We start from the raw sequence: 54,466 nt of genomic DNA on the forward strand, positions 1-54,466 counted from the left end.
GAAGCCCACCAGCGTCGCGGAAAGCGTGGTCATGATGTGCTTGCCCAGGCTGCCGTGGTTCCACAGTTCGAGGAACGTGGGCCAGAGCGCGCTGGGATAGCTGGTCAGCAGCGGGTTGAGCACGTGCATGCGCGGCAGGATTTCCCAGGCGCACAGGAAGACTGCGAGCAGCAGGACCTGCGCCACCCGCACCTGCCGGCGGCGAGCGCGGTCGCGGCGCAGGTAGGCCAGGTACTTCTCGCTGGGCGCGCGCACGGGGCGCAGGGGGACGGTGTTGGCGATGGGCGCGTTCATGGGTCAACCCTCCACGTGGACGTCCAGTTCGTCCCAGAGCTGTTTGAAGTAGGTATTGAATTCCGGCCGCGAGCGCGCCTGGAAAGGCGTCGGCCGGACCTGGCCGTCCCCGTAGTGGATGCGGTACTGGCTCTTCAGGCGGCCCGGGCGGCGCGACAGCACGATCACGCGGTCCGTCATGGCGATGGCTTCGCCGATGTCGTGCGTGACCAGCACCACCGTCTTGCCCTCGCGGCGCAGGATGTCCACCACCTCGTCGGAGATCGCCAGCCGCGTCTGCGAATCCAGCGCGGAGAAGGGCTCGTCCAGGAGGATCACGTCCGGCTCCGTGACCAGGGTGCGGGCCAGCGCCGCGCGCTGGCGCATGCCGCCCGACAGCTGGCGCGGCGTATGCGACAGGAAGGCGCCCAGCCCGCATTTCTCCAGCAGGTGCACGGCGCGCGCTTCGCTGCGCGCATCGCGCCGGCCCTGGATCTCCGCGCCCAGCATGACGTTGTCCAGGATGCTGCGCCACTCGAACAGGTAGTCCTGCTGGAGCATGTAGCCGATGCGCGGATTGGGCTTGGTCACGGCCTGGCCGTCTATCGTCACCGACCCCGAGGTGGGCGGGATAAGGCCCGCGATCAGGGAGAGCAGCGTGCTCTTGCCACAGCCGCTTTGCCCGATCAGGCTGACGAATTCGCCCGCGGCCAGCGCGAACGACACGTTCGACAGCGCCTCGGTCTCGCCTTCCTGGGTGAAGTACGACAGACAGACGTCGCGCAGCTCGATCTTGGCCGTGGCTGCGTCCGGCTTCAGGTTATGGACGACCGCGCCCATCATTGCGCCTTCTTGGCGAAGTCCGCCACCACGACGTCTTCATACTTCACGCGCGCGCTGTCCTTCATGACGGCGCTGGCGATCAGCATGTCCTGCAGCTGCTTCATCGCCTCCGCCGTCACCAGCGGCGAGCTCTTCCAGATCTGGTATTTCTTGTAGCGCTCGATGGCCTCGGTCACGGCGGCCTGGTCCATGCCCGGGAAGTAGGTCATGATCTGGGGCGTCAGCGCGGCCGCGGGCGTGTCCTGCACGTATTTCTCGGCGCGGGCCACCACGTTGGTCCAGGCCTGGATGGCCTTGGGATTGTCGCGGATGTATTTGTCGGTGGCCGTGAAGACGGTGTAGTCCACCTGGCCCACTTCGTGGCCGACCGAAGCCACGATATAACCCTTGCCGTTGCGCACCAGTTCGCCGGCCTCGGGTTCCAGGAAGATGCCGTACTCGCCCTGTCCCGCCATCCAGGCGCCGGCGCGCGCCGGGATGCCGATATTGTTCAGCAGCTTCACGTCCTTTTGCGGATCCACGCCATGCTTGCGCAGCGCCGTCTCCAGGAACACGAGCGGGTTGGAACCCGGCCGGAAGCCGATGATCTCCTTGCCCTTGAGCATGGACCAGTCGAACTTCTCCACCGGCTTGCGCGCCAGCAGGAAGAAGCCGTCGGTGGCGGTCAGCCCCGCGAAGATCTTGGGCTTGACCGGGGACTCGCTGTTCTGCACGTAGATGGAGGCCTCGGGGCCGATCAGCACGATGTCGGCGCTGCCCGAAAGCAGGGCGGTCATGCCTTTGTCGGTGCCCTGGGAGGTCTTCATCGACACGTCCAGTCCCGCGTCCTTGAAGTAGCCCTGCGACAGCGCCACGTACTTGGGCACGTAGAGGATGGAACGCACCACCTCTTCGTAGCGGACCTTCACGGGGGGATTCAGGGCTTCGGCCTGGGCGGCCAGGGGGGCGAGCAGCGCGAGCAGCGCCGCGCCCGCCAGTCGGGGCGATGGCAAGGATTTCACGGGACTTTCTCCTGCGTCTTGGATGCCACGCCGATACCCGGCGCAACACACGGCCAATGGGAATGGGTCGACTGCAACAACAGGGAAGCCCGAGAACCTGCTTAGCCCGGGCCGGTAAGGCTTGGATCGAATACTATATTCAATACAAACAGGCGACAAGCCTTTTTCTGATCGGCGTTTTTCTCTATGGACGAGCGCAAGCGCCGCCTTGAAAATTCAAGGCTGGAATACTAGTTGGTATACAAAATGAGTTTTGCCGCCCGAGGCCGGGCGGCCGTCGGGCCGCCGTTGGCTCAGGCGAGCACGCCGCGCAGGAAGGTGGAGATGTCGGCCACTTCCTCGGCGCAAACCGAGTGCGGCATCGGGTAGGTGTGCCAGCGCACGTCGTAGCCCAGCCGCTGCAATTCGGCCAGCGAGGCCTGGGCCCGCGCCAGGGGCACCACGGGATCGTACTGGCCGTGGGCCAGGAAGATCGGCGTGTCCTGGTTGGCGCCGTGGCGTTCGGCCTCGGCCGTATCCACCAGGGGCAGGTAGCCGGACAGGCCCATCATGCCCGCCAGTTTCTCGGGCAGGCGGATGCCGGTGTGCAGGGTCATGGCGCAGCCCTGCGAGAAACCGGCAAGCACGATCTTCGAGGTCGGGATGCCGCGGGCGTTCTCGCGCGCGATCAGTTTGCGGATCGCGGCTTCCGAGGCGCGGATGCCCTGGCCGTCCTCGACGCGCACCAGGTCCATGACCAGGATGTCGTACCAGGAACGCATCGCCATGCCGTTGTTGATCGTCACGCGCTGCACCGGCGCGTTCGGGAACACGAAGCGCACGGCGGCGCCGTCGGGCAGGTCCAGCTCCGGGACGATGGGCGCGAAGTCGTTGCCGTCGGCGCCCAGGCCATGCAGCCAGATGACGGCATGGGTGGGGTTGGGGGCGGTTTCGATCTCGATGCAGTCGAGGAGGGCGGTCGTAGCGGTCATGGACGGCGGGCGATGGGAATCAGGGGGTAAGGGACTTCAGGGCCTGGAACAGCGCGCGGTAGTGCTTTTTCTGCGGTTCCTGGCCCTGCAGCAGCGAGGCGTTGCCCAGCCGTTCCTTGCGGGCGGCGCGGATCAGGGCGCGCAGCTGCTGGGCATCCGCCTGGGGGTTGTTGGTGAGCAGCCGGGTCAGGACGTCGTCGTCGTCCAGCAGGCGGTCGCGCAGGGTTTCCAGCCGGTGCATGGCGGCGGTTTCCTCGCGCGAGCCATTTTCCCAGACGTCCAGCTGGGCGCGGATTTCGTCGGCGGGCGCGTCCCGCATCAGCTTGCCCACGAAGTGAACCTGGCGCCGGCGGCCTTCGCGCCCGGTGGTGCGCTGCGCCATGCGGATCGCCTCATAGAGACGCTCCGCCAGGGGCAGTTGCTTGAGGCGTTCGGGCGACAGTTCGATCAGCTGCTTGCCCAGGTCCAGCAAGGCATGCATTTCGCGCTTGACCTGGGACTTGCTGGGGCGGTCGTAGCCGTTCTCGTCGTAACCGTCGTCGACGGATTCTTCTTCAGGATGGGAATTCATGGAAAACTGCGCAATGACAGACTTGGCTATGATAACCGTCTCTGCAAATTGGACTGCAATGGTTAAATCCTCCTCATCCTTGCCGCTGGCGGCGAATCACGCGCGTTTTTCCGAACTCGTCGAACAAACCCTTGCCTATGCGCGCCAGATCGGCGCCTCGGACGCCGCGGCGGAGGTCTCCGAAAGCCTGGGCCTGTCGGTCTCCGTGCGCAAGAACGACATCGAAACCGTAGAGCAGACGCGCGACCGTTCGCTGGACCTGACGGTCTATGCGGGCCAGAGCCGCGGCTCCGCCTCGACCTCCGATTTTTCCGAAGCGGCGCTGCGCCAGACGGTGGAAGCCGCCTGGCATATCGCCCGCCACACCGCCGCCGATCCGGCCGCCGGCCTGCCCGACGCCGACCAGCTGGCAACCGAATTCCCCGACCTGGACCTGCATCACGCCTGGACCGTGTCCACCGAAGAGGCGGCCGAGCTGGCGTTGCGCGCCGAGCGCGCCGCCCGCGAGGTCGACCCGCGCATCACCAACACCGATGGCGCGACCGTGGGCACCTACGAGGGCCAGTTCGTCATGGGCAACACCCGCGGCTTTCTCGGCGGCTATCCGTATTCGCGCCACAGCCTGTCGGTGGCGCCCATCGCCGGCCGCGGCAACGGCATGCAGCGCGACTACTGGTACAGCTCGGAGCGCGATCCGGCCAAGCTGGCCTCGCCCGAGGCCATCGGCCGCTACGCCGCCGAGCGCACGCTGTCGCGCCTGTCGGCGCGCCGCATCCGCACCGGCAAGTTCCCGGTGCTGTTCGAGGCCCCGCTGGCGCTGGGCCTGGTGGGCGCGCTGACCCAGGCCGCCAATGGCGGCGCCCTGTACCGCAAGGCCAGCTTCCTGCTGGACGCGCTGGGCAAGCCGATCTTCCCCAAGCACATCAACCTGACCGAAGACCCGCACGTCCGCGGCGCCATGGGCAGCTCGCCCTTCGACGACGAAGGCGTGCGCACGCGCCCCCGCGACGTGGTCTCCGCCGGCGTGCTGGAAGGGTATTTCCTGTCCTCCTACACCGCCCGCAAACTGGGCATGACGACCACCGGCAACGCCGGCGGCTCGCACAACCTGGTGTTCAGTTCCACCCTGACCCGCCGCGGCGACGACTTCGAAGCCATGCTCAAGAAGATGGGCACGGGCTTCCTGGTGACCGAGCTCATCGGCCAGGGCGTCAACTACGTGACGGGCGACTACTCGCGCGGCGCGTTCGGCTACTGGGTGGAGAACGGCAAGATCCAGCACGCGGTCCAGGAAGTCACCATCGCCGGCAACCTGGCCGATATGTTCAAGCAGATCGTCGCCATCGGCGCGGACACCATTTCGCGCGGCACCAAGACCACCGGCTCCATCCTGATCGAGGAAATGGCCATCGCCGGGATCTGATCCCGATGGCGGCGGCGCCCGGCCGCCGCCGCGCCTCCTTTGCGGTCCGGTCTTTGCAATCCCTTACCGGATCGGGGCTTCCTCTCCGGCCCCCTCTCGGCGTGTAATATCCGGCGGGTATCGCTTGATGTCCCAGGTGTCGCTGTAAAGGAGCAAAGAGATGCAACGACGTTCATTCTTGAAGCGCGCCGGGCTGGGCGCCGTCGCAACCGGAGCCGCCGTCAGCGCGCCCGCGTTCGCCCAGGACATGCCGTCCGTGAGCTGGCGCCTGGCGTCCGGCTTCCCCAGCCTCCTCGACCTGCGCATCGGCACCGGCGAGAGCTTCTGCAAGTTCGTCTCCGAAGCCACCGGCGGAAAATTCAACATCCGCCATTTCCCCGAAGGCGAGATCGTGCCCGCCGCGGACCTGATGGAAGCGGTGTCCACCAAGAAGGTGGAATGCGGCCACGCCTCTTCCCGCAGCTACTACGCCAAGAATCCCATCTTCTGCTTCGACGCTGCCGTGCCCTTCGGGCTGAACGCCAGGCAGATGAATGCCTGGATGAGCGAAGGCGGCGGCCTGCGCCTGACGCGCGAGCTCTTCAAGCCCGAGAAGATCATCAACTTCCCGCTGGGCAATACCGGCGCCCAGATGGGCGGCTGGTACGGCAAGGAAATCAAGCGCCCCGGCGACCTGAAGGACCTGAAGATGCGCGTGGGCGGCCTGGCCGGCGACGTGTTGGCGCGCCTGGGCGTGGTGGCCCAGCAGGCGGACCTGGCCAAGCTGGCCGAGGCCTTCGAGAAAGACGGCCTGCAGGCGGTGGCGGGGGCGGGCGCCTACGACGATGAGAAGCTCGGGCTGAATAAAGTAGCTAAGTATTACTACGCACCCGGATGGTGGGCCGGCGGCGAACAGCTGTCGCTCTACGTGAACGACGAGGCCTGGAACGCGCTGCCCAAGAACTACCAGGCCGTGGTCGAGGCCGCGGCCCAGGCCGCCCATGCCGCGGCGACTGCCCGCTACGACGCGCGCAACCCGGCGGCGCTGGCCCAACTGGCGGCCAATGGCGCCCAAGTGCGCGCATTTCCCCGTTCCGTCATGGACGTGGCATTCGAGGCCACGCAGCAGGTGTACCAGGACTTGGGCGCCAAAGACCCCAAGTTCAAGGCGATGCACGATAGTTACATGGGTTTTCGCGACAGCGAGATGCCCTGGTTCCGCCTGACCGAAAGCGCTTACGGCCAGTACCTGGGCGTCGCGCTATCGGGCAGAATATAGGGCGTCGGCCGATGCTGAATGGCATTCGGTCGACGTTAGGGTTTTTGCTAGTAACCCCGCATTTTTTACAAAAAAATGGGCGGTTTGTAGGCTTTTGTTGAATGGCGTTCGAGTATCCGCCTGATACAAAGGAGTAATATCCCGGGTCTTGACGCGCAAACATGGCGCCTTTAGGCGGCATCCGACGTCAATCCGGCAGGATTACATCAGCCCGGATTACCAATATTCCGAGACAGACTTTAAGGTGGTACAAACCATGCAATCCAAGACCAAGAAGCTGCTGGCCGCGCTGATCGCCGCCGGTGTTGTCCCGGCTGCCCACGCAGCTGACATCAAGCTGGGCGTGGCGGAAGCCCTGTCCGGCGGCGCCGCCCAGTACGGCGTGTCGATCCGCAACGGTTTCCAGCTGGCCGCAGACGAAATCAACGCCGCCGGCGGGATCAACGGCAACAAGATCGTGCTCGTGATCGAAGACGAGCAAGGCAAGAAAGAAGAAGCGATCAACGTCTTCAAGAAGCTGATCTTCAAGGACAACGTCCTGATGGTCTTCGGCCCCACGCTGTCGAACTCGGCCCAGGCCGCCGACCCGATCGCCCAGGCCGCCAAGACGGTCGCCTTCGGCACCTCCAACACCGCCGACGGCATCACCTCCATCGGCAACTACGTGTTCCGCAACTCGGTCACGGAAGCCGACGTGCTGCCGGCCACCATCTCCACCGTGAAGGCCAAGACCGGCCTGAAGAACGTGGCCGTCCTCTACGGCAACGACGACGTCTTCACCAAGAGCGGCTACGACAACTTCAAGAAGGCCCTGGAAGACCAGAAGATCCCGGTCACCACGACCGAAACGTTCGCCAAGGGCGACGTGGACTTCAAGGCCCAGCTGACCAAGATCAAGGGCACCAACCCCGACGCCATCGTGCTGTCCGCGCTGCTGGCCGAAGGCGCCCCGATCATGGTGCAGGCCCGCCAACTGGGCCTGAACGTGCCCGTCATCGGCGGCAACGGCATGAACTCCGTCAAGATTTTCGACCTGGCCCCCGGCGGCGCGTCGAACAATCTGTGGATCGGCAGCCCGTGGTCCATCGAGAACAAGGCGCCCGAGAACGTCAAGTTCATCGACGCTTACAAGGCCAAGTTCAACGGCGCGCCCGACCAGTTCGCCGCGCAGTCGTACGACGCCATGTACATCGCTGCCCAGGCCCTGAAGAACGTCAAGCTCTCCGGCGAACTGGCCAAGGATCGCGCCGCCCTGCGCGACGCGCTGCCCGCCGTCACCTGGACCGGCGCCACCGGCGCCTTCAAGTTCCGCCAGGCCACCGATCGCGCCGGCAAGCCCGCCGGCTACGACGCCGACCAGGCGCCGATCGTCAGCGTGACCAAGGACGGCAAGTACGTCATCGAGAAGTAAGCGCTACGCATCCCCGCGCGGGGGGATGCGCCTTGCGGACGGCGCGGCCGTCCGCAAGGCGCTTTTTATCGCAGGGCCGCCACCATAGAAAAAACGCCTCCTCGCAAGGAGGCTCAAGGCCATGCAGTGGGCGCTGCATGGGGCCCTCACAGCTTTGGAAAGTCCCATCATGTTCGAACAACAATTCGTCAATGCCTTGTCGCTGGGCTGTGTGTATGCACTGTTCGCGCTGGGCTTCACGCTGATCTTCGGCGTGCTCGGGGTGATCAACCTGGCGCATGGCGCCGTCTTCATGGTTGGCGCCTACGCGGCACTGTTCGTCGTGCAGCAATTCAGCCTGCCCTTGTGGGCGGGGCTGATGGCCGCGTTCTTCGTCGCCGGCTTTACCGGGGTCATCATCGACTACCTGGTGCTCAAGCCGCTGCGCAAGCGCAACGCGCCCCACTTGATTCCCATGATCGCCACCATCGGCGTGGGCATCATCCTGAACAACACCGCCCAAGGCATCTTCGGCGCCAGCAACCTGCGCTTCCCGCACGGCACCGTGCCCGAGGAAGTGATCGAGGTCGCCGGCCTGCACCTGACGGTGATCGAGCTGGGCATCATCTTCCTGTCTTTCGCGCTGATGGCCGTGCTGATGTACGTCATGCGCCGCACGCAATTCGGCCGCGCCCTGCGCGCCATCGCCGAATCGCCCAAGGCGGCGTGGCTGCTGGGCATCAACGTCGAAAAGCTGTTCGTCACCACCTCGTTCGCCGCGGCCGCCCTGGGCGGCGTGGCCGGCGTGCTGATCGGCCTGTACTCGAACGCATTGTTCCCCCTGATGGGCCAACCCATGCTGCACAAGGGCATCGCGGTCATCATCCTGGGCGGCATGGGCGACATCCGCGGCGCCATGCTGGGCGGCCTGTTCCTGGGCTTCGCCGAGGTGCTGTCGGTGGCCTACATCGGCTCCACCATGCGCGATGCGGTGGCTTTCGGCCTGCTGTTCCTGATCCTGCTGGTGCGCCCGCAAGGTCTGTTCGGCAAAGTGGTTCAACGCAAGGCTTAAAGAATGAGCGGATTCGAAAACTTCTGGGCCATCTACGGCAACCTGGTGCTCACACTGGGCACCAACGCCTTGCTGGCCCTCTCCATCTGGCTGACCCTGGCCTGCGGCATGCTGGCCATGGCCAACGCCGCCTTCATGGGCATCGGGGCGTACACCGCCGCGCTGCTCACCATGAACTATGACGCGCCGTTCACGGTCGCGCTGGCCGGCGGCATGGCCGCGCCCGCGCTGGTGGCGGCCTTGATCGGCTTGCCGACCTTGCGGCTGTCCGGGGTCTACCTCGCCATGGCCACGCTGGGCTTCGGCGAAGTGGTCCGCGTGACCATCCTGAACACCGAGTCCATCACCGGCGGCGCGCTGGGCCTCAACGGCATCCCGCAGCTGACGCAGTGGTGGCACGTGGTGCTGGCGCTCGTGATCGTGCTGTTCGTGCTGTGGCGCGTGCGCGCCTCCAAGATCGGACGCTCGTTCGACGCCATCCGCGGCGACGAAACCGCGGCCGGCCTGATGGGCATCGACGTGCGCGCCAACAAGATGCTGGCCTTCGTGGCCGGCGCGATGATCGCGGGTCTGGCGGGCGCTCTCAACGCGCACCTGACGTTCTTCATCGGCCCCAACGAATACGGTTTCGACCGTGGCGTGGAAATCCTGACCATGGCCATCCTGGGCGGCATCGGCGGCCTGGCCGGCCCCGTGCTCGGCAGCTTCATCATTACCGTGCTGCCGGAAATGCTGCGCGGTTTTGCCGATCTGCGCCTGGTCGCGAACGGAGTGATTCTGGTGGTGATTGTGTTGTTCCTGCCGCAAGGCATCTGGGATCCGGCGCGTTTCAAGCGCTGGATGCGCCAAGGACGCCAGGGAGGCAAGCGCCATGCTTGAGCTTTCTTCCGTCTCCAAGAGCTTCGGCGGCCTGCATGTGCTGCATGACGTCAGCCTGTCCGTGCCCGAAGGCGCCATTTTCGGCCTGATCGGCCCCAACGGCGCCGGCAAGACCACGGTGTTCAACCTGATTACCGGCCTGCTGCCCCCCAGCGGCGGCACCATCACGTTCAACGGCCAGAGCGTCCTGGACAAGAAGCCGCACCGCATCACCCGCATGGGTATCGCCCGCACGTTCCAGAACATCCGTCTCTTCAAGGAGATGACGCTGCTGGAAAACGTGGTGGTGGGCGCCTACCGCCACATGAACTACGGCTTCCCCAGCCTGCTGCTGGGCTTGCCGGGCTACCGCGAGCACGAACGGCGCGCCCGCGAGCGCGCCCACGAACTGCTCACCTGGATGCGCCTGGACCACAAGGCCAACGACCTGGCCGACAACCTGTCCTACGGCGAGCAGCGCCGCCTGGAGCTGGCGCGCGCGCTGGCCACCGAGCCCAAGCTGCTGCTGCTGGACGAGCCCGTGGCCGGCATGAACACCGGCGAACGCGCCGAGCTCATGCGCGAGATCCTGGCCATCCGCGACCGCGGCTACACCATCCTCATGATCGAGCACGACATGCGCTTCGTCATGGGCTTGTGCGAGCGCATCGCGGTGCTGAACTTCGGCAAGATCATCGCTTGCGGCGGGCCCGAAGAGATCCGCAACAACGAACAGGTCATCGAAGCCTACCTGGGCCGCGAAGACGACGAAGACACCGAACAAGCGGAGGCTCCGCAATGAGCGCCATGCTGGAAGTCCGCGGGCTTGAGGTCAACTACGGCCACATCGAAGCCGTCCGCGGCATCGACCTGGACCTGAACGCCAAGGAAATCACCGCGCTCGTCGGCGCCAACGGCGCCGGCAAATCGACCACGCTGCTGGCGCTGTCGGGCCTGCTGCCCAAGGCGCGTGGCAAGATCTCCTTCGAAGGCGAGGACATCACCAACCTGGCGCCCCATCAACTGGTGGCGCGCGGCATCGTCCAGGTGCCGGAAGGGCGGGCCATCCTCACCACCATGACCGTGCTCGAAAACCTGGAGCTGGGCGCCTACCGCCGCGGCCTCAAGAATGTCGATTCGGACCTGGAATACGTGTTCAACCTGTTTCCGCGCCTGAAAGAGCGGATCACCGGCATCGCCGGCAACCTGTCGGGCGGCGAGCAGCAGATGCTGGCCATCGGCCGGGCCCTGATGGCCAAGCCGCGCCTGCTGCTGCTGGACGAACCCTCGATGGGCCTCGCGCCCATCGTGGTGCAGGAGATCTTCCGCTCGCTGCGCGCGATCAACGCCGACGGCCTGACGCTGTTCCTGGTGGAGCAGAACGTGCGCCAGGCGCTCAAGATCGCCCAGCACGGCTATGTGCTGGAGAACGGCGCCATGGCGCTGACGGGCACCGGCCGCGAACTGCTGGGCCATCCCCGCGTCCTGGAAGCCTACCTGGGCGCCTGATGGGCCGCCCGGCAGGGCGCCGGCTCCCGGGAAAGGGGGACGGCGCCAGCCGGACCCCCTTCGCCCGGAATTCAAGCACTTGCCCATTTTTTGAGCAGCTGTGTTAGAATTGCAGGCTTTCCCTCATTTTGGCCATTGCACGGGCGGGTAATAACGCTTAGGCGAGACGCTGATTCGGCTGAAATGATTGCGGTTTTCCTGGCGTTTTCGGGAAATCCGCGGATTTCGGCTCGGTTAGGGAGAGACCTGGCAGGGATGTTCCGGCCAGAGAAATATTTCATTCTTAGGAACCATCATGAAGACCTTTGTGGCCAAGCCGCATGAAGTCCAACGTGACTGGTTTGTGATCGACGCCAAGGGCAAAGTCCTCGGTCGTGTGGCCAGCGAAGTCGCACGTCGTCTGCGTGGCAAGCACAAACCTGAATTCACGCCGCACGTTGATACCGGTGACTACATCGTCATCATCAACGCTGCCGATATCGTCGTTACGGGTAGCAAGGCGAAGGACAAGAAGTACTTCCGCCACACCACGTACCCGGGCGGTATCCGTGAAACGAACTTCGAGAAGCTCCAAGAGCGTTTCCCCGGCCGTGCCATCCAGAAGGCTGTCAAGGGCATGCTGCCCAAGGGTCCTCTGGGCTACGCCATGATCAAGAAACTGAAGGTGTACGCCGGTGCCGAGCACCCGCACACCGCCCAGCAGCCCAAGACGCTGGATATCTAAGGAAACGCCATGATCGGTAACTGGAATTACGGAACCGGCCGTCGCAAAACCTCGGTGGCTCGCGTTTTCATCAAGAAGGGCACGGGTAAGATCGTCGTCAACGGCAAGCCCGTCGACGAGTTCTTCGCCCGCGAAACCGGCCGCATGATCGTGCGCCAGCCGCTGGAACTGACCGGCCACCTGGAATCGTTCGACATCAAGGTCAACGTGCACGGCGGCGGTGAAACCGGCCAAGCCGGCGCAGTCCGTCACGGCATCACGCGTGCCCTGATCGACTACGACGCGACCCTGAAGTCCGCGCTGTCGCAAGCCGGCTTCGTGACTCGCGATGCCCGTGAAGTCGAACGTAAGAAGGTCGGCTTCCGCAAGGCACGTCGTCGCAAGCAGTTCAGCAAGCGCTAATCGCGCCCTGCAAAAAAGCCCGCTTCGGCGGGCTTTTTTGTCGCTGGGCCGCCGCGAGACAAAAGCGCGCCTTTGTGCGGGCAGCAAGCTCGCCTGGCGAGCGCAGCGTTGGGGGGGGCTCCTCCCATCGTCTGGAGCCCGCGCGGAACTCCGCGCGCTCCGTCCGGTCGGACCTTGGGTTTGCGGTGCCGTTCCGGGCGCTCTGCCGCAACACCCGCTGTCCCGAGCGATACAATCTATCCTCGTTCTTCGAAGAGCACATACCATGGCCCAAGCATCGAATACCCGCATCAAGGTCGGCATCGTCGGCGGCACCGGTTACACCGGCGTCGAGCTGCTGCGCTTGCTGTCGCAGCACCCCAACGTGGAACTGACCGCCATTACGTCCCGCAAGGAAGACGGGCTGCCTGTCGCCGACATGTATCCGAACCTGCGCGGCCGCGTGAATCTCGCTTTCTCGGCGCCGGAAAAGGCCACGCTGACGGATTGCGACGTGGTGTTCTTCGCAACCCCCCACGGGGTGGCCATGGCCCAGGCCCAGGAACTGATCGCCGCCGGCACCCGGGTCATCGACCTGGCCGCGGACTTCCGTCTGCAGGACATCCCCACCTTCGAACGCTGGTACAAGATTCCCCATACCTGCCCGGACATCCTGGCCGAATCCCAGTATGGCCTGGTGGAATTGAACCGCGAAGCCATTTCCAAGGCCCGCGTCATCGGCAATCCCGGCTGCTATCCCACCACCGTGCTGCTCGGCCTGGCGCCGCTGCTCGAAGGCGGCAAGAAGCTGGTCGATGCGCAAACCCTGATCGCCGACTGCAAGTCCGGCGTGTCGGGCGCCGGCCGCAAGGCGGAAGTGGGCTCGCTGTTCTCGGAAGCCTCCGACAACTTCAAGGCCTACGGCGTGGCGGGCCACCGTCACCACCCCGAAATCGTCGCCCAGCTGGAGAAGATCGCCGGCGGCAAGGTGGGCCTGACCTTCGTGCCCCACCTGGTGCCGATGATCCGCGGCATGTTCTCGACGATCTACGCGCGCATCCTGCCCGAAGCCCGCGACACCGATTTCCAGGCGCTCTTCGAGCAGCGCTACGCGGACGAGCCGTTCGTGGACGTGATGCCGGCGGGCAGCCTGCCGGAAACGCGCTCGGTGCGCGCCTCCAACAACCTGCGCATCGCGCTCAGCCGTCCCGGCAACGGCGACCAGCTGATCGTGATGGTGGTCCAGGACAACCTGGTCAAGGGCGCGGCCGGCCAGGCCGTCCAGAACATGAACCTGATGTTCGGCATCCCCGAGTCCACCGGCCTGGACCAGGTCGCCATCCTGCCCTGATGTTCCCTGGGCTGGCGGCCCCGCCGCCGCCAGCCGCCGTTCTTTATGCCAGCCGACCCCACCGCAACACCCCAGGCCCGCCGCGCCGGCGGGCTGGCGCGCATTTTCGCGGGCTTGCTCGCGGGCGTGCTGTTGGGCGGTTCGGCGGGCTATTTCTATGCCCGCCAGCTGTACCGGCCCCAGGACGCGGTCGTCATCAGCGCCCGGCAGGCCGAGGCCCAGGAAGAGGCCATGCGCCAGCAGGCCACGCAGCTGCGCTATACGCAAGGGCAGCTCGACACCGCCGACGGCGAACTGGTCATCGAGCGTTCGGCCCGCCAGGAACTGGAAACCCAGTTGCGCGCCGCCCAGGCCGAAGTGGGCCGGGTGCGCGATCAACTGGCGTTCTATGAGCAACTGCTGCCCCCCGGCCCCGAAGGGGCGGTGGACATCCGCAGCGTGCAGATCGATCGCAACGGAGGCGGCCTGCGCTACAAGGTCCTGTTGATGCGCAGCGGCCGCAACGGCGCCGCGCCGTTTGCCGGCGCCCTGCGGTTCCAGGCCACCGGCACGCTGAAGGGCGAAACGGTCACCGTGGACCTGGCCCCCATGCAGGTCAAGGCCGAGTCCGGGCCGGTGGCCGTCACCGGTGAAAGCACCGCGGCGGCATCGCTGGCCCTGCAGTTCGACCAGTATCAGCGCAGCCAGGGCGTCCTGGCCGTGCCCGAGGGATTTGTCCCCGAAAGCGTGACCGTGAGCGTCCTGGAGGGAGAAACGGTCCGCGCTTCCCGCAGTGTCAAGCTGGAACTTTGAGTCTGCGCAAACCCTGCGCTATAGTGACACCATACGAGCGGCGAGGCCGCTCATCGAAATATGGCCGATCCGGCCAGGAGTGAACCATGAATGCAGTGACCGAAACCGTCGACCTGCAGGCCGCCCCGCCTGCTCCCCTGGTCTTTACCGACTCGGCCGCGGCCAAGGTGAAGGATCTGTTGGCCGAAGAAGGCAATCCCGAGCTCAAGCTGCGCGTCTTCGTGCAAGGCGGCGGCTGTTCGGGCTTCCAGTACGGCTTTACGTTCGATGAAGTCGTGAACGAAGACGACACCGTGCTGGACAAGGCCGGCGTGCAGTTGCTCGTGGATCCCATGAGCTTCCAGTACCTGGTCGGCGCGGAAATCGACTACAAGGAAGACCTGGAAGGCGCGCAGTTCGTCATTCGCAATCCCAACGCCAGCACCACCTGCGGCTGCGGCTCCTCGTTCTCGGTGTAAGCCGCCGTCCGAGCAGTCAGGATCGAAACCCTCCGGCGCGCGCCGGAGGGTTTTTTCATTTGGGCGCTAGGCGGGATAGAGCGCGCCCAGGATGCGGGGGCCGCGCGCGCCCGTGACGTCGGGCAGCCCTGCGGGCCGCCGCGCCACGAAGGCCTGGGCCAGCCAGGCGAAGGCGAGGGCTTCCACTTGCTGGGCCGGCACGCCCAGCGCGTCGGTGGCGCGCACCGGGCGCTGCAGGCAGTACGCCAGTTCGCGCATCAGGCCGGGATTGCGTGCGCCGCCGCCGCAGACGAAGACTTCCCGGGTGCCCGCTGCCGCGGCATCGATGGCGTTGGCCACGGTGCGGGCGGTCAGCCGCTGCAGTGTGGCCTGCACGTCCTGCGGCGCCGGCCTGGGGCCGTCGAACTCGGCCAGCCGCGAGTCCAGCCATTGCATGTTGAACAGGTCGCGGCCCGTGGATTTCGGCGGCGGCAGGGCGAACCACGGCTCGCTGGCGATCAGCAATTCCAGCAGGGGGGCCAGGACCTGTCCGCTGGCGGCCCAGCGGCCGTCGGCATCGTAGGGCGCGCCCAGGTGACGCTGGCACCAGCCGTCCAGGAACACATTGGCGGGGCCGGTATCGAAGCCCCGTGGCGACTTGCCCGGTTCCAGCAGCGTCACGTTGGCGATGCCGCCCAGGTTGAGCACGGCCCGGCCTTCGGGCGCGCCGAAGATGGCGGCATGGAAGGGCGGCACCAGGGGCGCGCCCTGGCCGCCCGCGGCCACGTCGCGGCTGCGGAAGTCGGCCACCACATCGATGCCGGACAATTCCGCCAGCAGGGCGGGCGCATTGAGCTGCACGGTATAGCCGCTGTCGGGGCGGTGCCGGACCGTCTGGCCGTGGGCGCCGATGGCCGCCACGTCGCGAGCGGCCACGCCGGCTTCGCGCAGCAGGTCGGACACCGCCTGGGCGTACAGGCGGGCCAGCGCATTCGCGGCCAGCGCGCCTCGGGCCAGTTCATCCTCGCCGGATAGATTCAGCGCCAGCAACTCCTGGCGCAGGTCCGTCGGCATGGGGAGGCTGGCGCTGGCCAGCACCTGCGGTGGCTGGCCGTCGCCCAGGCGCGCCAGCACGCCGTCCACGCCGTCGACGCTGGTGCCCGACATCAAGCCGATGTAGAGGCGGGAATCCTCGCGGTGCGCGGGTTGGGGTGAGGTCACGGGCGCCTCCTGGGCGGGAAAAGGAAAGGATACCCCGCGCCATGCCGGCCGGGCGGGCCGCTGCCCGGATTGGGGCGGCGAAAAAAAAACGGCCGCGCAATCGAATCTGCGCGGCCGCTTTCGGGACGTTCTGCGGGGTGGGTCGCCTAGCGGCTGGCCACGTTGGTCAGCGCGTCGGGCAGGGTCTGCTGGAACTCGGTCAGCAGCTGGATCTGCTGCTTGTACGGCGCCACGGCCTGGTTGAACGCGCGCACTTCGGCGGGTTCCAGGCTGCGGGCGACCGGCAGGTCCACCGACAGCGGGTCGATCGGCTGGTTGTCCACGCGGAATTCGTAGTGCAGGTGCGGGCCCGTCGCCCAGCCGGTGGCGCCGACGTAGCCGAGCAACTGGCCCTGCGAGATCTTCGAACCCTTGGTGATGCCTTCCGCGATGCGGCTCTGGTGGGCGTACAGCGTCGAGTACTTGCCGTGGTGCTTCACGATGACGACGTTGCCGTAGCCGTTCTGCCAGCCGGAGAATTCCACGGTGCCGTCGGCGGTGGAGTGGATCGGCGTGCCCGAGGGCGCCGCGTAGTCCACGCCCTTGTGTCCCGTCCAGGTCTTGTGGATGGGGTGCATGCGCATGCCGAAGGTGGAGCTGATACGGCTGAACTTCAGGGCGGTGCGCAGGAACGCGCCGCGCAGGCTGGTGCCGTCGAAGTCGTAGTACGAGCCGCTCTTTTCGTCGGGGCTGAACCAGACGGCGCTGTAGGTCTTGCCGCCGTTGATGAATTCCAGCGCCAGCACGCGTCCGGCGCCGGCGTAGCGGCCGTCGTGCGAACGCACTTCGTAGACCACGCGGAACTGGTCGCCCTGGCGCAGGTCGCGCAGGAAGTCGATCTTGGCGCTGAGGATGTCGGCCATCTGCATGGTGACCGAATCCGGGATGCCGGCGGCGTCCGTGGCGCCGAACAGCGAGGACTTGATCGTGCCCACCGCGACGCGCGTCTGGCGTTCGGTGCTTTCGGTGACTTCCTCGGCCTTGTAGCTGTCGCCCGCGGGCGCGACGTGCAGCATGCGCGTCACGACCTGGCCGTCCGTCTCGTTGCCGGGAGTATGGATGTAGCGCAGCCAGATCAGCTTGCCTTCCTCGTCGGTGGCGGCTTGCACCGACCGGCCCGGGTACAGCTTGTAGATGCTGCGCGCGCTGGCGTCGTGGGTGAGGAAGCTTTGCAGGTTGGGCGCGTCGAGTTCCAGGCGCTGCAGCACGGCGGACAGGGTGTCGCCGGGCCGGATGCGGGTCTCGCTGATGTACGGCGCGGCGCTGGGCGCGCTGACTTCGACCTGCTCGGCGCTGAGCGGCAGAACGCTGTGGATGATGCGGGACGGGGGGAGTTCGCTGCGGTCGGGTTGCTGCACCATGCCCAGGGCGGCGGCGCCGGCGAACAGACCAATTGCGGAGACGAGGAGAGTGCGCCGGAAAAGTCCCGAGCGGTGGGGCTTGGGTTCTGCGGGCGCAAACAGGGCAGCAACTTTGCGCTTGATGCTACTCGCCAGTTCGTGGAGGCCACGATTCATCGTGAAGATACCCTCTCAGGTGGCAGGAGCTCGCAGGGTGCGCGATGCGAACAAGCCCTCGCGCGCCACGGTTTCCGGGGCAAGGGCTGGCGCGAGGCGCATCTTGTGAACAACGGGTGGTAGAGCGACCGCAACTGCGTATACCTGGCAATTGCGTATGATTAGGGCGGTATCCTAGCCGATTCGGCTAGAATTTTCGATAGTTTTCGTCACTTTTTACACCTTTTTGTCGGCTGAAGCCGCGTTGGTCCCCCTGCCATGTCATCCTCAGAAGCCCCTATTACCCCTGAAGTCGAAGCCGATCTGCGTATAGCCAAGCGCGGATGCGACGAGCTTCTGGTCGAATCCGAGTTCGCCCGCAAGCTGGCCCGCAGCCGCGCCACCGGGGTGCCGCTGCGCATCAAGCTGGGGCTGGACCCGACCGCGCCCGACATCCATCTGGGCCATACGGTGGTGCTGAACAAGATGCGCCAGCTGCAGGACATGGGCCACAACGTCATCTTCCTGATCGGGGACTTCACCTCGACCATCGGCGATCCCAGCGGCCGCAACAATACGCGCCCGCCGCTTACCCGCGAGCAGATCGAGGCCAACGCCAAGACCTATTACGCCCAGGCCAGCCTGGTGCTCGATCCGGCCCGCACCGAGATCCGCTACAACTCCGAATGGTGCGACCCGCTGGGCGCGCGCGGCATGATCCAGCTGGCCTCGCGTTACACGGTGGCGCGCATGATGGAGCGCGAGGACTTCACCAAGCGCTTCAAGGGCGGCATCCCGATCTCGGTGCATGAATTCCTGTATCCGCTGATGCAGGGCTACGACTCGGTGGCGCTGAAGTCCGATCTGGAGCTGGGGGGCACCGATCAGAAGTTCAACCTGCTGGTCGGCCGCGAGCTGCAAAAGGAATACGGCCAGGAGCCGCAGTGCATCCTGACGATGCCGCTGCTGGTGGGGACGGACGGCGTAGAGAAGATGTCCAAGTCCAAGGGCAACTACATCGGCATTTCGGAGTCGCCCGATTCGATGTTCGGCAAGCTCATGTCGATTTCCGACACGCTGATGTGGCGTTACTTCGAACTGCTGTCCTTCCGTTCGCTGGAAGAGATCGCCGCGCTCAAGCAAGAGATCGACGGCGGCCGCAACCCGCGCGACGCCAAGGTCATGCTGGCCCAGGAAATCATCGCGCGCTTCCATTCCGCCAAGGCCGCCGACGAGGCGCTGGCCGCGTTCGAAGCCCGTTTCCGCGACGGCGCGATTCCCGAGGACATGCCCGAAGTGAACATCGGCGGGGCGCCCGTGGGCATCCTGAAGCTGCTGCGCGAAGCCGGCCTGGTCGCTTCCGGCTCGGAGGCGCAACGCAATGTGGAGCAGGGCGGCGTGCGCGTGAACGGCGACCGCGTGGAAGACAAATCGTTGCAATTGCCGGCCGGGACTTACGTCGTTCAGGTGGGCAAGCGCAAGTTTGCGCGTGTTAACTTGAATCCCTGATTGCGGAGCTTTTGCCCTAGGGTCGCCCCAAGGCAAAAGACGCCCCCTTGGGGACAGCGAGTGAGGGCATCCACAGCCTCCGCAAGAATGGCCGGCCCGCCGCCGGGCCGCCCCAAGGCGGGCCAAGCCCCTTCGGGGGCAGCAAGCGCGTCGCGCGCCGCGTGGGAGCTTTCTAGAATGGCCGGCCCGCCGCCGGGCCGCCCCAAGGCGGGCCAGCCCCCCTCGGGAGGCAGCAAGCGCGTCGCGCGCCGTGTGGGGGCTTTCTAGAATGGCCGGCCCGCCGCCGGGCCGCCCCAAGGCGGGCCAGCCCCCTCGGGGGCAGCAAGCGCGTAGCGAGCCGTGTGGGGGCTTTCTAGAATGGCCGGCCCGCCGCCGGGCCGCCCCAAGGCGGGCCAGCCCCCTCGGGGGGCAGCAAGCGCGTAGCGCGCCGCGTGGGGGCTTTTTTTGATACGCTGAGGGTACAGACAGGGGCAGTGGGGCCTTTGCGGCATTTCTAGGAGCACGACATGGAACTTTCGAGTTTGTCATTTTCCGATCACGAGTCGATTCCCGAGCGCTACGCGTTCGGCAAGATCGATGCGCAATCGCACGTCGCGCTGGCAGACAACTTCAACCCGCAGTTTTCCTGGGACGACGTCCCCGCGGGCACGCAGTCGTTCGCCTTGATCTGCCACGATCCCGACGTGCCTTCCCGTCCCGACGACGTCAACCAGGAAGGCCGCGAAGTGCCGGCCGATCTGCCGCGCGTGGACTTTTTCCACTGGGTGCTGGTGGACCTGGCCGCCGATATGCGTGAAATCGAGGAAGGCACTTTCTCCAACGGCATCACGCCGCGCGGCAAGGGCGGCCCCCTGGCGCCCATGGACGCGCGCCAGGGCATCAACTCCTACTCCTCGTGGTTCGCGAACGACCACGACATGAGCGGGGACTACTTCGGCTACGACGGCCCGTGCCCGCCCTGGAACGACGCGCTGGTGCACCGCTACGTGTTCACGCTGTACGCCCTGGACGTGCACAGCCTGAACCTGCAGGGCGCTTTCACCGGCGAGGACGCGCTGCGGGCGATGCAGAACCACGTGCTGGCCAAGGCATCGCTCACGGGCACCTATACGCTCAACCCGAAACTGGCTCCCAAGCAGATCGGCGCCACTTCGGCCTGATCCGCTCCGCCACGAACAAGGCCGCAACGCTTGCGGCCTTTTTTTCGCCCTCGCGGGGCGTTCAGCCCATGGCGCGCTTGAGCCGCAGCAGCGCCAGTCCGAAGGCGATGAACAGGGTGCCGACCAGCCGGTTGATCCAGACCACGATGCGGGGCTGGCGCAGCAGGCGCCGGGCGCGGTGGGCCAGCGTGCCGTAGACCAGCAGCGATACCAGCGACATCGCCGTGAAGATGCCGGTCAGGATGAAGAACTGCGGCAGCAGCGGCGCGGCCGCGTCCAGGAACTGCGGAAACAACGCCGTGAAGAACAGGATGGGCTTGGGGTTCATCGTCGCCACCAGGGCGGCTTCCAGGTAGAGCCGGCCGGCGCCGCGGGGCACCTGCGCGGCGTCCCCGGGAGGCGGAGGCGCGATGTTCGAACGGCCCAGCAGGTGGCGCAGGCCGATATAGAGCAGGTAGGCGGCGCCCGCCAGCTTGAGGAACAGGAACAGCATGGCCGAGGATTGCAGCACCACGCCCAGCCCCAGCATGGCCGCGGCCGACAGCAGGAACAGGCCGGTGACGTTGCCCAGGGTGGACGGCAGCACCGCCCGGAATCCGCCCGCCGCGCCGTTGCGGATGGCCAGCAGGGTGGCGGGGCCGGGACTGACGACGCTAAGCGCGGCTACTAGCGAGTAGGTTATGAGCGTGGAAGTTTGCATGAAAGTTTCTCAAGTCGGATTGAGAGGGGTTTTCGGTCCCGGCGGGATGGCGTGGTTTTCGCGCCCATCCGGGGAATTTTGCCCGGGTTCCCGGCATTTTGGGAGCAATTGATTCTGCCTGACGCGGTAAACTATCCCTCATTCTCCGGGTTTACCCACCCGGGCGCAGTTTTCTCCTCTCTTACCGCCTCAGGAACCTCCCGTCATGTTTGACCGCAACCTCACCCTGTCCAAGGCTGACCCCGACGTTTGGGCCGCCATCCAGAAGGAAGACGTCCGCCAGGAGCAGCACATCGAGCTGATCGCCTCGGAGAACTACGCCAGCCCGGCCGTCATGGAAGCCCAGGGCACGCAGCTCACCAACAAGTACGCCGAAGGCTATCCGGGCAAGCGCTACTACGGTGGTTGCGAGTACGTGGACGTGGTCGAGCAGCTGGCCATCGACCGCCTGAAGCAGATCTTCGGCGCCGAAGCCGCCAACGTGCAGCCCAACTCGGGTTCGCAGGCCAACCAGGGCGTGTACATGGCCGTCCTGAAGCCGGGCGACACCGTGCTGGGCATGAGCTTGGCCGAAGGCGGCCACCTGACGCACGGCGCGTCGGTCAACGCTTCGGGCAAGCTGTACAACTTCATCTCGTACGGCCTGGACGAAAACGAGGTCCTGAACTACGCGCAGGTCGAGCAACTGGCCCGCGAACACAAGCCCAAGCTGATCGTGGCCGGCGCCTCCGCCTACGCCCTGCACATCGATTTCGAGCGCATGGCCCGCATCGCCCGTGAAAACGGCGCGCTCTTCATGGTCGACATCGCCCACTACGCGGGCCTGGTCGCCGGCGGCGCCTATCCCAACCCGGTGCCCCACGCCGACTTCGTCACCTCGACCACGCACAAGTCGCTGCGCGGCCCGCGCGGCGGCGTCATCATGATGAAGGCCGAACACGAGAAGATCGTCAACTCGGCCATCTTCCCCGGCATCCAGGGCGGTCCGCTGATGCACGTCATCGCCGGCAAGGCCGTGGCCTTCAAGGAAGCGCTGGAACCCGAATTCAAGGATTACGCGCAGCAAGTGGTCAAGAACGCCAAGGTGCTGGCGGACACGCTGGTCAAGCGCGGCCTGCGCATCGTTTCGGGCCGCACGGAAAGCCACGTCATGCTGGTGGACCTGCGCTCCAAGGGCATCACGGGCAAGGAAGCGGAAGCCGTGCTGGGCCAGGCCCATATCACGGTCAACAAGAACGCCATCCCGAACGATCCGGAAAAGCCCTTCGTGACCAGCGGCATCCGCCTGGGCACGCCGGCCATGACCACCCGCGGCTTCAAGGAAGCGGAAGCCGAGCTGACCGCCAACCTGATCGCCGACGTGCTGGACAATCCGCGCGACGAAGCCAACATCGCCGCCGTGCGCGCCCGCGTCAATGAACTGACCTCGCGCCTGCCGGTCTACGGCAAGAAGTAAGCCCGCGTCCTGCCTGCGGGCTCCGTGCCCGCAAGCCGGTCCAGTCGAAGGGACGGCCCCGCAAGGCGCCGTCCCTTTGCTTTCCGGGGCGGACGCGGATTAGCCCGTTTGACGCTGGCGGCCGGGCGCGTCGTTACAATATGCTTAACTATTGCCACCAGTGCCTTTAGGGATCACACATGCGGTGTCCATTTTGCGGCAATGCCGAAACGCAGGTCGTCGACAGCCGGGTCTCCGAAGAGGGCGACGCGATTCGCCGTCGCCGCCGCTGCCTGTCCTGTGACAAGCGATTCACCACCTACGAGCGGGTGGAGCTCGCCATGCCTTCCATCGTGAAGCGCAACGGCAGCCGCAGCGACTACGATCCCGGCAAGCTGCGCGCCAGCCTCAGCCTGGCGTTGCGCAAGCGCCCGGTCAGCACCGAAGACGTCGATGCGGCGGTTGCGCGCATCGAGGAACAGCTGCTGGCCAGCGGGCTGCGGGAAGTGCCGTCCGAGCATATCGGCGAACTCGTCATGAACGAGCTGCGCAAACTCGACAAGGTGGCGTACGTGCGGTTCGCCTCGGTCTACAAGAGCTTCGAGGACATCGGCGAATTCGTCGAGGCGATCCGCGAGATGCAGGGCCCCTTGCTCCCCGGCAAGCTGCGCAAGGAATAGCCCGCGCGCTTCATTGCGCGACGGGAGAGCGCGCCAGGCTGGGCGTGAGCGGCTGGAACTTGCGCCAGACTCGGCGCATGTGCTGCGCCGACCCGAAGCCCGATTTTTCCGCCACCCGCTCCAGGTCCAGGCGGGTTTCGCGCAGCAAGTCGCGCGCCAGCGCGACGCGTATCTGATAGAGATAGTCCATCGGCGTGCAGCCGGCGTGTTCGCGGAACAGCCGGGTCAGGTGGCGCGCGCTGGTATGCGCGTGGTCGGCCAGCGATTGCGCCGACCAGGGCGCGGCCGGATCCCGGATGACCGCGTCCTGCACCCGGTGCACGCCCGGATGCAGGTGGCTGCGGTGGTCCAGCCAGGGGGAAAGCGTCGAATCCGTGCCGGCGCGCCGCTGGTAGACCACCATGTCGCGCGCCACCTCGCTGGCCACTCGCGGCCCGCAATGGCGCGACACCATGTGCAGCGCCAGGTCGATGCCGGCCGTGATGCCGGCGCTGCTGACCAGCTTGCCGTCCTCGACGAAGATGCGGTTGTCGTGCAGCCGGGCGCTGGGGTCGATGCCGGCGAGCTGCTCCAGGCAGGTGTGGTGCGTGGTGCAGTCGCGCTGGCGCGTCAGGCCGGCCGCGGCGGCGAACAGCGCGCCCGCGCAGACGGTCATCAGCGTGAAGCCGTCGGCCGGGTGGCGGACGGCCAGCCAGTCGATGATGGCGCGGGCTTGCGGGTCGTCCAGGCGGGTGGGCTTGCCCACCACGCCCGAGATGATGACCAGCGCCTCGGGCGGCAAAGCGGCCGGGAGCGGCTTGAGATGGGCCAGGTGCAGCCCCGGAATGCCGCTTTCGACCTCCCGCGACGGGCCGCAGAAATGCTGTTCGAACGCGTCCGGGCACAGTTTGTTGGCCACCCGGAAGGCCTCCGCCGGGCCGGCGACGTCCAGCAGGACGATGCCTTGCGATAGCACGAAATACACCGGAACCATGGCGGCCTCCCGTGGCGGGTCAGTCCGCCAGCGCGTCGGCGGCGCGCGCGATGCGGGCGAAACGTCCTTGCAGGACCAGTTCGGTGCTGTCGCGGATCTCGGCGGGCGTGTAGTGCTTGCCGGACGGGCTCTGCATGGCGAAGGTGAGGGTGGCGTCGGTGGGGAACACTACCTTGAAGCCGGCGTCGCTGGCGTGGCGCGACGTGGTTTCGCAGCATTGCTCGGTGCGGATGCCGCAGATTACGACTTCCTCGATCCCGTGGCCGTTCAGCCAGTCGTGCAGGCTGGCGCCGTCGGCATCCTTGGCGTAGAGCGAGGAATGCACGGTCTTGTGGAACACGGCCGTGGGGTGGATGCGCAGTTCCTTGAGCGTCCGGACGTGGCCCGAAGCCAGCGAGAAGGGGTTGGCGGGGTCGTTGGAGACGCTGGTGTGGAACACCTGCAGCACCGGCATGTCCCGGGCGGCGGCGGCGTCGATCAGCGACTGGATCTGCTCCACGAAGGCCGGATACTCGGTCTCATCCCAAAACGGACGTTGCCGGAAAGAGTCTTGTACGTCGATGACGATCAGCGCTTGTTTCATGGAACCGGGCTCCAGGCAGTGGAATCAAAAGGGTGTAGTGCTATTTTTACTGCAATCCGGCGCCATCGAGGGCGCGGCGAAAGACGCCTATCGGCCCGAAACGGACATTCGGTGACGGTGCCGTGGCGGCCTCCGCCGGCCCCCCGCCGGGGAGCCGGCGCGGCATACAATCCTGGACATGATGATCCCGAGCGACAACGACGATCTTTTCTGGATGCGACGCGCGCTGGCGCTGGCGCAGACGGTTATGTATTCCACCGCGCCCAACCCCCGGGTCGGCTGCGTCATCGTGCGCGACGGACGCGTGCTGGGCGAGGGCGCGACCCAGCCGCCCGGCGGTCCGCACGCCGAAATCCGCGCGCTGCGCGACGCCGAGGCGCGCGGCGAATCGGTGGCCGGCGCCACGCTGTACGTGACCCTGGAGCCGTGCAGCCATTTCGGCCGCACGCCGCCGTGCGTGGACGCCGTGCTGGCGGCCCGCCCGGCGCGGGTGGTGGTGGCCATGGGCGATCCCAATCCGCTGGTCAACGGGCAGGGCCTGGCGCGGCTGCGCGATGCCGGCATCGCCGTGACCACCGGCATCTGCCGGGAAGAGGCGCTGGCGGTCAATGCCGGCTTCATTTCGCGCATGAGCCGCGGCCTGCCGTGGGTGTGGATGAAGATGGCGGCGTCGCTGGACGGACGCAGCGCGCTGCATAACGGCGTGTCGCAGTGGATTACCGGCCCCGATGCCCGCGCCGACGGGCACCGCTGGCGCGCGCGCAGCTGCGTGGTCCTGACCGGCATGGGCACCGTGCTGAAAGACGATCCGCAGCTCAATGCCAGGGGCGTGGATTCGCCTCGCCAGCCGCGCAAGGCCGTGGTGGACGGCCGTTTCGAGATTCCGGAGCACGCCAGGCTGTTCGACGGCGCCGAAGTCATCCTGTTCACGGCGCGCGAGGACGCGGCCAAGGCCGAGCGCCTGAGGGCCCGGAACGCCCGCGTCGTGATGCTGCCCGGCGAGGAAACCGGCCGCGTGGACCTGCCCGCGATGATGCGTTGGCTGGCCCAGGAGCAGGTCAATGAAGTGCACGTCGAGGCCGGCGCCGGCTTGAGCGGCGCGCTGGTATCGGCGGGTTGCGTGGACGAACTGCTGCTGTATCTGGCGCCGGTGCTGCTGGGCGATGCGGCAGGCATGGTCCGGCTGCCCATGCTGGAGCATCTGGAAGCCGCCCGCCGCTACGAATTCATCGACACCGAACGGGTCGGCGCGGACCTGCGCGTTCGCGCGCGCGTGGCCGAAACATGGCGGGAATTGCTGGGCCGGGTCGATCTGCCTGAACTTTCCTGATCGCGTTAAACCGCAAGGACGTCAGGGGTACTAGCACTCCGCGTTCGCGGCTGCCAAACGCGGAGAGCCTTGTTTTCCGGGGCTCCCGGCGCGATCGGCGCGCGTCGACGGCATCGGACCGACGCGTATCGCATGCGCGAGAACGCGCGCCAGTCGCGACTATTTTCAGCGATGGGCAAAATGAATTGCCACAAAACCGTCAATTGGCTATAGCATAGGCATATGACTTGGCGACACGCCCTGAAGGATTAAACCGCTCAGTGCCACGCGCCCTCGTCACCACGGATTCCCGTGCCGCGTACTCGGCGCTATTTCACGACCGAACCGGCACGCTGCTGAACGAAGACGCAACGCGCCGTTCAGACCGTCCGCTGCCATCGCATAGCGGGCGCATCGGGTTTAAGCCCGAATCATAAGAATCCTCAGGATATCGCTCTTCCCTTCAAAACATTGCTGAGCATTTCATGTGCAGGCGCGTCAACCATGCGCGCATACGGCGATATGCTGAAAGCGAACGAACGAACTTCTTCACGTAAGTTGCATTCCCTGACGGAACTTGTGTCAGAAGGGTGCAGCCTAAACGGAAAGGGCCTGATCGTGCCCATGGTTGATGTGTGGCGAAAGCAACATACCATCCGGCCGACGATGCTTATCGCGAGATTGTCTAGTAATGCGCGGGGGCTGAGGCACAATGGGGACACGTAGGGACGTATTGGATTTTTCGCGTGTTGTAGGAGGTTTCCGTGCAAAACATCGTCGAAGGCTTCAAGTCGCAGTATGCAAGAGAGCAGGAATCAGAACTCTCCCTTGAGGAGTATCTGAGCCTCGCCAAACGCGATCCCATGGCGTACGCCAGCCCCGCTGAGCGCATGCTGGCCGCGATCGGCGAACCTGAGATCGTGGATACGCGCAACGACCCACGTCTTTCCCGTTTGTTTTCCAACCGGACCATCCGGCGCTATCCCGCGTTCCAGGAGTTCTACGGCATGGAGGACGTGATCGGGCAGATCGTCGCGTTCTTCAAGCACGCCGCCCAGGGACTGGAAGAGCGCAAGCAAATCCTTTATCTGCTCGGTCCGGTGGGCGGCGGCAAGTCGTCCATCGCGGAGCGGCTCAAGGCCTTGATGGAGAGCTTCCCCATCTATGCCCTGAAGGGCTCGCCGGTGAACGAATCGCCCCTGGGGCTGTTCCATCCGGAACGCTTCGGCGACACGCTTGAAAAGGAATACGGCATCCCGCGGCGCTACCTGACCGGCATCATGTCGCCGTGGGCGGTGAAGCGCCTGAAGGAATTCGACGGCGACATCTCGCAGTTCCGCGTCGTGCGCCTGAATCCTTCCGTGTTGCGCCAGACCGCCATCGCCAAGACCGAGCCGGGCGACGAAAACAACCAGGACATCTCCTCGCTGGTCGGCAAGGTGGACATCCGCAAGCTCGATCGCCATTCGCAGGACGATCCGGACGCCTACAGCTACTCCGGCGGGCTGTGCCTGGCCAACCAGGGCCTGCTCGAATTCGTGGAGATGTTCAAGGCCCCGATCAAGATGCTGCACCCCTTGTTGACGGCCACCCAGGAAGGCAACTTCAAGGGCACCGAGGGCTTTTCCGCGATCCCGTTCAACGGCATGATCCTCGCCCACTCGAACGAGTCGGAATGGCAGACCTTCCGCAACAACAAGCACAACGAGGCGTTCCTCGACCGTATCTACATCGTCAAGGTTCCCTACTGCCTGCAGGTGTCGGAAGAGGTCCGCATCTACGAGAAGCTGCTGCATCACAGTTCGCTGTCCTCCGCGCCCTGCGCGCCGGGAACGCTGGACATGATGGCGCAATTCTCGGTGCTGACGCGCCTGAAGGAACCGGAGAACTCCAGCATCTACTCGAAGCTGCGCGTCTACGACGGCGAAAGCCTGAAGGACGTGGACCCGAAAGCGAAGGCGCTGCAGGAGTACAAGGATTACGCCGGCACCGATGAAGGCATGACTGGCGTGTCCACGCGCTTCGCCTACAAGATCCTGTCCAGCGTCTTCAACTACGACCAGACGGAAGTGGCGGCGAATCCGGTGCACCTGATGTACGTGCTCGAACAGCGCATCGGCCGCGAGGACTACCCCGAGGAAATCCGCCGGCGCTATCTTGAGTTCATCAAGGGCTACCTCGCGCCGCGCTACGCGGAGTTCATCGGCAAGGAAATCCAGACCGCCTATCTGGAGTCCTACTCCGAGTACGGCCAGAACATTTTCGACCGCTACGTGACCTTCGCCGACTGCTGGATCCAGGACGAGGAATTCCGCGATCCGGAAACCGGCGAGAGCTTCGATCGCAGCGCGTTGAACGACGAGCTGGAAAAGATCGAAAAGCCGGCGGGTATCGCGAATCCCAAGGACTTCCGCAACGAGATCGTGAACTTCGTCCTGCGGGCGCGCGCCAACAACAACGGGCGCAACCCCACCTGGACCAGCTATGAAAAGCTGCGCGAAGTGATCGAGAAGAAGATGTTCTCGAACACGGAAGACCTGCTTCCGGTGATTTCCTTCAACGCCAAGGCCTCGGCCGAGGACAAGTCGAAACACCAGAGCTTCGTGGATCGCATGGTCGAAAAGGGCTACACGGAAAAGCAGGTCAGGCTGCTGTGCGAGTGGTACCTGCGTGTGAGGAAGTCTTCCTGAGCGAGGTGAATCATGAATTCACTGATCGATCGCCGTCTGAACGGGCGCAATAAAAGCGCCGTCAACCGGGAGCGTTTTCTCCGGCGCTACAAGGACCAGATCCGCAAGGCGGTCCACGGGATGATCCGTGACCGCTCCATCCAGGACATGGACCAGGGCGGCGAAATCAACCTGCCCGCCCGCGATATCTCCGAGCCGTCCTTCCGGCACGGCTCGGGCGGCGACCGCGAGATGGTGCACCCCGGCAACCGCGAGTTCGCCAAAGGGGACACCTTCGACCGGCCGCAAGGCGGGCAGGGGGAAGGCGGGTCCGAGCCGGGCGAGGGTGAATCGGTCGACCAGTTCACCTTCAGCCTGTCGCGTGCCGAGTTTCTCAATCTGTTCTTCGAGGACCTGGAGCTGCCGCACATGGCGCGCACGCAGCTGGGCGAAGTCAGCCAGAAGAAGTGGCAGCGCGCCGGCTACACGACGTCCGGCTCGCCCAGCATGCTGAGCATCAGCCGCACCCTCAAGTCCTCGCTGGCGCGCCGCGTCGCGCTCAGCGTGAAGGCGCGGGCCGATCTTGAGGATGCCGAGGAACGCCTGGCGAAGGCGCGCGAGGCGGGCGCGCCCGCCGACCAGATCGAGGCGCTGGAGCAGGAAGTCGAGGATTGCCGCGAGCGCCTGGCCCGCGTGCCGTTCCTGGACGACCTGGACCTGCGCTATCGCAACCGCGTGTCGGTTTCCATTCCGATGGCGCGCGCCGTCATGTTCTGCCTGATGGACGTGTCGGGCTCGATGGACGAAGGCAAGAAGGACCTGGCCAAGCGCTTCTTCTCGCTGCTCTACCTGTTCCTGTCGCGCAAGTACGAGCACGTGGACCTGGTTTTCATCCGCCACACGGACAACGCCGAGGAAGTGGACGAACAGACCTTCTTCTACGATCCCAAGAGCGGCGGCACCATCGTGCTGTCCGCGCTGGAACTGATGCGCGAGATCCTCGAAAAGCGCTATCCGCCGGGCTCCTGGAACGTCTACGCGGCGCAGGCCAGCGACGGCGACTCGTTCGGGGCAGACGCGGGCAAGAGCGCGCGCTTCCTGGCCGAACACCTGTTGCCCGCCACCCGCTACTTCGCCTACATCGAAGTCCCCGATTCGCAGGAGGCCCGCAAGAGCAGCCTGTGGGCGGAATACGAACAGAAACTGGAGCCGCATTTCGTGATGCGGCGCATCTGCGATCGCAGCGAGATCTTTCCTGTGTTCCATGATCTGTTCAAGAAGGAGACCGCATGAATACCATCGTCGGAGCTCTCGTGGAGCCGGAGGCCGCCGGCAGCGCCCGGCCGATCTCGCAAGGTTCCGAATGGACGTTCGAGCTGATCCAGTCCTATGACGAGGCGATCTCCAGGATCGCCGCGGAATACGGCCTGGACACCTATCCGAACCAGATCGAGGTGATCACCTCGGAGCAGATGCTGGACGCCTATGCCTCGGCCGGGCTGCCCATCGGCTACCCCCACTGGTCCTACGGCAAGGAATTCATCCGCAACGAGCAGTTCTATCGTCGCGGCATGCAAGGGCTGGCCTACGAGATCGTGATCAACTCCAACCCCTGCATCTCCTATCTCATGGAAGAAAACTCCATGACGATGCAGGCGCTGGTGATCGCGCATGCATGCTACGGGCACAACTCCTTCTTCAAGGGCAATTACCTGTTCCGCCAATGGACGGACGCGGACGGCGTGCTGGACTACCTGGTCTTCGCGCGCAAATACGTCATGGCTTGCGAAGACCGCTACGGCATCGACGCGGTCGAGGCGGTGCTCGACTCGTGCCATGCGCTGTCGCATCACGGGGTGGACCGCTACAAGCGCCCCGCGCCGATTTCCTACAAGGAAGAGGCCACGCGCCAGGCCGAGCGCGAAGAGCACGCCCGCCTGCAGTACAACGACCTCTGGCGGACGCTGCCGCGGCTGGAGGACGAGAAGGACACGCGCGTCCAGGCGTCGGTGTTTCCGCCCGAACCCGAAGAAAACCTGCTGTACTTCATCGAGAAGTACTCGCCCAAGCTCGCGCCCTGGCAGAAGGAACTGGTGCGCATCGTCCGCAAGATCGCGCAGTACTTCTACCCGCAGACGCAGACCAAGGTCATGAACGAAGGCTGGGCCACGTTCTGGCACTACACCATCCTGAACCGGCTGCATGAAAAAGGGCTGGTGAACGACGGCTTCATGATGGAGTTCCTGCAAAGCCACACCAATGTGGTCAGCCAGCGGGGCTTCGACGAGCGCGGCTACGGAGGCATCAACCCCTATGCGCTGGGCTTCGCCATGATGTCGGACATCCGCCGCATCTGCGAGGCGCCCACGCCCGAGGATCGCCGCTGGTTCCCCGACATCGCGGGCAGCGACTGGCTCAAGACGCTGGACTTCGCCATGCGCAACTTCAAGGACGAGTCCTTCATCTCGCAGTACCTGTCGCCGCGCCTGATCCGGGAGTTCCGCTTCTTCGCCATCTCCGACCACCAGGCCAATCCCAAGCTGGAGGTGGTCGCGATCCACGACGACGAAGGCTACCGCGACATCCGCCGCCTGCTCGCCGCGCAGCACAACCGCGACAACCAGGTGCCGGACATCCAGGTGGTGCGCTTCAACCGCGATTCCGACCGCTCCCTGGTGCTGCGCCATTTGAAGACCCGGGGCCGGCCGCTGGCCGGCGAAGACGCCGAGCAGGTCATGAAGCACCTGGCGCGGCTGTGGGGCTTCCGGGTGCGGCTGGAAGAGACCGAGCCGGACGGCACGGTCAGCTCCTACCGCGAGCAGGATCCCCCGGCGAAGAACTAGGGCGTGTTAACTGGCCCTAGCCGCCCGGCGGGCCGAAGGAGGGGGCGCCAAGGCGTCCCCTTTTCTATGGGCGCTTGCCGCTCCTGCGCGCAATCTGCTAGAATCGCGGATTCGCATTTTTTGCAGCAGTGAAAACCGCCGCGAAAAACGCAGTTAGGACAGGTGGCCGAGTGGTTGAAGGCGCACGCCTGGAAAGCGTGTATACGTCAAAAGCGTATCGGGGGTTCGAATCCCCCTCTGTCCGCCAGAATGCATGAGCCCCTGATTTCGTAAAGAAATCAGGGGCTTTTTCTTTGCCCGGGGCGGGCGCTGCGCGGCGAAGCCCGCGCCGCCCGGCCTGGGAGGCCGGGGGCGCGGGCAGGGCGCTTAGGCGCCTACCGGTTTGCCGTCGCTGCGGCGCACCACCACGGTGGCGGAGCGGGCGTCGCCGCCGCCGGCGCGCAGCGTGTTCCAGCCCGCGTTCGGGTGCTGGATGTTGATGAAGAACGCGGTCAGGTCGGGCGTGTAGGCGATGCCGGTGATTTCGCAGCCCAGCGGTCCCACCAGGAAGCGCTTGGATTCGCCGGTCTTCTGGTCGATGTAGTACATCGAGTTGTTGCCGAAGAAGTCCGTGGTGGACGTGCCGGTGCCGGCGTCGGTCTGCACCCACAGGCGGCCCTTGGGATCGACGCGGATGCCGTCGGGGCTGGAGAACGTATCGCCGTTGACGTTGCCGGTCAGGTTGGACGCCACGCCGTCGGCGGCGTCACGGCCGGCCAGCAGCAGCAGGTCCCATTCGAAGGTCGTCGCGAGGGGGGAATTGCCGCGCTCGTGCCAGCGGATGATGTGGCCGTGCGAGTTGTTGGCGCGCGGATTGGCGGCGCTGGTGCGGCGGCGGCTGCCGTTGTTGGTCAGCGTGCAGTACACGGTCTTGTCCACGCCGACCGTGATCCATTCGGGGCGGTCCATCAGCGTGGCGCCCGCGACGCGCGCGGCGGCCTGGGTGTTGACCAGCACGTCGGCTTGCGTGTTGAAGTCGACGATGGTGCCGGTGATGACGGTGCCCGTGGCCAGCTGCGTGAAGTTGCCCGGGTCGGTGGCGCCGACGGTGAGGTTGTTCTTGCCCACGGTCAGTTCGACCCAGTTGCCGCTGCCGTCGTCGTTGAAGCGGGCGGCGTACAGCGTGCCTTCGTCCAGCAGGCCCATGTTGTTGGCGCGGTTGGCCGGATCGTAGGGCTTGCTCGCCACGAACTTGTAGATGCAGCCGGGCGTGGTGTCGTCGCCCATGTAGAACGCGACGCGGTTGTTCTCGTCCAGCATGAAGGCCGTGTTTTCGTGGCTGAAGCGGCCCATCGCGGTGCGCTTGACGGCGGTCGAGTCCGGATTCTGGGGATCGATTTCCACGACCCAGCCGTAGCCTTCGTCGGCCGGCTTGCCGGTGTCGCCGGCCTGGTAGTGGTAGTTGTTCAGCGTCTCTTCGCAGGTCAGGTACGTGCCCCAGGGCGTGTCGCCGCTGGAGCAGTTGTTCAGGGTGCCCACGACGGTCGCGCCGACGACCGACTTGGCCGGGCCGCTGACGTTGTAGACCGTATTGCCCGTGTAGCGCTTGTTGTAGCGCGAGTCCGTCTTGACCGACCAGGCGCCGTCGCTGCCGCGCGCGATCTCGACGACCGAGACGCCGACGTTCGACAGGCGGGTCCGCAGGCCTTCGACGCCCTGGTCCAGGGTGGCGTTGTCCAGCGCCTCGTGGTTCAGCACCAGCAGGCCGCCCTGGTTCGGATCCACGCCCGCCAGCGGATAGAAGTGCATGCCGTCGTGCTGGCCGCCGGACTGGGTCTCGGTGGCGGGGTAGGACTGGGGAATGCCCGCGTAACCGGCCGAGCCGATCACGCACTTGTCGCCGGCCGAGTACAGCACTTCGGCCACATAGCCCTCGGGAACCGTGACGGTGTCCGCGACGATCTTGTCGCCCAGCGGCTTGAACGTGACCGAGTAGTCGGGGCCGGTCGGCGCGGGGTCGGTGCCGCCGCCGGTTTCGCCGCCGGGCGAGCCGTTGCCGTCGCCGCCGCCGGTGGAGGGCGTGTCGTCGTCATCGTCGTCGCCGCCACAGGCCGTCAGCAGCGTCGAGGCGCCGAATACGGAGAGCATCGACAGGCCGAAGCTGTTCTTCAGCAAGGTGCGGCGTTCCGGATTCGCGGCGACGATGTCTTCCAGCATCTGACCCGGTACCGTCACTTCTCCCTGGGCTTCGCGATAGGGGGCGCGCAATTTGTCGGTCAAGTAGGACATTCCAACCTCATAGAAGAGCGATCGAGTCGCAAGTTATTTGTAAGGAAAGTGAAAGCGAGAGCGAGGTTAGAAGCTGCGCATGACACAGGGGTGACGATCGTGTGAATTCCGCGGTCTTGACCGACATGGTAGCGGCCGGCCCGGTCCGCGCGTAGGACCGGGCCGCCGGGATTTACCCTGCGGAAACGGGGGCTTGCGCCCCGTTCAGGCGACGATCGACGCGACGTCGAGCACGTACATCTGGCGTTCGCCTTCGTGCACGGAATCGATGCAGACCTGGGTGCCGTCGCGGCTCCAGCGGGGATGCAGGTCGCAGCGGTTTTCCTTGGACAGGCCGGGGTCGGCGTAGAAGCTGCCCAGGGCGTGGCGCTGGCCGGTGCGCATGTCGTAGAGGAACAAAATGCGCTCGTGCGTGCGGGAGTCGGGATAGGTGTCGCTCAGCAGCCAGCGCGGATTCACGGGCGAGAAGGTCATGTGACCGTTCTCCGTCAGCACGCCGTCGCCCACGACCTCGACGCGGCCGCCGGGAGCGTCTTCGTACAGGTGGTAATGGATGCTGCCCGCATGCGGACCCCACACGATGATCGTGTCGTCGTCGCGCCAGAGCGGATGCGAGATCTGGTATTCGGACTTCTCGTAGTCGAAGGTGCCGACCGCGTCCGGGTCGAAGTCGTCGGCCAGCTGCGGCAGCGGATGGTCCGAGCATTCCAGCAGGCGCATGTCGCTGCCGTCGGGGTTCATGGTGATCAGGCGATGCAGGAAGCAGGTCTCGTCCTTCACGCGTTCCGTCCAGCGGTGCAGGAACAGGATGCGGGTGGAAGCGGGGTTGACCTCGATATGGCTGACCCAATGGATGGCGCGCTCCATCGAGGCGCGCGGATGGAAATTGCGCAGGTCGGCGTAGCTGACCAGCAGGCGGTGCTGGCCGCTGTCCAGGTCCAGGCGGCGGATGCCGTCGTCGGCCGGGGCGTTGGCGACCGGGCCGGGCGCGTGTTCGCTGTAGCCGATGGTCTCGTGCGTGATATAGAGCCGGCGGTAGTCCACGCAGAGCGCGTAGCGGCTGTCGGGCGCGGCCACGTAGATGGGCAGCGGCAGGATGCGCGTCTGCCCGGTGGCGACGTTGTGGATGGCCGACCGGAAGCCGGGGTAGACGCCGTCGGCGTCGTCGCTGCGGCAGTTGTAGATCATCTGGGGCTCGGCAAGCCCATCCAGCCATTGCAGCTGGCAGCCCATCTGCCAGTTCCAGGCGGTGGTGTCGCCGACGGCGTGGTAGCGGTCGCCGTCGCCCAGGTCGAAGTACCCCACCTCGGCGCTCAGCTCGGGCGTGAGCCGCGCGTCCTTGAAGAGGGTGCGGTTGGCCAGCAGGTAGCGGCCGTCGCGGTGCCAGACGGTCTTGTTGTAGTAGCCGAAGAAATGGTGATGGGGCGTGACGCCCAGGCGGCGGCAGGCGATGGACGTGGCGAGCATGCGATTCATGGATGGCGGGAGGGGGAAGGGACGGCGGGGACGGGCGGCGGCGCGAGGCCGCGCGCCGCCCGGGCGGGCGTTCAGCCCGCGGTGATGTGTTCGGTCTCGATGACCTTGTTCCAGCGGGTGCGTTCGCGTTCCACGAATTCGCGCGCCTGCGCGGGGTCGTTGCCCACGGGCGTCATGCCCAGGCGTTCCAGGCCGGCGCGGAAGGCCGGGTCGGCGTAGACGCGGCGCAGGTCGGCGCTGATCTTGTCGATGAGGGCGTCGGGCACGTCCTTGCTGGCCGCCAGGGTGGTCCACGAGGTGACGGTCAGGCCGGGCAGGCCGGCCTCGGCGGCGGTGGGCACGTCGGGCAGGGCCGGCGACCGGCTCGCGCCGGTGATGGCCAGCGCCTTCAGCTTCTTGGCCTCGATGTAGCCGATCGTCGTGGGCACGTTCTCGAAGAGCAGCTGGATCTGGCCGCCCAGCAGGTCGTTGGTGGCGGCGGAGCTGCCGCGGTACGGAATGTGGACGATGGGCGCTTGCGCGGCCATCTTGTAGAGCTCGCCGACCATGTGCACCGAAGAACCCACGCCCGCGGATCCGAAATGCAGCGTGTCCGGCCGGGATTTGGCGAGCGCGGTCAGTTCGGCCAGCGTGTTGGCCTCCAGCGCCGGATTGGCCACGACCACGTGCGGCATCTCGGCCACCACGGTGATCAGCTTCAGGTCTTGCGCGGGCTGGTAGTTGAGGCTCTTGTAGACGCCGTAGGTGGCGTGCAGGCCGATGGAGCCGAGCAGTAGCGTATAGCCGTCCGGGCCGGAGTCGGCGACGAATTTCCCGCCGATGTGCCCGCCGGCGCCGGGGCGGTTCTCGACGACGACGGATTGGCCGTACAGCTTGCCCAGGTGTTCGGCCAGCAGGCGGCCCTGGATGTCGGAGCTGCCGCCCGCCGTGAACGGCACGATGATGCGCACCGGCCGGTCGGGATAGCCGGCCTGCGCGTGGGCGGCGAGGGGCAGGGCGGCGCCGGCGACCGCCAGGCACAGCGTTTGAAGGATGTGACGCCAGGAACGGCGAGGATTCATGAGGCTTCCCCTGGAAGGTTGGGATATCCGGGCGCATCTGGCGGCACCCTGGGAAGCCCAGTGTAGGAGTCCATAGGTATTTGAAAAAATTCTTTTTTGCACATAGGCTATGCATATTTGCAATACCTTGGAATGCCATGAGTCGACCGCTGAATTTCCGCCAGATCGAAGCCTTCCACGCGGTCATGCTGGCCGGCACCACCACCGGCGCGGCCCAGATGCTGCGCACCACGCAGCCTTCCATCAGCCGGCTGCTGGGCCAGGTGCAGCAGGCCAGCGGGCTGAAGCTGTTCGACATGGAGCGCGGGCGCCTGCGGCCCACGCGCGAGGCCAAGGACCTGTTCGATACGGTCAAGCGCCATTTCGTGGGGCTGGAGCGCATCGAGGACCGGCTCGCGGCGATGCGGCGCAGCGGCAGCGGGGTGCTGCGGCTGGCCTGCACCCCGGCGCTGGGCCTGGGCGTGCTGCCCGGCGCCGTCGAAGCGTTCGCGCAGCGCTACCCCGACGTCCACATCAATATGCAGACCATGGGCAGCCAGTACCTGCGCGAGGGGCTGCTGCACGGCACCTACGACGTGGTGGTCACGGCGGCGCCGCTGGACGGCGCGCTGCTGGACCTGCGCTGCCTGCACGAAAGCGAGGCGGTCTGCGTGCTGCGGCCCGACCATCCCCTGGCGGGGCAGCCGTCCATCGACATCCTGGACCTGAACGCGCGCCGGCTGCTGGTGCTGAACGCGGACGACGACGTCTATCTGCAGCTGCGCGGCGAGATGCAGGCGCACCGGGTGCTGCCGGCCTCGGAGATCGAGACCACCTATTCGTCGACGATCTGCGCGCTGGCGGCCGCCGGCAACGGGCTGGGCATCGTCAATCCCTACATCGCCGCGGTGTTCGCCGACCGGCTGGCGATCCGGCCGTTCACGCCGCGCCTGCCGGTGCGGGTGTGCATGGCCTATCCCGCGCAGACCGCGCCCTCGACGGTCACGGAGGCGTTCGTGGACATCCTGGCGGCGCGGTTCGACGCCTGGCCGGCCTTGAGCTGAGCCCCGCTCGGGGCGACCACCGGCGCGGCGGCGGGAACGCGGACGGCGTTCGCGTTACTAAGTCCGCAAGACCGCATCTTCCGCCGAGCTCGCCATGCTTCCCGCCCGTTCCCGATCCCTTCGCGTTTTCCGCCGCTGTTGCGGGGCGGGCCGATGATCGCCCCGGCCGGCCAGACGCTGGGCCTGGAAATGGAGATGGCCGTAGCGCGCCGCGACGACGGCGCCAGCCATCCCGTGCAAGGCTACTTCGCGAGGCTGGCGCGCATCAAGGCCGAGCGCGACGAGGCGCCGGACATCTCGCGCATCGGCGGCCGCGACGTGGCGGTGTCGGTGGCGGCCGGCGAAAGCGGGCTGGACAACGGCTTCAACCTGCTGGAGACGGCGTTCGCGCCGGTCGGCGCGGCCGAAGGCGGGCTGGCCGAACTGGCCCGCCGCGTCCGGCGGGAACTGGAGGACGCGCAGCGCGCGCTCGCGGCCGAGGGCGCAACCGTGCTGAACGTTTCCGAGCATCCGGCCTGCACGCTGGACCCGCAATGGTATGCCCGGGTGCAGGTGCCTCGTCCCATCTACCGCGAGCTGGTCGGGCACCGGGAATGGCTGCACCGCGTGGGCATCGACGCGAAGGCGCAGAACAGCCCGTGCACCTCGGTGGACGTGCGGCAGGCCGCGCGCGCGCTGAACGTGGTGCTGGGATTGGCGCCGGCCAGCGTGGCGGTGTTCGCCAACAGCCCGCTGGAGAACGGCCGCGTCACGGGCTACAAGGAAAATCGCCTGACCGTCTGGGACCGCATGTTCCGCCATTCACGCTATGCCGGCGACCACCGGCTGCAACGCCTGCCGGAACGGCCTTTCGCGGACCTGGGCGATTACTTCCGCTGGATGTTCGGCCCCGGCACCGCCAGCCGTTGCCTGCCGCTGACGGTGGAGGACGGCTACAAGTCGGCGGTCGGCGTGTATCTGCAAGGCAGCCCTTCGCTGTCGGCGTTCATGGCGTCGGACGGCTGGCCGGGCCTGCGGACGGACACGGGCGGCGCGGTGACGATGGCGCCGCAAGGCGGGCATTTCGAATACTCGCAGTTCGCGCATTTCCTGGATGCGCGCTGGCGCTACCGGCTCGCGGCCCATCCCGAACTGGACGAACTGCGCGCCGCGTGGAAGCGGCCGGGCGGCATCGAGGAACTGTATCTCCGGCTGGGCGCCGTCGGCTACATCGAAGGGCGCGCGCCCGGCGCGGGCTTCGCCGACGCGCAACTGGTCGATGAAGCCGGCGCCGGCGTGGCGGCCACCCTCGTGATGGCGCCCTCGGCCTTGCAGCTGGGCCTGATGCGCAACCTGGACGAAGCCGAAGCGCTGCTGCGCGAGTGGGGCTGGCTGCGCTTGCGCGACCTGCGCGCCGAGGCGATGCGGCACGCGCTGGACCACGACGCGGTATGGGCGCTCGCGCGCGACACGCTGGCGGTCGCGGCGCGCGGGCTGGACGATGGCGAACGCCATTGGCTGGACTACGCCGCGTATGCCGTCGATGCCCGCAACACCGGCGCCGACCGGCTGCTGCGCCTGTGGCGCGAGCGCGAGGGCGATCCGCGCCGGCTGCGCGCGGTCTGCCGGGCGCGGGCTGCGATTCCGTTGTGATCCGTTTGCATTTCGGCGCTTGGGGGATGAGGGGAACGAAGGTAAGATGAGCGGCTCGTCCATCCCTATGGCATCCGGGCCGCCGGCATCTCGCGGCGCCCGGCATGGCCGCCAGCCTACCGTGTCAGATCCCTTCTTCGTGCGGATGCTCTCCGAACTCGGCCAGATGCTGGGCATTCCCGCGCTGGCGCCGTCCGAAGGCGGGTTGTGCCAACTGGCATTCGACGGCCGCCATCTCGTCCAGATCGTGGAGCACGGCGCGCGCGCGCAGATCCTGCTGTCGTGCGCGGTGGGCGGCAAGATGGACGCCGCCCAGGCCCTGCTGGCGGCGCAGGCGAACTTCATGCAGGCGGGCGGCGGCGTCGTCGCTTGCGCGGCGCCGGACGGGCGCATGCACCTGCAGCTCGGCGTCGCGCGCGAAGCGTGCCGCGCCGACACGCTGATGGCCGCGATCGACGCCTTGCTGGTCCAGGTCGAGACCTGGGAGAAACGCAGCGCGCGCGCCGAACCGGACGTCGATGCGCTGCGGCGCAATCCCGCCTTCATGATGCAGTCGGTCTAGGGCCTGTCGACAGACCCTAGGCGGGCCCGCGCCCGCCCGCGAGCGCCGGCTAGCTGGACTTCTGGATCACGCCCTTGAGCGAATCCGCGATCTGCTTGGTGATGGTGCTCTGGATGTCGATCATCATCGTCCATTGCTGGACCTGCTGCTGCATCTTCAGCAGCTCGGCCTGCGAGACGCTGCCGTCCGCATTGGTGCGCATGCTGGAGAGCGTGGCCTGCAGGTTGGTTTCCTGCGTGCGGATGCTGTCGTAGATCGTGCTGTTGACGGCGTTGAAGTTCAGGCCGGACGAGCCCGTGAGGCCATTGAGTGCCATGGTGCGTCTCCTTAGCGGGACAGGGGATTGAAGGGAAGCGGCGGCGCGGCTGCGCCGGCCGGGGAAGGTAGTGAACCGGCCGCCAGCACTTCCTGCGCGGCGCGCGTGGCCTCCGCCAGCGCCGCGCAATGCTGGAACGCGGCCGGCGCCAGGCCGGCGTCCAGCTGCGCGCGCGCGCCGGCTTCCAGCGCGGCCAGGCGGCCGACCAGCGAGGCGCGCAGTTCCGCGCCGCCGGGGGCGGCCAGGCGTTCTTCGAGTTCGGTCAGGGTGATCGGTGCGTTCATGGGCGGATTCCGGTGTCGAACGGGAGCGCGGCGCGTTCAGCGCGTCACGATGGCGTTGCGCGGCCCCTCGAAAATGATGCGGGTGTTCTCCACGGCGACGAGGCGGTACTTGCGGTAGACCCCGCCCACCAGCAGCTTGCTGCCGTCTTCGAGCACGATGAAGGGCTGCGCGCCGCCGACCACGCTGCGTATCGTGAAAGGCACGCTGTCGGCCGGCGCGGCCGCGCTGGCGGCCGCCAGCCGGGCCACGTCCAGGTGGCTTTTGTTGAAATCCGCCACCAGCGCCTGCAGGCGCTGCATCTGGTCGTCGTCCAGCGCGCCGGGGGCGATGTCCAGATAATCCGCCTTCCAGGCGAGCGTGACGCCCGACAGCCCTTCGTCCACCAACTGGCTGGAGAAGGTGTCGCTGAGCTGCTGCGTGAGCTTGATGTCGTTGCCCAGCACCGTCATGCCGGGCAACTGCGCGCGCAAGGCGTCCAGGGCCGAGGCGCGCTCGCGGGCGCTGCTGGCGATACCGGCGATGTTGAGGCGGCCGTCGCCCTGGTACTGCGGCTCGTACTTGACGTTGAAGGCGCGCAGCGCGGCGCGCGCGGTGCGCACCGCTTCGTCCTCGTTGCTGATGCGCATCGCCGGCATGGGCCAGATCTGCGACAGGGCGGAGGCGATCGCGTCCTGCTCGGCCGCGTTGCGCACCCAACCGGAAACGGTGACCGTGCCGTCGCGCGACAGGGCCACGTGCAGGCGGGATGTCAGCCCCATGCGTTCGAATACGGCCGAGATCTGGCCCACCGACTTCTCGGCCGCGGCCAGGCGCGGATCGGGAGTCGGCGCGCGCTTGGCGGTGGATGGTGGAATCAGCGCCAGCGCGATCGCCACGATGATGGTCAGGGCCACGGCGCCCAGCCCCAGCGCCATCGGCCAGGAATCGCGCTTGCGGCGTCGCCCCGGCGGGGGCGGCAGCGGCAGCCTGCGCTCCAGCTGGCTGTCTTCGTCGGCGACAGGCGTCGCGGCGCTGGCGCGCGCAGGCGCAGGTGTGGGCGCGGGGGGCTGCGGCTCGGACGCGAGGATGGGGGCGGGCGCGCCGCCGGCGGCAGGGTCCGCGTCCGGCTCGGGTAGCCGGGGCCAGGGGGCGTCGCGGCGCGCCACGGTGATCCAGACCGGGCCCAGCGGGACGGGGCGGTTGAACGGCGTGGCGGGCGGCGCGTCCGGCGTGCCGTCGCCGGACGCCAGGTCCCATCCGTCGGCGCCGATGCGCACGCGCGCGGCGCGCGGGCTCATGCCTTCGTCGGCCAGCACCACGTCGCAGGCGGGATCGGCGCCCAGCACCGAGCCGTCTTCCACCAGGCAGCGCGCGTCTCGGTGCAGGCCGCTCAGGACGCGCAGTTCCAGGGCGTCGCTCATGTCGGGACTCCGTTGCGCCGCGCGTTCATAGATCCACCCGCGCCAGCGGCTGCACGTTGATCTCCTGCGTCAGTTCCTGGTAGGAAAGCACGGGCAGCTCGTAGAGGTCCTGTTCGATCATCTTGCGCAGATAGCGGCGGATGTCCATCGAGGTGAGCAGCACGGGCTTCTGGGCCGTGGCGTTCAGGTCTCCGGTCGCGCGCTTGATGTTGTCCACCAGCTTCTTCGAGGCGTTCGGATCCAGCGCCAGGTAGCTGCCCGCCGAGGTCTGGCGGATCGCGCCGCGCACGGTTTCCTCGACGTTCGGCGCAAGCAGGTAGGCCGGCAGGATGTTCTGGCCGCTGGAGTACTTGTAGCTGATGTGCCGCTTGAGCGAGACGCGGACGTATTCGGTGAGCAGCACCGAATCCTTTTCCTTCTGGCCCCATTCGATCAGCGCTTCCAGCACGGCGCGCAGGTTGCGCACCGAGATGTCCTCGGACACCAGGCGCTGCATGATCTCGGCGATCTTCTGCACCGGCATCACGCGCAGCGCTTCCTTCACCAGGTCGGGGAAGCGGTCTTCCATGGCGGTCAGCAGGAAGCGCGTCTCCTGGATGCCGATGAAGTCGGACGAGTATTTCTTCAGCACGAAGGCCAGGTGCCAGGTCAGCACCTGGTGGGGATCCAGGTAGGGGATGCCGGCGGCCGCCAGGGTGGGCGCGAGTTCGGCGCCGGCCCAGATCGTGGGGATGTTGGGCAGGAAGCGCTTGTCGGTTTCGTAGGGGACTTGCAGCGCCTGCAGGTTCTGCTCGGTGTCGCGCACCAGCACGGCCCCGGGCCGCAGCTTGCCCTGCGACACCGGCACCTCGGACAGCAGGATGTTGTAGGTGTCCTGCGGAAGCGCATCGTTGAAGCGCAGCTGGATGCCGGGGAAGGGAACGCCCAGGTCGAAGTACAGGGCGCGGCGGATCTTGAGCAGTTCTTCGTTCAGCTCGTCGGCGTCGAAACTGCGCTGCAGGTGCGCCGCCACGTCGATCATCAGCGGCAGAGTGGGCGCGAACTCGGCGCTGCCGTCCGTGCGCGGCTTGGCGGCGGGCTTCTGGCCGTCGGCCGCCAGGGCGGGAATTTCGGTGATTTCGCCGGTTTTCCCGTCCACCACCTTGCGGGTTCCGCGCAGCAGCACGAAGCCGATGGTGCCCACCACCGCGGCCAGCGCGAGAAAGGTCAGGGTGGGCATGCCCGGGATCAGGCCCATGCCCACTGCGATGGCGGCGGCGATCAGCAGCGCGCGGGGCTGGGCCAGCACCTGCGCGCCGATGTCCTTGCCCACGTTGGAGGGGCCGTCGCCGGTCTGCACGCGCGTCACGATGATGCCGGCGCAGATGGCGATGAAGAGCGCGGGAATCTGCGCGATCAGGCCGTCGCCGATGGTCAGGATGGAATAGACCTGCACCGCTTCGCCGGCGCTGAGGTTGCGTTGCATGGTGCCGATGAGGATGCCGCCCAGCAGGTTCACCGCCACGATGATGAGGCCGGCGATGGCGTCGCCCTTGACGAACTTCATGGCGCCGTCCATGGCGCCGTACAGCTGGCTTTCCTTCTCGACGACGGAGCGGCGCTTGCGGGCCTCGTCCATGTCGATGGTGCCGGCGCGCAGGTCGGCGTCGATCGACATCTGCTTGCCGGGCATGGCGTCCAGCGAAAAGCGCGCGGCCACTTCGGCCACGCGCTCGGCGCCCTTGGTGATCACCACGAACTGCACGATGGTCAGGATCAGGAAGACGACCAGGCCCACGATCAGGTTGCCGCCCACCACGAAGTTGCCGAAGGTCTCGATGATGTGGCCCGCGTCGCCCTGCAGCAGGATCAGGCGCGTGGTGGCGATGGAGATGCCCAGGCGGAACAGCGTGGTCACCAGCAGCACCGACGGAAACGACGAGAACGCCAGCGGCGAGGGCAGGTACATGGCGACCATCAGCAGGATGGCGGACAGCGTCATGTTGGCGCCGATCAGCACGTCCACGAGGGTGGTCGGCAGCGGGAGGATCATCATGAAGATGATCGAGACGATCAGTATCGCCAGGACGATATCGTTGCGGCTGGTGGCGGCGGCGACGATGCGGTTCAGGGCTTGCATGGCGCGGCTCAGGTCGTTTCTGTTTCAGTGGGCGCGGGGCTTGCCGCGGGCCGGGAGGCGACGTAGGCGCGCATGGCGGCGGCGGCTTCGTCCCGGCGCTCCAGCGCCAGCAGCGTCTGCGAGCGGATCAGGTGGAACGGCGCGTCGACGCCGCCCTGCATGGCCAGGGCCTCCAACGTGGACAGCGCGGCCTCGGCCTTGCCGGCGCGCAGCTGCGCGAGCGCGAGCGTGGCGAGCTCACGCGTGCCGGCCAGGCCCAGCGCGCGCAGGGCGTTGAGCAGCACGGCCGTCTTTTCGGGCCGGTTGTTCTCCAGGTAGACGTACGCCAGCAGGCTGAGCAGCTCGCGGGCCTCGTGTTTCAGCGGCATCGGGCGTTCATCCTTGGTACAGCGCGCTGCGGTACATGGTGACCAGGTCGCGCAGGCCGGCCTCGTCCTTGAGCAGGCGCAGCGCGCGGTTCAGGACGCGGGAATCTTCCTGGTTCGAGGTTTGCTCGGCGGCGGCGCCCAGGCCGTCCAGCGCGGATTGCAGGGCCTGCTGGAACTTGGCGGGCATCAGCAGATCGCGGTTGGCCAGCGGCGGGCGCAGGCTGTCGTCCAGGTAGCGCGCCGTGGTGGGCTTGTCCAGCAGCTGGGCCAGTTGCGCGCGCACGCCGTCGGCGGGCGGCGCCAGTTCCTGGCGCTCGGGCAGGTGCTGGCTGCCGGCATCGCGGCTCGCATAGGAAATGCCGTCGATGCCCCGGTCGAAGGCCAGGCCGTTGATGCGCATGTCGGACATAAGGGTTCTCCGGATCCGGGGTTCAATCGTCGCGCGCGGCATCGAGCCAGCGCGACAGGTAGTCGACGGCCTGCTTCAGCCGAAGCGCGCTGGCGTCGGCCGCGGCCAGCCGGGTGGCCGCCAGCAGCCGCGGCAGGCCGTCCTGTTCGCGCAGCGCCGCCTGCACCGGCCAGCCGTCCTGCCGGGAATGATGGGCGCGGCGCCAGGCTTGCATCAGGCGCTGGGGGGCGTCGTAGGGAACGGGGTCCGAGACGTACACCAGCACCTCGTCTTCCGAGGGCTCGATCGCCACGCGGCGGCCAGATTCCAGTTGCAGCGCCACGTTGCCGCGGGCGCCCAGCGCCAGTCCGGGCATGCCGATGTCTTCGCCGAAGGCGTGCAGGGCCTGGTCCAGGCTGTTCATTCGTATTCCTCGTCGATGGCGGCGTCCAGCGCCAGTTGGGCGGCGTTCAGGACGGACTGGCGGATGTCGGTGTCGGCGTAGACGGTGACGGGCAGGTCCTTGAGGACGGCGCGCACCCCGCCCAGGAAGGCGATGCGGCCCTCCACGGCGGAGACGCCATGCGAGCCGGCCAGGCCGGAGAATCGCGACTCGGACACCCACTTTTCATTGCTGACGTTCACCAGGTCCTGCATGAGCCGTTCCGACGCGACCGCGACGCCGTGCTCGCGGCCCATCTTTTCCGCCAGCTCCGCGCAGCCCTCCAGCACGGTGACGGCGGTGCCCAGTTGGTACAGGTCCTGCATCAGGGCCTGGAGGCGGTCGGGGCTGGTGGAGGGGCGCGCGGCGGCGAGGTCCAGCCCCAGCGCCTGGATCAGCTGCCGCAACCCGCGGCCCACTTCCTGGCCGCCGAAGCGTTCCAGGGCCAGGGCGAGGGTCTTGGCCAGGCTGGACTCGCCCAGCACCACGTCCCGGTAGGTGCGCTGGAAGTCCGCGACGCCGCGGGCGTCGCCGGCATAGGCGGATGCCGCGCCGATGGTGTTCATGCCGGCGCGGATCTGCGGGCCGCTCTCCAGCTCCAGGTCGGCCCGGGCCTCGCGCAATGCGTCCAGCACTTCTTCGGAGGCGCCTTCGCTTTCGCCCTGGCGCAGCGCGTACTGCAAGGCCAGGTATTGCTGCGATACGTCGCCGAAGGCCTGGCCCGCGGCCTGGCGCGGGTCGGCCTTGCCGCTGAGCAGATGGCGCGCCAGCTCGATCAGCTTTTCCTGCGCGTCGGCATCGTGGGTCTCGGCCAGGTAGGCGAGGATGGCTTCGGTGCTGATCGTCTGCATGGGCGCGTCGCCGCGCATCTTGCGTTCCGCGTGGTGCTTGTCTTCCGTTTTCTCGGCCATGTGCAGACTGAGTTCCTCGGCCGAGTCGGCCAGCGAGAACTCTCCTTCGACCGCGACGGCGGCCTGGCCCAGCATCGTGCCGACCTGCGGCTGCCCATGCTGGACGTCGGCCTGCGAGGTCATCGAAGAGAAAGCGGAAGAAGAGGGAAGGCCAGCTTCGATACGGTTCATAGGACGTGTCAGGCGGCCGGTACGGGCCGCGCGTAGTCAGTGGTAGTAACGGCGGGGCCGGGAAAGTTCCATGGCAAATCGATGGAACCAAGGCGGGGCGGACGTTACGAACACGGCATGGCGGCGGACTCGGGGCGGATGACCCGGAGATCCGCGAAATCTTGAGGGTTAACCCTTAATCAGCGAGGCGCGCACCGAAGCGGACGCGCCGCAGGAGGAGTACGGAATGTCCACAGTTTCCGGAGCGGGAGTCAGCGGCATATCGGGCATGGACCTGAGTTCGATGGACCTCGAAACCGCGCTGCTGGCGGTGCAGAACCAGCGTGCCCAGCTGCTGGAGGATGCGCTGCGCCAGCAGCTCGATTCGGTCAATGCCCGCAATGCGGAGATGGCCGGCCTGAACGACTCGATCACCGCCAAAACGTCCGAGAACAGCAAGCTGGGAGAGGCCAACCTCACCATGCAGCAGCAGATCGCCGACCTGAAGGACCTGCAGTCCCGGCTGAAGGCCAGCGAGTGCCCGAATCCGGAGGGCTGGTACGGGCTGTCCTGGGGGCAGGGCGACGACAAGGCGCTGTCCCACGCCACGCTGGACCAGATCAAGGCCTCCGGCCTGACGATTCCCGGCGGCGCGGACGCGCCGCGCGACGTGGACGGCAACGGCACCATGGACGCCAAGGGGAGGGTGGTGGCCGGCTGGCAGAAGGAGATCGACACCAAGGTCGCGGCGCTGGAAGAGAGCATCAAGAAGAACTCCTCCACGATAGAAACCAACAAGAACGACATGTCCTCGCTGAAGAACCAGGTCGACGCGCTGGGCAATACCCAGCAAATGGAGATGCTGCGGTTGCAGGGCATGACCGGCAAGCGCAACGAAGCCTTCGACGTGATGACGAATTTCATCAAGAAGATGCAGGACAACCGTTCCAGCATCATCGGCAACATGCGTTGACCCGGCGATCCGCGCCCGCAGGCGGCGTGGAACTTCCGGCCCGCCGCCGTTACTCATGCGGCATGCGGGGCCGGTGCAGCCGGGACCCGGGCGCGATGTCCCGATAACACGGCGCCATCCTTGGAGAGAGAACAATGAGCATCACTGCCACCGGCGCCAACGGCGCTTCCAGCATCGGCCAGATCGACCTGTCCAGCATGGACCTGGAAACGGCCCTGATGATGGTGCAGGGCGAACGCGTCAAGCTGCTGGACGCCCAGCTGCAGACCCAGATCAACGAAGTGCAGCAGCGCAACAACGATATCGCCAAGCTGAACGAGGCCATGAACAGCCTGAACGCCCTGGCGGGCCTGTTCAAGTCCGGCAAGGACGGCGGCACCAAGATGAAGGACGGCGACATCCCCGACTGGAACAAGGCCGGCACGGAAAACGACGACCGCTACAACCAGATGCGCGACGCCATGTGGAAGGCGATGGGCGAAGCTGGCATGGACCTGAACACCGACAAGTACAAGCTCAAGGTCGACGACGGCATCAGCAATGTCACCAAGGGCAGCCTCGAAACCGCCATCCAGGCCATCAAGAACAAGGTGGACGCGCTGTCGAATACCCAGCAGATGGATATGACGCGCCTGCAGGGGATGACCAACAAGCGCAACGAAGCCTTCGACGTGATGACGAACTTCATCAAGAAGATGCAGGACAGCCGCTCCAGCATCATCGGCAACATGCGTTGACCGAATCACCCGATCCAACCCGAATCCGGAAGACCGACATGAGCCAGCACAAGACCTCCGAACAGATCCATGCCGACGCCGAGCGCGCGCTGGACGATGCGCGCCGCGCCCTCGAACGCAGCGACGAGTTCTACCGCGACCAGGGCCTGGACCCGGAGAAGGTGCGCGCCGTCAGCGCCGACAGGCTGGGTCCCAAGGAGCGGGAGGAGGCCGAGGCGCTGTTCCGCCAGGATCTGGAAGCGGTGGAGAACGAGGTGGCCCAGGAACTGGCGCGCCAGAGTTTCGCCGCGCCGGCGCCGTCGGGCGGCATGAAGAAAATGCGTCCCATGGTGTGAAGCGGGCAACGCCCCGGAACGAGGAGAACCACATGAGTCTGAGCCCGGAAGAAAGCGCCGTCCTCGCGCGCAACCTTGAGGCCGCCATGGAAGAGGCCACCGGCGGGTTGGCCAGCTACATCCGCGCGGGCGGCAAGCTCGGCGACGTGCTGGGCCTGACGCCGGAGGAGCTGGAGGCGATGTACTCGCTGGGCCATGCCATGTACGAGCAGCAGCGCTACAGCGAAGCGTTCAAGGTGTTTTCCGCGCTGGTCACCTACGACCACACGCAGCCCCGCTACGGGCTGGCGCTGGCGGCGGCCGGCCGCATGCTGGGCCGGCACGAGGACGCCCTGCGCCAATACCTGCCGGCCATCGCGGCCGATCCGCTCGATCCGGCGCCGCTCTACTACAGCGCGGAGTCCCTGGTCGAGATCGGACGCCGCGACGAAGCCATCGAGGCGCTGGACGCAGTGGCCGCGATGTGCGAAGGCGAGGAAAAACACGCCACCCTGGCGGCGCGCGCGCGGGTGCTGCGCGACGCCCTGGCGGGACCGCGGGCCTGAACCCTGCCGGGCGCCTCGCGGCGCGCGGCCAAGATACCGGAGCCAATCCATGAGCATCAATTCCGTAGGCGCAGGCGGCGCGAACCTGCCCGCCAACTTCGACGACCTGATCAAGAACGCGTCTCCCGACGTGCTCAAGGGCATACGCGACACCCTCCAGTCCGCCGGCAAGGAAAGCGAGGCGATCCGGCAGAACCTGCTGGACGCGATGGGGTCGATCGGCTCGCTGGACGCCGACGCGCTGGGGCAGATCCAGGCGGCCATGAGCCGCAAGCTGCAGGAGGCCGCCGGCGGAGCCAGCCCGCTGCAAGCGCCCGAGGGGCAGGTGGGCGCCGGCGCGGGTTCCGCGCTGGATGCGCTCTCGCGCCTGAGCGAGCAGGAAGTCCAGACCGACATCTACGCTTTCATGATGCTGTTCCAGCAGTTGGCGCAGACGATGCGCTCGTCGGCGCGGGAAGTGCGCGCCACTGAACTGCAGGCGCAGGTCGACACGCTCAAGGGCGCCGCCGACGAGATGCGCAAGGCCGCTCAGGACCGCATGGTCGGCGCGATGACGCAGGGCGCCTTCCAGATCGCGGGCGGTCTGGCCCAGGTGCGGGCGGGCTTCCAGCAGGCCGGCGTGGTCGCTTCCGGCGGCTCGGAAAGCCTGGCCAAGAGCTATTCCGACAAGGGCGCGGGCTACTCCGGAGTGGCTAGCGGGATCGGCACCATGGTGAACGCCGCGCAGGAGCGCAAGGCCGCCGAGCACGACGCCAAGCGTTCCGAGCTGGAGGCGCAGTCCAAGGTGCACGAATCCGGCATGCAGCAGGCCAACGAACTGGCGCAGCAAATGATGGATGTGATCCGCGACGTGCGCGACAAGCTGTCGGCCATCGAGCAATCGCGCGTGGAAACGAACCGCGGCATCGCCCGCAATATCTGAGTCCAGGCCAGGGGATCCCGACATGAATTCCATTTCCTCCAATATCGGCAGCCCCGCGCTGCCGGCGGGCGCCGCCCTGCCGGGCGATACCGGCGCGTCGGCGGCCCAGGCCGCGCAGGCCACCGCCAAGGTCCGCGAACTGCTCGACGCCTTCGTGGGCATGGCGGGCTCGCTGCCGGACGCCAAGGGCGCGGCGGGCGGACGCTCCGATGGCATCTTCAACGGCAACGGCGCGCCCGTTCTGGAACCGCCGGCGCAATCGTTTTCCGCCAACGACATGATCGACCTGCTGCGCAGCATCCGGTCCAAGTCGGATGCCGTGCAGATCGCCAGCGCCAAGGAGAACCTGGCCTCCGCGCGCACCAAGATGGAAAAGAACAACGAGGCGCAGCTGCAGAAGATCCAGGACTACGTCAAGAAATGCGAGGAGGCCGCGAGCAAGGGCATCCTGGGCAAGATCTTCGGCTGGATTGGCAAGATCGCCGCGGTGGTGTTCTCGGCCATCGCCGTGGTCGCGCTCTCGGCGGGATCGGTGGTTTCCGGCGGCGCGGCGGCGCCGTTGCTGGCGCTGGCGGTGATGGGCCTGATCGGCTCCACGATCGCCCTGGCGGACCAGATCTCCAAGGAATGCGGCGGGCCCGAGATCAGCCTGAGCAACCTCATGACCACCGTGGCCAGCAAGTTCCTGCAGGCCTGCGGCGTCGACGAGGAAACCGCGCAGCGCATCGGCAAGGTGGTCGCCGGGCTCGTGGGCCTGGCGTCCCCGGCCATGCTGATGATCGAACCGGGCCTGCTGGGCGGCCTGGCGGGCGGCATCGCCGAACTGGCGGGCGCCGACCCCAAGACCACCATGGCCCTGACCATGGCCTTCGCCCTGGCGGCGACCATCGCCGTGGGCGCGGTGACCATCGCGCTCTCCGGGGGCACCAGCGCGGTCAGCACCACGGCCCGCGTTCTGGGCGCCGTCGGCCAGATCACGCAAGGCGCGACGCAGATCGCCCAGGGCGCGGTCAAGATCTCGGTGGCCAAGACCAAGAACGAAGCCGACAACATCCAGGCGGACAAGAAGGAAATGGACGCCATCACGCGCAAGCTCCAGGCCAAGATGGAAGAGGCCCAGGAAGAGATCACCAAGGTGATCAAGCAGATGGAGGAAGGCCTGCGCATGGTGTCGCAGATGATCAACGGCGCGGCCGACAGCATGTCGCAGATCACTGCGAACATCGGCAAGCGGATGGCGGTCTGACGGCCCGCCCGGCGCATGACTATGCAACAAGGAAAGCAGATGGCAGATAGCGCGATCGAACCCGACGAATTCAGCGTGGCGCTGCGCCGCGGGCTGGAAGGCCTGCCGTCCTCCGGGCGCCTGACGCCCGAGCAGCTGGAAGTGGTGTACGCCCTGGCGTATGCGCATGCCGCGCAGGAGCAATACGCGCAGGCGCTGCCGATGTTCGCCTTCCTGGCGCAATACGGCCCCACCCGCAAGCATTATCTGGTTGGGCTGGGCGTATGCCTGCAGATGCTGGGCCGGCCCGACGAGGCCATCACGATCTATTCGCTGGTGCTCACACTGTATCCGGATTCATGGCACACGGCGCTTCGAATCGCCGAATGCCAGCTGGCCGCCCAGCAGCTGGACCAGGCGCGCCGCACGCTGGAACTGCTGCGCACGCCGGGCACGCCCGACGACGTGCGCGCGCGGGCCGAGGCGCTGTTGCAACTCTCCCTGCGGGAGGCCGAGACGTGAAACATGGACGATAGCGACCTTTCATCCCCCCGGCCCGCCAGGGTCCAGGTCCCAACGGCCCAAGCCGTCTCCCAGGAGACGGCTGTTGTGCTTCTGGCGGACGACGCCAAACTGCTGTCGGAAGTCGGCTTCCTGGCGGCCGGCGCGGGCGATTCCGCCCGTGCCGAGACGATTTTTTCCGCGTTGCGGCGCTTGCGGCCCGGCCGGGCGTACCCGGTGATCGGGCTGGCCGTGACCTGGCTGAACGCGGGTCGCGCGCCGGATGCGGTGCGCCTGCTGGAGAGCGCCGTGCTCGCCGATCCGGCCGAACGGCCGCTGCTGGACGCGTGGCGCGGCTTCGCGCTGCAACTGGCGGGCCGCAGCCAGGAAAGCGCGCGCCTGCTGGAAGCGGTCGCGCTAGGCGGCGGAGACGGCGCGCGCCTGGCGCGGGCGCTGCTTGGCCTGCCGCAGGAGGGCGCGTGATGCGCGCCGAGACTGCTTGTCATCATCGATTCTGGAGCTAGCGTACATGGAAATCGCCGCGCTTTCGGCTGCCTTGCCGCCCATCTTGTCCACCCCCACGACGCCGCCCGCGCAACTGGCCACCGAACGCTTCAATGCGATCATGAGCGCGCCCGAGGCCGGCGCGCCCGCCCTGACCGGCCTGCAATCGGCGCTGCAATCGGCCTTTGCCGCGCCGGTCGACGCCGCTCCGCAGACGCTAGGCAACCAGATCCTGGCCAGCCTGCGCAGCACCACCACCGAGTACTCGGAAAAGTGGCAGGGCATATCCAGCCGGATGGACGCCATTTCCTCGCAGCCGTCGGTGGCCGAGATGATGCGCCTGCAGGCGGACATGCTGCAGATGTCGGTGCAATACGAAATGGTGGGCAAGGCGGTGTCGCGCAGCACGCAGAACATCGATTCGCTGGTCAGGATGTCGTGATGCGCGGTGTTTCCCGTTCGTCCTTTTTTTCCTCGGCCGGCCGGCGCGGCATGACGGCCCTGCGTTTGCTGGCCATCGGCCTGACGCTGGCGCTGGCCGCCTGCGGCTCGCGCGTGGAGCTGTTCTCGGCCGCCAATGAAAGCGAAGCCAACGAGGTATTGTCGGTGCTGCTCGACGCCGGCATTTCGGCGCAGAAGGCCGTGACCAAGACCGGCGTGGCCGTGTCCGTGGACGGCCAGCAGGTGGCGCGCGCGCTGGACATCCTGCGCGCCCGCGGGCTGCCCCGCGAACGCTTCGACGGCATGGGGCAGATCTTCCGCAAGGAAGGCCTGGTGTCCTCGCCGCTGGAAGAGCGCGCCCGCTATATCTACGCGCTGTCGCAGGAACTGACCAACACCTTGTCGCAGATGGATGGCGTGCTGGCCGCCCGCGTGCACGTGGTGTTGCCGGAACGGGGCGGGGTGGGCGAGAACACCACGCCGTCGACCGCCGCGGTATTCATCAAGCACCAGGCCGGCTACAACCTGGACGCCCTGCAGCCTCAGATCCGCAAACTGGTCACCCACGCGATTCCCGGCCTGACCGAGGACCGGGTGTCGATCGCGCTGGTGTCGGCGCAACCGGCCGCCGCCGCGCCCGCGGGCAGCGCCATGCGGCAGGTGCTGGGCATCGAGGTCGCGGATGGTTCGTCGGGCGTATTGACCGCCTGGCTGGTGGCGCTGGTGCTGCTGGTGCTGGCGCTGGCGGGCACGGTGGGCTGGCTGCTGTGGCGCTACGGTCCGCCGGCGCGCGCCAAGGCCACGACCGAGCGCCGCGAGCCCGTGGGCGAGGCGCGTTGACCATGGGACCCGCGGCAAGCGCGCTGGGCCGGCGGCTGGTGGAGTTCAACCAGCTGCCCAGCCGCACCCTGCATCCCAGCCGCCTCGCTGCGTTCGCGCCGGCCGCGGCGCTGGAGGCGATCGCCGCCACGCCCGCCCTGGACGCGGCCTGGCATCGCCATTGGTCGCGCGACATCCTGCGCGGCCTGGGCCTGCTGGAGCGGCCCGTCACGGACGCCGGCAGGCCTGAACTGGCCCTGGCGCTGCTGGCGCCCGAGGCGCTGGCGCAGTGCGCGCGCCGCCTGGGCGCCGTGCTCTGCGGGCCCCGCCTGCGCCGCGCCATCGCGGGCGACGAGGTGCGGCTGCTGATCGCCGGCCTGGGCGCCGACCTGATGGATTTCGCGCGCCGAACGGCCGCGGGCCTGCATGCCGGCCTTCCCGAAAGCGCGGCATGGCCAGCCGGGCAGGCCGCCGCCGCGGTCGATGCATTGGGCCATGGCGCCTTGCGAGCCGCCTTGAGCGGCGCGGGGCCAGAGCTGCTGCTGCGCGCCGAACTGAAACTGCCCGATCTGCCGGCCCAGGACTCCCCCCTGCCTGCCGCCGACGCCCTGTCGCTCGGGCTATCGATATTGAAGAACACGGATCCCACATGGCATTCCTCATTCCCCGCGATCCGCTGACGCCCCGGGCTTCGGCCGGCCGCGTCGATCCCGCCCTGCGGGTGCTGCGCGCGGCCGATCACGCGGCCTGGGCCGGCGCGGAAGACCTGCTGGCCCGGGCGCGCGAGCAGGCCGACGCCATCGTGGGCGGCGCCCAGGCGGCGTTCGAGCAGGAGAGTCGCCGGGGCTACGAAGAAGGGCGCGAGTCCGCGCTGCTGGACCAGGCCGAGAAGATGATCGAAACCGTCGGCCGCACGGTGGAGTACTTCGCCGGGGTCGAGAACGAGATGGTCGAATTGGTGATGGCGGCGGTGCGCAAGGTCGTGGACGGCTTCGACGACCGCGAGAAGGTGATGGTGGTGGTGCGCAACGCGCTGGCCGTCGTGCGCAACCAGAAGCAGATGACGCTGCGGCTGAACCCGGCCGAGGTGGAGACGGTGCGCGAGCAGATCAACGATCTGCTGGCGGCCTATCCCGGCGTGGGCTACCTGGACATCCTGGCCGACGGCCGCCTGGCGCGCGGCGCCTGCATCCTGGAAAGCGAGATCGGCATGGTCGAGGCCAGCCTCGACGGGCAGATCCAGGCCTTGCGGCAAGCGTTCCAGCGCACGCTGGGCAGCCGGGTCTAGGACGGACACCTAGCCATGCGCCAGTTCGACTACATCGCCGAGATGATGGGGCTTGCGCTCCAGGACACCCCCACCTTGCGCATCAAGGGGCGGGTCACGCAGGTGATCGGCACCATCATCAAGGCCGTGGTGCCGACGGTGAAGGTGGGCGAGGTCTGCATCCTGCGCAACCCCGGCGAGGATTTCGAGATGAAGGGCGAGGTGGTGGGCTTCGCTCGCGATGCCGCGCTGCTCACGCCGATCGGCGATATGTACGGCATCTCCACCGCCACCGAAGTCATCCC

General features: G+C 66.9%; 57 protein-coding genes and 1 tRNA gene (2 of these 58 running past the window's edge). 37 read left to right on the top strand and 21 right to left on the bottom strand.

Translation table 11 applies throughout. From position 1 onward, the window contains the following. The 5 genes from ADE01S_RS07955 to yjgA form a co-directional block, all read right to left on the bottom strand. A protein-coding gene (locus ADE01S_RS07955) for an ABC transporter permease (RefSeq protein WP_062681149.1) crosses the window boundary here: on the bottom strand, positions 1-294 show its 5' portion. It extends 543 nt beyond the left edge of the window; 294 of the gene's 837 nt are visible here — the first part of the coding sequence; it begins with the start codon at positions 292-294; the stop codon falls past the left edge of the window. Positions 295-297: 3 nt separating this feature from the next. Further along, positions 298-1,113 (bottom strand): ABC transporter ATP-binding protein, encoded by an 816-nt coding sequence (locus tag ADE01S_RS07960; RefSeq protein ID WP_062681282.1) that lies wholly within the window; start codon positions 1,111-1,113, stop codon positions 298-300. Further along, positions 1,113-2,117: an ABC transporter substrate-binding protein gene (locus ADE01S_RS07965; protein ID WP_062681150.1), complete on the bottom strand. Its 1,005-nt coding sequence runs from the start codon at positions 2,115-2,117 to the stop codon at positions 1,113-1,115. Before ADE01S_RS07965 ends, ADE01S_RS07960 begins: the two co-directional genes overlap by 1 nt. Positions 2,118-2,410: 293 nt before the next feature. Further along, positions 2,411-3,088 carry an alpha/beta hydrolase gene (locus ADE01S_RS07970; RefSeq protein WP_062681151.1) on the bottom strand — a complete coding sequence of 226 codons (678 nt, stop codon included), beginning with the start codon at positions 3,086-3,088 and terminating at the stop codon, positions 2,411-2,413. Between the two features lie 19 nt (positions 3,089-3,107). After that, positions 3,108-3,659, bottom strand: a complete 552-nt coding sequence (gene yjgA / locus ADE01S_RS07975; RefSeq protein WP_062681152.1) for a ribosome biogenesis factor YjgA — start codon at positions 3,657-3,659, stop codon at positions 3,108-3,110. A 58-nt stretch (positions 3,660-3,717) separates the two neighbouring features. Here yjgA and pmbA point away from each other — a divergent pair, with 58 nt between their 5' ends. The 12 genes from pmbA (at position 3,718) to erpA (ending at position 14,875) form a co-directional block, all read left to right on the top strand. Further along, on the top strand, positions 3,718-5,082 hold the full coding sequence (gene pmbA / locus ADE01S_RS07980; protein ID WP_062681153.1) for a metalloprotease PmbA: 1,365 nt from the start codon (positions 3,718-3,720) through the stop codon (positions 5,080-5,082). Positions 5,083-5,242: 160 nt separating this feature from the next. Continuing rightward, entirely contained in the window at positions 5,243-6,340 is a 1,098-nt protein-coding gene (locus ADE01S_RS07985) for a TRAP transporter substrate-binding protein (protein ID WP_062681154.1), read from the top strand. A gap of 256 nt (positions 6,341-6,596) precedes the next feature. Further along, positions 6,597-7,751: an ABC transporter substrate-binding protein gene (locus ADE01S_RS07990; protein WP_062681155.1), complete on the top strand. Its 1,155-nt coding sequence runs from the start codon at positions 6,597-6,599 to the stop codon at positions 7,749-7,751. 169 nt (positions 7,752-7,920) lie between these two features. Continuing rightward, entirely contained in the window at positions 7,921-8,802 is an 882-nt protein-coding gene (locus ADE01S_RS07995) for a branched-chain amino acid ABC transporter permease (protein WP_054458379.1), read from the top strand. Positions 8,803-8,805: 3 nt separating this feature from the next. Next, the gene (locus ADE01S_RS08000) at positions 8,806-9,681 is read left to right on the top strand and encodes a branched-chain amino acid ABC transporter permease (protein WP_062681156.1); all 876 of its coding nucleotides are present in this window, start codon (positions 8,806-8,808) and stop codon (positions 9,679-9,681) included. Next, positions 9,674-10,462, top strand: coding sequence for an ABC transporter ATP-binding protein (locus tag ADE01S_RS08005; protein WP_062681157.1), 789 nt, complete (start codon positions 9,674-9,676; stop codon positions 10,460-10,462). Before ADE01S_RS08000 ends, ADE01S_RS08005 begins: the two co-directional genes overlap by 8 nt. Next, positions 10,459-11,169: an ABC transporter ATP-binding protein gene (locus ADE01S_RS08010; protein WP_062681158.1), complete on the top strand. Its 711-nt coding sequence runs from the start codon at positions 10,459-10,461 to the stop codon at positions 11,167-11,169. The genes ADE01S_RS08005 and ADE01S_RS08010 overlap by 4 nt, the downstream gene beginning before the upstream one ends. A 295-nt stretch (positions 11,170-11,464) precedes the next feature. Beyond that, entirely contained in the window at positions 11,465-11,893 is a 429-nt protein-coding gene (gene rplM / locus ADE01S_RS08015) for a 50S ribosomal protein L13 (protein ID WP_043544818.1), read from the top strand. Between the two features lie 9 nt (positions 11,894-11,902). Then, entirely contained in the window at positions 11,903-12,295 is a 393-nt protein-coding gene (gene rpsI, locus ADE01S_RS08020; protein ID WP_042796334.1) for a 30S ribosomal protein S9, read from the top strand. A 265-nt stretch (positions 12,296-12,560) separates the two neighbouring features. Continuing rightward, entirely contained in the window at positions 12,561-13,625 is a 1,065-nt protein-coding gene (argC, locus tag ADE01S_RS08025; protein ID WP_062681159.1) for an N-acetyl-gamma-glutamyl-phosphate reductase, read from the top strand. Between the two features lie 45 nt (positions 13,626-13,670). Next, the gene (locus ADE01S_RS08030; RefSeq protein WP_062681160.1) at positions 13,671-14,417 is read left to right on the top strand and encodes a DUF6776 family protein; all 747 of its coding nucleotides are present in this window, start codon (positions 13,671-13,673) and stop codon (positions 14,415-14,417) included. Between the two features lie 86 nt (positions 14,418-14,503). Beyond that, positions 14,504-14,875 carry an iron-sulfur cluster insertion protein ErpA gene (gene erpA, locus ADE01S_RS08035; RefSeq protein WP_006388644.1) on the top strand — a complete coding sequence of 124 codons (372 nt, stop codon included), beginning with the start codon at positions 14,504-14,506 and terminating at the stop codon, positions 14,873-14,875. A gap of 66 nt (positions 14,876-14,941) precedes the next feature. Here erpA and ADE01S_RS08040 read toward each other — a convergent pair whose 3' ends face one another. Then, positions 14,942-16,075 carry an anhydro-N-acetylmuramic acid kinase gene (locus ADE01S_RS08040; protein WP_075873392.1) on the bottom strand — a complete coding sequence of 378 codons (1,134 nt, stop codon included), beginning with the start codon at positions 16,073-16,075 and terminating at the stop codon, positions 14,942-14,944. Positions 16,076-16,221: 146 nt separating this feature from the next. Next, the gene (locus ADE01S_RS08045) at positions 16,222-17,631 is read right to left on the bottom strand and encodes a M23 family metallopeptidase (RefSeq protein ID WP_062681162.1); all 1,410 of its coding nucleotides are present in this window, start codon (positions 17,629-17,631) and stop codon (positions 16,222-16,224) included. Between the two features lie 258 nt (positions 17,632-17,889). On the opposite strand from ADE01S_RS08045, the gene tyrS reads away from it, so the two are divergent. After that, the gene (gene tyrS, locus ADE01S_RS08050; RefSeq protein WP_062681163.1) at positions 17,890-19,119 is read left to right on the top strand and encodes a tyrosine--tRNA ligase; all 1,230 of its coding nucleotides are present in this window, start codon (positions 17,890-17,892) and stop codon (positions 19,117-19,119) included. A gap of 506 nt (positions 19,120-19,625) precedes the next feature. Then, positions 19,626-20,279: a YbhB/YbcL family Raf kinase inhibitor-like protein gene (locus tag ADE01S_RS08055; protein ID WP_062681164.1), complete on the top strand. Its 654-nt coding sequence runs from the start codon at positions 19,626-19,628 to the stop codon at positions 20,277-20,279. Between the two features lie 61 nt (positions 20,280-20,340). On the opposite strand, the gene ADE01S_RS08060 is transcribed toward ADE01S_RS08055, so the two are convergent. After that, entirely contained in the window at positions 20,341-20,979 is a 639-nt protein-coding gene (locus ADE01S_RS08060) for a LysE family translocator (protein ID WP_062681165.1), read from the bottom strand. 205 nt (positions 20,980-21,184) lie between these two features. Between ADE01S_RS08060 and glyA the strand changes: the two genes are divergently transcribed. Together glyA and nrdR are read left to right on the top strand one after the other, a co-directional pair. Further along, positions 21,185-22,435: a serine hydroxymethyltransferase gene (gene glyA, locus ADE01S_RS08065; protein ID WP_062681166.1), complete on the top strand. Its 1,251-nt coding sequence runs from the start codon at positions 21,185-21,187 to the stop codon at positions 22,433-22,435. Positions 22,436-22,614: 179 nt separating this feature from the next. Further along, complete coding sequence (gene nrdR, locus ADE01S_RS08070) at positions 22,615-23,094, top strand: transcriptional regulator NrdR (RefSeq protein ID WP_043544829.1); 480 nt, start codon at positions 22,615-22,617, stop codon at positions 23,092-23,094. A 10-nt stretch (positions 23,095-23,104) separates the two neighbouring features. Here the strand turns inward: nrdR and ADE01S_RS08075 are convergent, their stop codons facing one another. Together ADE01S_RS08075 and ADE01S_RS08080 are read right to left on the bottom strand one after the other, a co-directional pair. Next, positions 23,105-24,067, bottom strand: a complete 963-nt coding sequence (locus tag ADE01S_RS08075) for a GlxA family transcriptional regulator (RefSeq protein ID WP_062681167.1) — start codon at positions 24,065-24,067, stop codon at positions 23,105-23,107. 19 nt (positions 24,068-24,086) lie between these two features. Further along, a complete protein-coding gene (locus ADE01S_RS08080) occupies positions 24,087-24,650 on the bottom strand; it encodes a cysteine hydrolase family protein (RefSeq protein WP_062681168.1) in 564 nt (187 codons plus the stop codon). 178 nt (positions 24,651-24,828) lie between these two features. On the opposite strand from ADE01S_RS08080, the gene ribD reads away from it, so the two are divergent. The 5 genes from ribD to ADE01S_RS08105 all read left to right on the top strand — a co-directional run bounded on the left by ribD (position 24,829) and on the right by ADE01S_RS08105 (position 31,718). After that, positions 24,829-25,980 carry a bifunctional diaminohydroxyphosphoribosylaminopyrimidine deaminase/5-amino-6-(5-phosphoribosylamino)uracil reductase RibD gene (gene ribD / locus ADE01S_RS08085; RefSeq protein WP_062681169.1) on the top strand — a complete coding sequence of 384 codons (1,152 nt, stop codon included), beginning with the start codon at positions 24,829-24,831 and terminating at the stop codon, positions 25,978-25,980. A gap of 752 nt (positions 25,981-26,732) precedes the next feature. Beyond that, positions 26,733-28,649, top strand: coding sequence for a PrkA family serine protein kinase (locus tag ADE01S_RS08090; RefSeq protein ID WP_370511539.1), 1,917 nt, complete (start codon positions 26,733-26,735; stop codon positions 28,647-28,649). Between the two features lie 12 nt (positions 28,650-28,661). Beyond that, positions 28,662-29,921, top strand: coding sequence for a YeaH/YhbH family protein (locus ADE01S_RS08095; protein ID WP_062681171.1), 1,260 nt, complete (start codon positions 28,662-28,664; stop codon positions 29,919-29,921). After that, positions 29,918-31,471, top strand: a complete 1,554-nt coding sequence (locus ADE01S_RS08100; protein WP_062681172.1) for a SpoVR family protein — start codon at positions 29,918-29,920, stop codon at positions 31,469-31,471. The genes ADE01S_RS08095 and ADE01S_RS08100 overlap by 4 nt, the downstream gene beginning before the upstream one ends. Positions 31,472-31,627: 156 nt before the next feature. After that, positions 31,628-31,718: transfer RNA gene (locus ADE01S_RS08105), tRNA-Ser, on the top strand. A gap of 119 nt (positions 31,719-31,837) precedes the next feature. On the opposite strand, the gene ADE01S_RS08110 is transcribed toward ADE01S_RS08105, so the two are convergent. From ADE01S_RS08110 to ADE01S_RS08120, 3 genes are all read right to left on the bottom strand, one after another. Continuing rightward, positions 31,838-33,739, bottom strand: coding sequence for a PhoX family protein (locus tag ADE01S_RS08110; protein WP_062681173.1), 1,902 nt, complete (start codon positions 33,737-33,739; stop codon positions 31,838-31,840). Positions 33,740-33,943: 204 nt separating this feature from the next. Continuing rightward, entirely contained in the window at positions 33,944-35,215 is a 1,272-nt protein-coding gene (locus tag ADE01S_RS08115) for a TolB-like translocation protein (RefSeq protein ID WP_062681174.1), read from the bottom strand. A gap of 71 nt (positions 35,216-35,286) precedes the next feature. After that, positions 35,287-36,276, bottom strand: coding sequence for a Bug family tripartite tricarboxylate transporter substrate binding protein (locus ADE01S_RS08120; protein WP_062681175.1), 990 nt, complete (start codon positions 36,274-36,276; stop codon positions 35,287-35,289). 137 nt (positions 36,277-36,413) lie between these two features. Here ADE01S_RS08120 and ADE01S_RS08125 point away from each other — a divergent pair, with 137 nt between their 5' ends. From ADE01S_RS08125 to ADE01S_RS08135, 3 genes are all read left to right on the top strand, one after another. Continuing rightward, on the top strand, positions 36,414-37,319 hold the full coding sequence (locus tag ADE01S_RS08125; protein WP_062681176.1) for a LysR substrate-binding domain-containing protein: 906 nt from the start codon (positions 36,414-36,416) through the stop codon (positions 37,317-37,319). Positions 37,320-37,472: 153 nt separating this feature from the next. After that, positions 37,473-38,951, top strand: a complete 1,479-nt coding sequence (locus tag ADE01S_RS08130) for a glutamate-cysteine ligase family protein (RefSeq protein WP_062681177.1) — start codon at positions 37,473-37,475, stop codon at positions 38,949-38,951. Positions 38,952-39,072: 121 nt separating this feature from the next. Then, complete coding sequence (locus tag ADE01S_RS08135; protein ID WP_242663442.1) at positions 39,073-39,513, top strand: type III secretion system chaperone; 441 nt, start codon at positions 39,073-39,075, stop codon at positions 39,511-39,513. Between the two features lie 49 nt (positions 39,514-39,562). Here ADE01S_RS08135 and ADE01S_RS08140 read toward each other — a convergent pair whose 3' ends face one another. From ADE01S_RS08140 to sctW, 8 genes are read right to left on the bottom strand one after another with little or no spacing between them, the layout of a single operon-like run. Further along, positions 39,563-39,829: an EscF/YscF/HrpA family type III secretion system needle major subunit gene (locus tag ADE01S_RS08140; protein WP_062681179.1), complete on the bottom strand. Its 267-nt coding sequence runs from the start codon at positions 39,827-39,829 to the stop codon at positions 39,563-39,565. Between the two features lie 11 nt (positions 39,830-39,840). Beyond that, positions 39,841-40,113 carry an EscE/YscE/SsaE family type III secretion system needle protein co-chaperone gene (locus tag ADE01S_RS08145; protein WP_062681180.1) on the bottom strand — a complete coding sequence of 91 codons (273 nt, stop codon included), beginning with the start codon at positions 40,111-40,113 and terminating at the stop codon, positions 39,841-39,843. 36 nt (positions 40,114-40,149) lie between these two features. Continuing rightward, positions 40,150-41,514: a type III secretion system inner membrane ring subunit SctD gene (sctD, locus tag ADE01S_RS08150; RefSeq protein ID WP_062681181.1), complete on the bottom strand. Its 1,365-nt coding sequence runs from the start codon at positions 41,512-41,514 to the stop codon at positions 40,150-40,152. Between the two features lie 25 nt (positions 41,515-41,539). Then, the gene (gene sctV, locus ADE01S_RS08155) at positions 41,540-43,633 is read right to left on the bottom strand and encodes a type III secretion system export apparatus subunit SctV (protein WP_062681182.1); all 2,094 of its coding nucleotides are present in this window, start codon (positions 43,631-43,633) and stop codon (positions 41,540-41,542) included. A gap of 8 nt (positions 43,634-43,641) precedes the next feature. After that, entirely contained in the window at positions 43,642-44,001 is a 360-nt protein-coding gene (gene sctY / locus ADE01S_RS08160) for a type III secretion apparatus assembly chaperone SctY (RefSeq protein WP_062681183.1), read from the bottom strand. A gap of 7 nt (positions 44,002-44,008) precedes the next feature. After that, entirely contained in the window at positions 44,009-44,410 is a 402-nt protein-coding gene (gene sctX / locus ADE01S_RS08165) for a type III secretion apparatus assembly protein SctX (protein ID WP_062681184.1), read from the bottom strand. A gap of 22 nt (positions 44,411-44,432) precedes the next feature. Next, positions 44,433-44,813 (bottom strand): type III secretion system chaperone family protein, encoded by a 381-nt coding sequence (locus ADE01S_RS08170; protein WP_062681185.1) that lies wholly within the window; start codon positions 44,811-44,813, stop codon positions 44,433-44,435. After that, a complete protein-coding gene (gene sctW, locus ADE01S_RS08175) occupies positions 44,810-45,913 on the bottom strand; it encodes a type III secretion system gatekeeper subunit SctW (protein WP_062681186.1) in 1,104 nt (367 codons plus the stop codon). Before sctW ends, ADE01S_RS08170 begins: the two co-directional genes overlap by 4 nt. Positions 45,914-46,139: 226 nt before the next feature. Here sctW and ADE01S_RS08180 point away from each other — a divergent pair, with 226 nt between their 5' ends. The 13 genes from ADE01S_RS08180 to sctN all read left to right on the top strand — a co-directional run. After that, a complete protein-coding gene (locus ADE01S_RS08180) occupies positions 46,140-46,865 on the top strand; it encodes a hypothetical protein (protein WP_062681187.1) in 726 nt (241 codons plus the stop codon). A gap of 134 nt (positions 46,866-46,999) precedes the next feature. Next, a complete protein-coding gene (locus ADE01S_RS08185; RefSeq protein WP_062681188.1) occupies positions 47,000-47,602 on the top strand; it encodes a hypothetical protein in 603 nt (200 codons plus the stop codon). A gap of 38 nt (positions 47,603-47,640) precedes the next feature. Continuing rightward, entirely contained in the window at positions 47,641-47,937 is a 297-nt protein-coding gene (gene btc22, locus ADE01S_RS08190; protein WP_062681189.1) for a Btc22 family type III secretion system chaperone, read from the top strand. A gap of 32 nt (positions 47,938-47,969) precedes the next feature. After that, positions 47,970-48,482, top strand: a complete 513-nt coding sequence (locus tag ADE01S_RS08195) for a SycD/LcrH family type III secretion system chaperone (RefSeq protein ID WP_062681190.1) — start codon at positions 47,970-47,972, stop codon at positions 48,480-48,482. A gap of 49 nt (positions 48,483-48,531) precedes the next feature. Continuing rightward, positions 48,532-49,404 (top strand): type III secretion system translocon subunit SctB, encoded by an 873-nt coding sequence (sctB, locus tag ADE01S_RS08200; protein WP_062681191.1) that lies wholly within the window; start codon positions 48,532-48,534, stop codon positions 49,402-49,404. Between the two features lie 22 nt (positions 49,405-49,426). Continuing rightward, entirely contained in the window at positions 49,427-50,650 is a 1,224-nt protein-coding gene (gene sctE / locus ADE01S_RS08205) for a type III secretion system translocon subunit SseC family protein (protein ID WP_062681192.1), read from the top strand. A 39-nt stretch (positions 50,651-50,689) separates the two neighbouring features. Further along, positions 50,690-51,151 (top strand): tetratricopeptide repeat protein, encoded by a 462-nt coding sequence (locus tag ADE01S_RS08210; protein WP_062681193.1) that lies wholly within the window; start codon positions 50,690-50,692, stop codon positions 51,149-51,151. Positions 51,152-51,238: 87 nt separating this feature from the next. Then, positions 51,239-51,613, top strand: a complete 375-nt coding sequence (locus ADE01S_RS08215) for a tetratricopeptide repeat protein (RefSeq protein ID WP_232482047.1) — start codon at positions 51,239-51,241, stop codon at positions 51,611-51,613. Positions 51,614-51,659: 46 nt separating this feature from the next. Beyond that, positions 51,660-52,076: a type III secretion system inner rod subunit SctI gene (gene sctI, locus ADE01S_RS08220; RefSeq protein WP_062681195.1), complete on the top strand. Its 417-nt coding sequence runs from the start codon at positions 51,660-51,662 to the stop codon at positions 52,074-52,076. Positions 52,077-52,126: 50 nt separating this feature from the next. Beyond that, positions 52,127-52,915: a type III secretion system inner membrane ring lipoprotein SctJ gene (gene sctJ, locus ADE01S_RS08225; RefSeq protein ID WP_228468412.1), complete on the top strand. Its 789-nt coding sequence runs from the start codon at positions 52,127-52,129 to the stop codon at positions 52,913-52,915. Between the two features lie 2 nt (positions 52,916-52,917). Next, positions 52,918-53,574, top strand: a complete 657-nt coding sequence (locus ADE01S_RS08230; protein WP_062681197.1) for a SctK family type III secretion system sorting platform protein — start codon at positions 52,918-52,920, stop codon at positions 53,572-53,574. Continuing rightward, positions 53,544-54,182 (top strand): HrpE/YscL family type III secretion apparatus protein, encoded by a 639-nt coding sequence (locus ADE01S_RS08235; RefSeq protein ID WP_062681198.1) that lies wholly within the window; start codon positions 53,544-53,546, stop codon positions 54,180-54,182. Before ADE01S_RS08230 ends, ADE01S_RS08235 begins: the two co-directional genes overlap by 31 nt. A 15-nt stretch (positions 54,183-54,197) precedes the next feature. Next, positions 54,198-54,466, top strand: partial view of a type III secretion system ATPase SctN gene (sctN, locus tag ADE01S_RS08240; protein WP_062681199.1) — the 5' portion only. The gene runs 1,063 nt beyond the window's last position; the window shows 269 of its 1,332 coding nt (coding positions 1-269); it begins with the start codon at positions 54,198-54,200; the stop codon falls past the right edge of the window.

The sequence above is a fragment of the Achromobacter denitrificans NBRC 15125 genome (assembly GCF_001571365.1).
Lineage (GTDB): Bacteria > Pseudomonadota > Gammaproteobacteria > Burkholderiales > Burkholderiaceae_B > Achromobacter > Achromobacter denitrificans.

What these genes read in the sequence shown, in the direction of transcription:
- ADE01S_RS08120 (WP_062681175.1), bottom strand. Translation starts at nt 36,276, where the DNA reads ATGAATCCTCGCCGTTCCTGGCGTCACATCCTTCAAACGCTGTGCCTG.
- ADE01S_RS08075 (WP_062681167.1), bottom strand. Translation starts at nt 24,067, where the DNA reads ATGGTTCCGGTGTATTTCGTGCTATCGCAAGGCATCGTCCTGCTGGAC.
- ribD (WP_062681169.1), top strand. Translation starts at nt 24,829, where the DNA reads ATGATGATCCCGAGCGACAACGACGATCTTTTCTGGATGCGACGCGCG.
- erpA (WP_006388644.1), top strand. Translation starts at nt 14,504, where the DNA reads ATGAATGCAGTGACCGAAACCGTCGACCTGCAGGCCGCCCCGCCTGCT.
- glyA (WP_062681166.1), top strand. Translation starts at nt 21,185, where the DNA reads ATGTTTGACCGCAACCTCACCCTGTCCAAGGCTGACCCCGACGTTTGG.
- ADE01S_RS08060 (WP_062681165.1), bottom strand. Translation starts at nt 20,979, where the DNA reads ATGCAAACTTCCACGCTCATAACCTACTCGCTAGTAGCCGCGCTTAGC.
- argC (WP_062681159.1), top strand. Translation starts at nt 12,561, where the DNA reads ATGGCCCAAGCATCGAATACCCGCATCAAGGTCGGCATCGTCGGCGGC.
- ADE01S_RS08145 (WP_062681180.1), bottom strand. Translation starts at nt 40,113, where the DNA reads ATGAACGCACCGATCACCCTGACCGAACTCGAAGAACGCCTGGCCGCC.
- ADE01S_RS08170 (WP_062681185.1), bottom strand. Translation starts at nt 44,813, where the DNA reads ATGAACAGCCTGGACCAGGCCCTGCACGCCTTCGGCGAAGACATCGGC.
- ADE01S_RS08010 (WP_062681158.1), top strand. Translation starts at nt 10,459, where the DNA reads ATGAGCGCCATGCTGGAAGTCCGCGGGCTTGAGGTCAACTACGGCCAC.
- ADE01S_RS08080 (WP_062681168.1), bottom strand. Translation starts at nt 24,650, where the DNA reads ATGAAACAAGCGCTGATCGTCATCGACGTACAAGACTCTTTCCGGCAA.
- ADE01S_RS08000 (WP_062681156.1), top strand. Translation starts at nt 8,806, where the DNA reads ATGAGCGGATTCGAAAACTTCTGGGCCATCTACGGCAACCTGGTGCTC.
- rplM (WP_043544818.1), top strand. Translation starts at nt 11,465, where the DNA reads ATGAAGACCTTTGTGGCCAAGCCGCATGAAGTCCAACGTGACTGGTTT.
- ADE01S_RS08125 (WP_062681176.1), top strand. Translation starts at nt 36,414, where the DNA reads ATGAGTCGACCGCTGAATTTCCGCCAGATCGAAGCCTTCCACGCGGTC.
- tyrS (WP_062681163.1), top strand. Translation starts at nt 17,890, where the DNA reads ATGTCATCCTCAGAAGCCCCTATTACCCCTGAAGTCGAAGCCGATCTG.
- sctX (WP_062681184.1), bottom strand. Translation starts at nt 44,410, where the DNA reads ATGTCCGACATGCGCATCAACGGCCTGGCCTTCGACCGGGGCATCGAC.
- ADE01S_RS08140 (WP_062681179.1), bottom strand. Translation starts at nt 39,829, where the DNA reads ATGGCACTCAATGGCCTCACGGGCTCGTCCGGCCTGAACTTCAACGCC.
- ADE01S_RS08130 (WP_062681177.1), top strand. Translation starts at nt 37,473, where the DNA reads ATGATCGCCCCGGCCGGCCAGACGCTGGGCCTGGAAATGGAGATGGCC.
- ADE01S_RS08180 (WP_062681187.1), top strand. Translation starts at nt 46,140, where the DNA reads ATGTCCACAGTTTCCGGAGCGGGAGTCAGCGGCATATCGGGCATGGAC.
- ADE01S_RS08110 (WP_062681173.1), bottom strand. Translation starts at nt 33,739, where the DNA reads ATGTCCTACTTGACCGACAAATTGCGCGCCCCCTATCGCGAAGCCCAG.
- ADE01S_RS08045 (WP_062681162.1), bottom strand. Translation starts at nt 17,631, where the DNA reads ATGAATCGTGGCCTCCACGAACTGGCGAGTAGCATCAAGCGCAAAGTT.
- sctY (WP_062681183.1), bottom strand. Translation starts at nt 44,001, where the DNA reads ATGCCGCTGAAACACGAGGCCCGCGAGCTGCTCAGCCTGCTGGCGTAC.
- ADE01S_RS08230 (WP_062681197.1), top strand. Translation starts at nt 52,918, where the DNA reads ATGGGACCCGCGGCAAGCGCGCTGGGCCGGCGGCTGGTGGAGTTCAAC.
- ADE01S_RS08115 (WP_062681174.1), bottom strand. Translation starts at nt 35,215, where the DNA reads ATGAATCGCATGCTCGCCACGTCCATCGCCTGCCGCCGCCTGGGCGTC.
- ADE01S_RS08185 (WP_062681188.1), top strand. Translation starts at nt 47,000, where the DNA reads ATGAGCATCACTGCCACCGGCGCCAACGGCGCTTCCAGCATCGGCCAG.
- sctB (WP_062681191.1), top strand. Translation starts at nt 48,532, where the DNA reads ATGAGCATCAATTCCGTAGGCGCAGGCGGCGCGAACCTGCCCGCCAAC.
- ADE01S_RS08005 (WP_062681157.1), top strand. Translation starts at nt 9,674, where the DNA reads ATGCTTGAGCTTTCTTCCGTCTCCAAGAGCTTCGGCGGCCTGCATGTG.
- btc22 (WP_062681189.1), top strand. Translation starts at nt 47,641, where the DNA reads ATGAGCCAGCACAAGACCTCCGAACAGATCCATGCCGACGCCGAGCGC.
- ADE01S_RS07960 (WP_062681282.1), bottom strand. Translation starts at nt 1,113, where the DNA reads ATGGGCGCGGTCGTCCATAACCTGAAGCCGGACGCAGCCACGGCCAAG.
- ADE01S_RS08095 (WP_062681171.1), top strand. Translation starts at nt 28,662, where the DNA reads ATGAATTCACTGATCGATCGCCGTCTGAACGGGCGCAATAAAAGCGCC.
- yjgA (WP_062681152.1), bottom strand. Translation starts at nt 3,659, where the DNA reads ATGAATTCCCATCCTGAAGAAGAATCCGTCGACGACGGTTACGACGAG.
- sctI (WP_062681195.1), top strand. Translation starts at nt 51,660, where the DNA reads ATGGAAATCGCCGCGCTTTCGGCTGCCTTGCCGCCCATCTTGTCCACC.
- ADE01S_RS08030 (WP_062681160.1), top strand. Translation starts at nt 13,671, where the DNA reads ATGCCAGCCGACCCCACCGCAACACCCCAGGCCCGCCGCGCCGGCGGG.
- ADE01S_RS07970 (WP_062681151.1), bottom strand. Translation starts at nt 3,088, where the DNA reads ATGACCGCTACGACCGCCCTCCTCGACTGCATCGAGATCGAAACCGCC.
- ADE01S_RS08055 (WP_062681164.1), top strand. Translation starts at nt 19,626, where the DNA reads ATGGAACTTTCGAGTTTGTCATTTTCCGATCACGAGTCGATTCCCGAG.
- ADE01S_RS08210 (WP_062681193.1), top strand. Translation starts at nt 50,690, where the DNA reads ATGGCAGATAGCGCGATCGAACCCGACGAATTCAGCGTGGCGCTGCGC.
- ADE01S_RS07985 (WP_062681154.1), top strand. Translation starts at nt 5,243, where the DNA reads ATGCAACGACGTTCATTCTTGAAGCGCGCCGGGCTGGGCGCCGTCGCA.
- pmbA (WP_062681153.1), top strand. Translation starts at nt 3,718, where the DNA reads ATGGTTAAATCCTCCTCATCCTTGCCGCTGGCGGCGAATCACGCGCGT.
- ADE01S_RS08100 (WP_062681172.1), top strand. Translation starts at nt 29,918, where the DNA reads ATGAATACCATCGTCGGAGCTCTCGTGGAGCCGGAGGCCGCCGGCAGC.
- sctW (WP_062681186.1), bottom strand. Translation starts at nt 45,913, where the DNA reads ATGAACCGTATCGAAGCTGGCCTTCCCTCTTCTTCCGCTTTCTCTTCG.
- ADE01S_RS07995 (WP_054458379.1), top strand. Translation starts at nt 7,921, where the DNA reads ATGTTCGAACAACAATTCGTCAATGCCTTGTCGCTGGGCTGTGTGTAT.
- sctD (WP_062681181.1), bottom strand. Translation starts at nt 41,514, where the DNA reads ATGAGCGACGCCCTGGAACTGCGCGTCCTGAGCGGCCTGCACCGAGAC.
- ADE01S_RS08235 (WP_062681198.1), top strand. Translation starts at nt 53,544, where the DNA reads ATGGCATTCCTCATTCCCCGCGATCCGCTGACGCCCCGGGCTTCGGCC.
- ADE01S_RS07990 (WP_062681155.1), top strand. Translation starts at nt 6,597, where the DNA reads ATGCAATCCAAGACCAAGAAGCTGCTGGCCGCGCTGATCGCCGCCGGT.
- sctE (WP_062681192.1), top strand. Translation starts at nt 49,427, where the DNA reads ATGAATTCCATTTCCTCCAATATCGGCAGCCCCGCGCTGCCGGCGGGC.
- nrdR (WP_043544829.1), top strand. Translation starts at nt 22,615, where the DNA reads ATGCGGTGTCCATTTTGCGGCAATGCCGAAACGCAGGTCGTCGACAGC.
- rpsI (WP_042796334.1), top strand. Translation starts at nt 11,903, where the DNA reads ATGATCGGTAACTGGAATTACGGAACCGGCCGTCGCAAAACCTCGGTG.
- ADE01S_RS08195 (WP_062681190.1), top strand. Translation starts at nt 47,970, where the DNA reads ATGAGTCTGAGCCCGGAAGAAAGCGCCGTCCTCGCGCGCAACCTTGAG.
- sctJ (WP_228468412.1), top strand. Translation starts at nt 52,127, where the DNA reads ATGACGGCCCTGCGTTTGCTGGCCATCGGCCTGACGCTGGCGCTGGCC.
- sctV (WP_062681182.1), bottom strand. Translation starts at nt 43,633, where the DNA reads ATGCAAGCCCTGAACCGCATCGTCGCCGCCGCCACCAGCCGCAACGAT.